Annotated in this window: 61 protein-coding genes and 1 tRNA gene (2 of these 62 cut by a window edge); 28 read left to right on the forward strand and 34 right to left on the reverse strand. The window is 69.9% G+C overall.

What is annotated here, in order from left to right; translation table 11 throughout:
• On the reverse strand, positions 1-421 hold the 5' end (the start) of the coding sequence (locus QSK34_RS28515) for an FAD-dependent monooxygenase (RefSeq protein WP_285588419.1). Its footprint begins 689 nt before the window's first position; 421 of the gene's 1,110 nt are visible here — the first part of the coding sequence; it begins with the start codon at positions 419-421; its stop codon lies beyond the left edge, outside the window.
• A 55-nt stretch (positions 422-476) separates the two neighbouring features.
• Here QSK34_RS28515 and QSK34_RS28520 point away from each other — a divergent pair, with 55 nt between their 5' ends.
• Positions 477-1,061 (forward strand): TetR/AcrR family transcriptional regulator, encoded by a 585-nt coding sequence (locus QSK34_RS28520; RefSeq protein WP_285588422.1) that lies wholly within the window; start codon positions 477-479, stop codon positions 1,059-1,061.
• Here QSK34_RS28520 and QSK34_RS28525 read toward each other — a convergent pair.
• On the reverse strand, positions 1,039-1,614 hold the full coding sequence (locus tag QSK34_RS28525; protein WP_285588425.1) for a YdeI/OmpD-associated family protein: 576 nt from the start codon (positions 1,612-1,614) through the stop codon (positions 1,039-1,041). The two genes, QSK34_RS28520 and QSK34_RS28525, sit on opposite strands and share 23 nt — an antisense overlap.
• Before the next feature lie 154 nt (positions 1,615-1,768).
• On the opposite strand from QSK34_RS28525, the gene QSK34_RS28530 reads away from it, so the two are divergent.
• The 4 genes from QSK34_RS28530 (at position 1,769) to QSK34_RS28545 (ending at position 6,284) form a co-directional block, all read left to right on the forward strand.
• Positions 1,769-2,713, forward strand: a complete 945-nt coding sequence (locus QSK34_RS28530; protein ID WP_285588428.1) for a phosphotransferase family protein — start codon at positions 1,769-1,771, stop codon at positions 2,711-2,713.
• A gap of 3 nt (positions 2,714-2,716) precedes the next feature.
• Positions 2,717-3,910 (forward strand): acyl-CoA dehydrogenase family protein, encoded by a 1,194-nt coding sequence (locus tag QSK34_RS28535; protein ID WP_285588430.1) that lies wholly within the window; start codon positions 2,717-2,719, stop codon positions 3,908-3,910.
• 74 nt (positions 3,911-3,984) lie between these two features.
• Positions 3,985-5,154 carry an acyl-CoA dehydrogenase family protein gene (locus QSK34_RS28540; RefSeq protein WP_285588840.1) on the forward strand — a complete coding sequence of 390 codons (1,170 nt, stop codon included), beginning with the start codon at positions 3,985-3,987 and terminating at the stop codon, positions 5,152-5,154.
• The gene (locus QSK34_RS28545) at positions 5,151-6,284 is read left to right on the forward strand and encodes an acyl-CoA dehydrogenase family protein (RefSeq protein WP_285588432.1); all 1,134 of its coding nucleotides are present in this window, start codon (positions 5,151-5,153) and stop codon (positions 6,282-6,284) included. Before QSK34_RS28540 ends, QSK34_RS28545 begins: the two co-directional genes overlap by 4 nt.
• Positions 6,285-6,423: 139 nt before the next feature.
• On the opposite strand, the gene QSK34_RS28550 is transcribed toward QSK34_RS28545, so the two are convergent.
• On the reverse strand, positions 6,424-7,017 hold the full coding sequence (locus QSK34_RS28550; RefSeq protein ID WP_285588435.1) for a TetR/AcrR family transcriptional regulator: 594 nt from the start codon (positions 7,015-7,017) through the stop codon (positions 6,424-6,426).
• A 163-nt stretch (positions 7,018-7,180) separates the two neighbouring features.
• Between QSK34_RS28550 and QSK34_RS28555 the strand changes: the two genes are divergently transcribed.
• Positions 7,181-7,948, forward strand: coding sequence for a nuclease-related domain-containing protein (locus QSK34_RS28555; protein WP_285588437.1), 768 nt, complete (start codon positions 7,181-7,183; stop codon positions 7,946-7,948).
• Here the strand turns inward: QSK34_RS28555 and QSK34_RS28560 are convergent.
• The 3 genes from QSK34_RS28560 to QSK34_RS28570 form a co-directional block, all read right to left on the reverse strand.
• Positions 7,904-9,094 (reverse strand): low temperature requirement protein A, encoded by a 1,191-nt coding sequence (locus tag QSK34_RS28560; RefSeq protein ID WP_285588441.1) that lies wholly within the window; start codon positions 9,092-9,094, stop codon positions 7,904-7,906. The two genes, QSK34_RS28555 and QSK34_RS28560, sit on opposite strands and share 45 nt — an antisense overlap.
• Positions 9,095-9,303: 209 nt before the next feature.
• A complete protein-coding gene (locus tag QSK34_RS28565) occupies positions 9,304-10,620 on the reverse strand; it encodes a vWA domain-containing protein (RefSeq protein ID WP_285588442.1) in 1,317 nt (438 codons plus the stop codon).
• Positions 10,617-11,459, reverse strand: a complete 843-nt coding sequence (locus tag QSK34_RS28570; RefSeq protein ID WP_285588444.1) for an AAA family ATPase — start codon at positions 11,457-11,459, stop codon at positions 10,617-10,619. The genes QSK34_RS28565 and QSK34_RS28570 overlap by 4 nt, the downstream gene beginning before the upstream one ends.
• A 90-nt stretch (positions 11,460-11,549) precedes the next feature.
• Here QSK34_RS28570 and QSK34_RS28575 point away from each other — a divergent pair.
• Positions 11,550-11,623, forward strand: a tRNA-Lys gene (locus QSK34_RS28575).
• Between the two features lie 1,067 nt (positions 11,624-12,690).
• On the opposite strand, the gene QSK34_RS28580 is transcribed toward QSK34_RS28575, so the two are convergent.
• The 6 genes from QSK34_RS28580 to QSK34_RS28605 all read right to left on the reverse strand — a co-directional run bounded on the left by QSK34_RS28580 (position 12,691) and on the right by QSK34_RS28605 (position 16,984).
• The gene (locus tag QSK34_RS28580; RefSeq protein WP_285588446.1) at positions 12,691-13,923 is read right to left on the reverse strand and encodes a hypothetical protein; all 1,233 of its coding nucleotides are present in this window, start codon (positions 13,921-13,923) and stop codon (positions 12,691-12,693) included.
• A gap of 509 nt (positions 13,924-14,432) precedes the next feature.
• Complete coding sequence (locus tag QSK34_RS28585) at positions 14,433-15,149, reverse strand: maleylpyruvate isomerase family mycothiol-dependent enzyme (RefSeq protein ID WP_285588448.1); 717 nt, start codon at positions 15,147-15,149, stop codon at positions 14,433-14,435.
• Complete coding sequence (locus QSK34_RS28590; protein ID WP_285588450.1) at positions 15,103-15,639, reverse strand: NUDIX domain-containing protein; 537 nt, start codon at positions 15,637-15,639, stop codon at positions 15,103-15,105. Before QSK34_RS28590 ends, QSK34_RS28585 begins: the two co-directional genes overlap by 47 nt.
• Positions 15,640-15,648: 9 nt before the next feature.
• Complete coding sequence (locus QSK34_RS28595) at positions 15,649-16,299, reverse strand: hypothetical protein (RefSeq protein WP_285588452.1); 651 nt, start codon at positions 16,297-16,299, stop codon at positions 15,649-15,651.
• A 6-nt stretch (positions 16,300-16,305) separates the two neighbouring features.
• Positions 16,306-16,485, reverse strand: coding sequence for a hypothetical protein (locus tag QSK34_RS28600; RefSeq protein ID WP_285588454.1), 180 nt, complete (start codon positions 16,483-16,485; stop codon positions 16,306-16,308).
• Positions 16,486-16,603: 118 nt separating this feature from the next.
• A complete protein-coding gene (locus tag QSK34_RS28605; RefSeq protein WP_285588456.1) occupies positions 16,604-16,984 on the reverse strand; it encodes a nuclear transport factor 2 family protein in 381 nt (126 codons plus the stop codon).
• A 23-nt stretch (positions 16,985-17,007) separates the two neighbouring features.
• On the opposite strand from QSK34_RS28605, the gene QSK34_RS28610 reads away from it, so the two are divergent.
• The 6 genes from QSK34_RS28610 (at position 17,008) to QSK34_RS28635 (ending at position 21,629) form a co-directional block, all read left to right on the forward strand.
• Entirely contained in the window at positions 17,008-17,712 is a 705-nt protein-coding gene (locus QSK34_RS28610; protein WP_285588458.1) for a DUF72 domain-containing protein, read from the forward strand.
• 5 nt (positions 17,713-17,717) lie between these two features.
• Positions 17,718-18,356, forward strand: coding sequence for a class I SAM-dependent methyltransferase (locus tag QSK34_RS28615; RefSeq protein WP_285588460.1), 639 nt, complete (start codon positions 17,718-17,720; stop codon positions 18,354-18,356).
• Between the two features lie 79 nt (positions 18,357-18,435).
• Positions 18,436-19,401, forward strand: coding sequence for a Dyp-type peroxidase (locus tag QSK34_RS28620; protein WP_285588462.1), 966 nt, complete (start codon positions 18,436-18,438; stop codon positions 19,399-19,401).
• The gene (locus tag QSK34_RS28625) at positions 19,398-20,198 is read left to right on the forward strand and encodes a family 1 encapsulin nanocompartment shell protein (RefSeq protein ID WP_161482024.1); all 801 of its coding nucleotides are present in this window, start codon (positions 19,398-19,400) and stop codon (positions 20,196-20,198) included. Before QSK34_RS28620 ends, QSK34_RS28625 begins: the two co-directional genes overlap by 4 nt.
• Positions 20,199-20,288: 90 nt before the next feature.
• Positions 20,289-20,921: a response regulator transcription factor gene (locus tag QSK34_RS28630; protein WP_161482025.1), complete on the forward strand. Its 633-nt coding sequence runs from the start codon at positions 20,289-20,291 to the stop codon at positions 20,919-20,921.
• A gap of 57 nt (positions 20,922-20,978) precedes the next feature.
• Positions 20,979-21,629 (forward strand): SRPBCC family protein, encoded by a 651-nt coding sequence (locus tag QSK34_RS28635; RefSeq protein ID WP_285588466.1) that lies wholly within the window; start codon positions 20,979-20,981, stop codon positions 21,627-21,629.
• Here QSK34_RS28635 and QSK34_RS28640 read toward each other — a convergent pair.
• Positions 21,626-22,360, reverse strand: coding sequence for a GntR family transcriptional regulator (locus tag QSK34_RS28640; RefSeq protein ID WP_161482027.1), 735 nt, complete (start codon positions 22,358-22,360; stop codon positions 21,626-21,628). The two genes, QSK34_RS28635 and QSK34_RS28640, sit on opposite strands and share 4 nt — an antisense overlap.
• Before the next feature lie 188 nt (positions 22,361-22,548).
• Between QSK34_RS28640 and QSK34_RS28645 the strand changes: the two genes are divergently transcribed.
• From QSK34_RS28645 to QSK34_RS28660, 4 genes are read left to right on the forward strand one after another with little or no spacing between them, the layout of a single operon-like run.
• A complete protein-coding gene (locus QSK34_RS28645) occupies positions 22,549-23,724 on the forward strand; it encodes an ABC transporter substrate-binding protein (RefSeq protein WP_285588469.1) in 1,176 nt (391 codons plus the stop codon).
• Positions 23,724-24,572 carry an ABC transporter permease gene (locus tag QSK34_RS28650; RefSeq protein WP_285588470.1) on the forward strand — a complete coding sequence of 283 codons (849 nt, stop codon included), beginning with the start codon at positions 23,724-23,726 and terminating at the stop codon, positions 24,570-24,572. Before QSK34_RS28645 ends, QSK34_RS28650 begins: the two co-directional genes overlap by 1 nt.
• A complete protein-coding gene (locus QSK34_RS28655; RefSeq protein WP_285588473.1) occupies positions 24,560-25,354 on the forward strand; it encodes an ABC transporter permease in 795 nt (264 codons plus the stop codon). The genes QSK34_RS28650 and QSK34_RS28655 overlap by 13 nt, the downstream gene beginning before the upstream one ends.
• Positions 25,351-26,409 (forward strand): ABC transporter ATP-binding protein, encoded by a 1,059-nt coding sequence (locus tag QSK34_RS28660; RefSeq protein ID WP_285588475.1) that lies wholly within the window; start codon positions 25,351-25,353, stop codon positions 26,407-26,409. The genes QSK34_RS28655 and QSK34_RS28660 overlap by 4 nt, the downstream gene beginning before the upstream one ends.
• Here the strand turns inward: QSK34_RS28660 and QSK34_RS28665 are convergent.
• The 8 genes from QSK34_RS28665 to QSK34_RS28700 form a co-directional block, all read right to left on the reverse strand.
• Positions 26,336-27,070: a hypothetical protein gene (locus tag QSK34_RS28665; RefSeq protein ID WP_285588477.1), complete on the reverse strand. Its 735-nt coding sequence runs from the start codon at positions 27,068-27,070 to the stop codon at positions 26,336-26,338. The two genes, QSK34_RS28660 and QSK34_RS28665, sit on opposite strands and share 74 nt — an antisense overlap.
• Positions 27,067-27,384, reverse strand: coding sequence for a hypothetical protein (locus QSK34_RS28670; RefSeq protein WP_285588479.1), 318 nt, complete (start codon positions 27,382-27,384; stop codon positions 27,067-27,069). Before QSK34_RS28670 ends, QSK34_RS28665 begins: the two co-directional genes overlap by 4 nt.
• Positions 27,381-28,862, reverse strand: a complete 1,482-nt coding sequence (locus QSK34_RS28675) for a hypothetical protein (protein WP_285588481.1) — start codon at positions 28,860-28,862, stop codon at positions 27,381-27,383. Before QSK34_RS28675 ends, QSK34_RS28670 begins: the two co-directional genes overlap by 4 nt.
• Before the next feature lie 361 nt (positions 28,863-29,223).
• Positions 29,224-29,661 carry a VOC family protein gene (locus QSK34_RS28680; protein ID WP_285588484.1) on the reverse strand — a complete coding sequence of 146 codons (438 nt, stop codon included), beginning with the start codon at positions 29,659-29,661 and terminating at the stop codon, positions 29,224-29,226.
• Positions 29,662-29,701: 40 nt separating this feature from the next.
• Complete coding sequence (locus QSK34_RS28685; protein WP_161482034.1) at positions 29,702-30,334, reverse strand: alpha-ketoglutarate-dependent dioxygenase AlkB; 633 nt, start codon at positions 30,332-30,334, stop codon at positions 29,702-29,704.
• A gap of 30 nt (positions 30,335-30,364) precedes the next feature.
• Positions 30,365-30,946, reverse strand: coding sequence for a DUF4291 domain-containing protein (locus QSK34_RS28690; RefSeq protein WP_285588486.1), 582 nt, complete (start codon positions 30,944-30,946; stop codon positions 30,365-30,367).
• Positions 30,947-30,958: 12 nt separating this feature from the next.
• On the reverse strand, positions 30,959-31,678 hold the full coding sequence (locus QSK34_RS28695; RefSeq protein ID WP_285588488.1) for an aspartate/glutamate racemase family protein: 720 nt from the start codon (positions 31,676-31,678) through the stop codon (positions 30,959-30,961).
• Complete coding sequence (locus QSK34_RS28700; protein WP_285588490.1) at positions 31,675-33,129, reverse strand: NCS1 family nucleobase:cation symporter-1; 1,455 nt, start codon at positions 33,127-33,129, stop codon at positions 31,675-31,677. Before QSK34_RS28700 ends, QSK34_RS28695 begins: the two co-directional genes overlap by 4 nt.
• A gap of 96 nt (positions 33,130-33,225) precedes the next feature.
• Between QSK34_RS28700 and QSK34_RS28705 the strand changes: the two genes are divergently transcribed.
• A complete protein-coding gene (locus QSK34_RS28705; protein WP_161482037.1) occupies positions 33,226-33,798 on the forward strand; it encodes a helix-turn-helix domain-containing protein in 573 nt (190 codons plus the stop codon).
• Between the two features lie 33 nt (positions 33,799-33,831).
• Positions 33,832-34,557, forward strand: coding sequence for a hypothetical protein (locus QSK34_RS28710; protein ID WP_285588492.1), 726 nt, complete (start codon positions 33,832-33,834; stop codon positions 34,555-34,557).
• An 83-nt stretch (positions 34,558-34,640) separates the two neighbouring features.
• Here the strand turns inward: QSK34_RS28710 and QSK34_RS28715 are convergent, their stop codons facing one another.
• Together QSK34_RS28715 and QSK34_RS28720 are read right to left on the reverse strand one after the other, a co-directional pair.
• On the reverse strand, positions 34,641-35,420 hold the full coding sequence (locus QSK34_RS28715; protein WP_285588494.1) for a hypothetical protein: 780 nt from the start codon (positions 35,418-35,420) through the stop codon (positions 34,641-34,643).
• 23 nt (positions 35,421-35,443) lie between these two features.
• Positions 35,444-35,947 carry a SigE family RNA polymerase sigma factor gene (locus tag QSK34_RS28720; protein WP_161482040.1) on the reverse strand — a complete coding sequence of 168 codons (504 nt, stop codon included), beginning with the start codon at positions 35,945-35,947 and terminating at the stop codon, positions 35,444-35,446.
• 112 nt (positions 35,948-36,059) lie between these two features.
• On the opposite strand from QSK34_RS28720, the gene QSK34_RS28725 reads away from it, so the two are divergent.
• A complete protein-coding gene (locus QSK34_RS28725; protein ID WP_285588496.1) occupies positions 36,060-36,698 on the forward strand; it encodes a hypothetical protein in 639 nt (212 codons plus the stop codon).
• A gap of 3 nt (positions 36,699-36,701) precedes the next feature.
• On the opposite strand, the gene QSK34_RS28730 is transcribed toward QSK34_RS28725, so the two are convergent.
• Positions 36,702-38,117, reverse strand: a complete 1,416-nt coding sequence (locus QSK34_RS28730; protein ID WP_285588498.1) for an ATP-binding protein — start codon at positions 38,115-38,117, stop codon at positions 36,702-36,704.
• Positions 38,114-39,772, reverse strand: a complete 1,659-nt coding sequence (locus tag QSK34_RS28735; RefSeq protein ID WP_161482043.1) for an NAD(P)/FAD-dependent oxidoreductase — start codon at positions 39,770-39,772, stop codon at positions 38,114-38,116. Before QSK34_RS28735 ends, QSK34_RS28730 begins: the two co-directional genes overlap by 4 nt.
• Positions 39,773-39,872: 100 nt before the next feature.
• Here QSK34_RS28735 and QSK34_RS28740 point away from each other — a divergent pair, with 100 nt between their 5' ends.
• Positions 39,873-41,069, forward strand: a complete 1,197-nt coding sequence (locus QSK34_RS28740; protein WP_285588502.1) for a thioredoxin family protein — start codon at positions 39,873-39,875, stop codon at positions 41,067-41,069.
• Between the two features lie 21 nt (positions 41,070-41,090).
• On the opposite strand, the gene QSK34_RS28745 is transcribed toward QSK34_RS28740, so the two are convergent.
• The 4 genes from QSK34_RS28745 to QSK34_RS28760 are packed head-to-tail and all read right to left on the reverse strand — an operon-like array spanning position 41,091 to position 43,097.
• Complete coding sequence (locus tag QSK34_RS28745) at positions 41,091-41,462, reverse strand: hypothetical protein (protein WP_161482045.1); 372 nt, start codon at positions 41,460-41,462, stop codon at positions 41,091-41,093.
• A gap of 16 nt (positions 41,463-41,478) precedes the next feature.
• Positions 41,479-41,892, reverse strand: coding sequence for a roadblock/LC7 domain-containing protein (locus QSK34_RS28750; protein WP_231515635.1), 414 nt, complete (start codon positions 41,890-41,892; stop codon positions 41,479-41,481).
• Positions 41,889-42,722: a hypothetical protein gene (locus QSK34_RS28755; protein ID WP_285588505.1), complete on the reverse strand. Its 834-nt coding sequence runs from the start codon at positions 42,720-42,722 to the stop codon at positions 41,889-41,891. Before QSK34_RS28755 ends, QSK34_RS28750 begins: the two co-directional genes overlap by 4 nt.
• A gap of 3 nt (positions 42,723-42,725) precedes the next feature.
• A complete protein-coding gene (locus tag QSK34_RS28760) occupies positions 42,726-43,097 on the reverse strand; it encodes a hypothetical protein (protein ID WP_030455945.1) in 372 nt (123 codons plus the stop codon).
• 168 nt (positions 43,098-43,265) lie between these two features.
• Between QSK34_RS28760 and QSK34_RS28765 the strand changes: the two genes are divergently transcribed.
• On the forward strand, positions 43,266-43,751 hold the full coding sequence (locus tag QSK34_RS28765; protein ID WP_285588507.1) for a 2-thiouracil desulfurase family protein: 486 nt from the start codon (positions 43,266-43,268) through the stop codon (positions 43,749-43,751).
• On the opposite strand, the gene QSK34_RS28770 is transcribed toward QSK34_RS28765, so the two are convergent.
• Positions 43,741-44,598, reverse strand: a complete 858-nt coding sequence (locus QSK34_RS28770; RefSeq protein ID WP_285588511.1) for an NAD(P)-dependent oxidoreductase — start codon at positions 44,596-44,598, stop codon at positions 43,741-43,743. The genes QSK34_RS28765 and QSK34_RS28770 overlap by 11 nt on opposite strands.
• Positions 44,599-44,739: 141 nt before the next feature.
• Between QSK34_RS28770 and QSK34_RS28775 the strand changes: the two genes are divergently transcribed.
• Entirely contained in the window at positions 44,740-45,018 is a 279-nt protein-coding gene (locus tag QSK34_RS28775; protein WP_285588842.1) for a winged helix-turn-helix transcriptional regulator, read from the forward strand.
• Positions 45,019-45,106: 88 nt separating this feature from the next.
• On the opposite strand, the gene QSK34_RS28780 is transcribed toward QSK34_RS28775, so the two are convergent.
• On the reverse strand, positions 45,107-46,321 hold the full coding sequence (locus QSK34_RS28780) for a DUF4032 domain-containing protein (RefSeq protein ID WP_285588513.1): 1,215 nt from the start codon (positions 46,319-46,321) through the stop codon (positions 45,107-45,109).
• A gap of 91 nt (positions 46,322-46,412) precedes the next feature.
• On the opposite strand from QSK34_RS28780, the gene QSK34_RS28785 reads away from it, so the two are divergent.
• Positions 46,413-47,990, forward strand: coding sequence for a DUF885 domain-containing protein (locus QSK34_RS28785; protein ID WP_285588515.1), 1,578 nt, complete (start codon positions 46,413-46,415; stop codon positions 47,988-47,990).
• 32 nt (positions 47,991-48,022) lie between these two features.
• The gene (locus QSK34_RS28790) at positions 48,023-49,216 is read left to right on the forward strand and encodes a pyridoxal phosphate-dependent aminotransferase (protein ID WP_161482051.1); all 1,194 of its coding nucleotides are present in this window, start codon (positions 48,023-48,025) and stop codon (positions 49,214-49,216) included.
• 70 nt (positions 49,217-49,286) lie between these two features.
• Here the strand turns inward: QSK34_RS28790 and QSK34_RS28795 are convergent, their stop codons facing one another.
• Together QSK34_RS28795 and QSK34_RS28800 are read right to left on the reverse strand one after the other, a co-directional pair.
• On the reverse strand, positions 49,287-50,156 hold the full coding sequence (locus tag QSK34_RS28795; RefSeq protein WP_285588518.1) for a hypothetical protein: 870 nt from the start codon (positions 50,154-50,156) through the stop codon (positions 49,287-49,289).
• 71 nt (positions 50,157-50,227) lie between these two features.
• Entirely contained in the window at positions 50,228-50,857 is a 630-nt protein-coding gene (locus QSK34_RS28800) for a class II aldolase/adducin family protein (protein ID WP_161482053.1), read from the reverse strand.
• Between the two features lie 273 nt (positions 50,858-51,130).
• Between QSK34_RS28800 and ngcE the strand changes: the two genes are divergently transcribed.
• From ngcE to QSK34_RS28815, 3 genes are read left to right on the forward strand one after another with little or no spacing between them, the layout of a single operon-like run.
• Positions 51,131-52,582: an N-acetylglucosamine/diacetylchitobiose ABC transporter substrate-binding protein gene (gene ngcE, locus QSK34_RS28805; protein WP_030455936.1), complete on the forward strand. Its 1,452-nt coding sequence runs from the start codon at positions 51,131-51,133 to the stop codon at positions 52,580-52,582.
• Positions 52,583-52,585: 3 nt separating this feature from the next.
• Complete coding sequence (locus QSK34_RS28810) at positions 52,586-53,521, forward strand: carbohydrate ABC transporter permease (RefSeq protein WP_030455935.1); 936 nt, start codon at positions 52,586-52,588, stop codon at positions 53,519-53,521.
• Positions 53,521-54,396 (forward strand): carbohydrate ABC transporter permease, encoded by an 876-nt coding sequence (locus tag QSK34_RS28815; RefSeq protein WP_285588521.1) that lies wholly within the window; start codon positions 53,521-53,523, stop codon positions 54,394-54,396. Before QSK34_RS28810 ends, QSK34_RS28815 begins: the two co-directional genes overlap by 1 nt.
• A 1-nt stretch (position 54,397) precedes the next feature.
• Here QSK34_RS28815 and QSK34_RS28820 read toward each other — a convergent pair whose 3' ends face one another.
• On the reverse strand, positions 54,398-55,229 hold the end of the coding sequence (locus QSK34_RS28820; protein ID WP_285588524.1) for an ATP-binding protein. Its footprint extends 1,736 nt past the window's final position; 832 of the gene's 2,568 nt are visible here — the last part of the coding sequence; its start codon lies beyond the right edge, outside the window; its stop codon occupies positions 54,398-54,400.

Raw genomic sequence — 55,229 nt, forward strand, 5'->3', positions numbered from 1 at the left:
CGCTGAGCTCGCCCTTCGCGGTGGTGACCACGCCGTCGGGGGTGACCGACTGCACCGCGGTGTCGAGCTCGATCTCGGGGGCCTGCGCGGCCAGCAGGTCGACCAGCACGGCCCGGTGCAGCAGCACGGTCGGGTCGCCGTAGCGTTCCTGCGCGGCCTCGGCGCTGGTGCGCGACAACCACTTCCCGGTCTTGGTCCTGATGCCGCCCGACCCCTGGAAGGCCGCCAGCTTCCGCACCTGGTCGCCCACCTCGATCACGTCGAGCGCCCGCAGTGCGTTGGGCGCCATCGCGAGCCCGGCGCCGACCGGTTCGATCGAGGCGGCCCGCTCCAGCACGGTCACCGCCCACCCCTGCTGCCTGAGCGCGGCTGCTGCGGTCAGCCCGCCGATTCCGGCGCCGACCACCACGGCGTGTCTCATGATGCCTCCTTGGGAACTACATCTGTAGTATGCACTACATGTGTAGTCTGCGAAAGTGAGCACTGAGCGGGCGCGGATCATCGGGGACGCCGCGATCGAGATCCTCGCCGACCTGGGCATGCGCGGGCTTACCCACCGCGCGGTCGACGCGGCGGCGGGGTTGCCGTCCGGGTCGACGTCGAACCTGGCCCGCAGCCGCGCCGCGCTCCTGGAACTGGCCCTGGCCCGGCTGACGGAGCTGGAGGACGAGCACTTCGCCGAGCTGCTCACCCGGCCGATGCCGGCCGGCGGGCGGGAAGCCATGGTCGAGCTGCTGTCGGTGTCGACGCACAAGATGATCGTGGTCGACCGCCGGCGCAGCATCGCGCGCTACGAGCTGGCTCTGGAGGCCACCCGGCGTCCGGAGCTGCGGGCCGTCTACGACGACATCGGCCGCCGTTACCGCGACCAGGGCGTGGCCGTGTTCACCGCCGCGGGCACCGCCGACCCGGTGCGGCACGGGCGGCAGCTCGTCGCGTTCACCGAGGGCCTGCTGTTCGACGCCGTCGTCGGCGCCGGGGTGACCCCCACGCTCGACGACCTGCGGGCCGCCTTCGGCGAATACCTGTCCGCAGTGTTCAGGGACGGGTCACCGACTTGATGCGGCGGCCCGCCCCCGAGTCCTCGATGAGGGTGGCCAGGCGGCGCAGCCGGGTCTCCTCCCTCTTGGCGCTGATCACCCAGTAGATGGCCGTGCGGCGATACCAGGGGGCCTGGCCCTCGAACCAGTCCCAGGCGGCCTTGTCCTCCTGGAAGCGGGCGGCGTACTCCTCGGGCAGTTCGGCGGCCTGGCGCTGCTCGTAGCTGTAGATCTCCGAGCGGTCGGCGCTGCGGGCCTCGAAGGCGGCCAGGCCCGACGGGTGGACGACCCCCAGCTCGATCAGCTCCCGGATGCGGTTGATGTTCACCGAGCTCCAGGTGCTGCGTGGCTTCCTGGGGGTGAAGCGGATGACGTAGGACTCGGGGCCGAGGCTCTTGCGCACGCCGTCGATCCAGCCGAAGCAGAGCGCCTGGTCGACCGACTCGGGCCAGGTGAGGCTCGGCCTGCCGGTGGAACGCTTGTGGAAGCCGACCCACAACTCCGTCTCGGTCGTGTGGTTGGCGGCCAGCCAGGCGTAGAACTCGTCGGGGGTTTCGAAGAACGTCGGTTCCATGGGCAATCACCTATGGTCGCGGGGGCGGGCCGGTCAAGACACCATGACCTGATGTATCCATGTCCTGATATATCCAGAAAAGTCCTCTCGGTTGCCTCTGTCACCCCCGGGTGTCGTCGACACTCATACCGGCTGGTCGGTATGCTCGCGAGCTGTGACAGTGCCCGGACTCGATCTCGACCGTCTCGCCGCCCGCCTCTCCGAGGCCGGTGTCACCGACGGCCCGCTGACCGCCGAGCTGATCGAGGGCGGCAAGTCCAACCTCACCTACATCGTCCGCGACGGCGTCCGCGCGGTCGTCGTGCGCCGCCCGCCGCTCGGCCACGTGCTGGCCACCGCCCACGACATGGGCCGGGAGTTCCGCGTGATGGGCGCCCTCCAGGACACCGACGTGCCGGTGCCGCGCATGTACCACTTCTGCGACGACGCCGAGGTGGTCGGCGCCCCCTTCTACGTCATGGAGTACGTCGAGGGCACGCCCACCCGCCTCACCCCCGAGGTGGGGGAGCATCTGGCCGACGTGCTGGCGCGACTGCACGTGATCGACCCGGCCGAGGTCGGGCTGGGCGACTTCGGGCGGCCCGAGGGCTTCCTCGACCGGCAGGTCAGGCGCTGGAAGCGGCAACTCGACGCCTCCCGCAGCCGCGAGGTCGCCGGGATCGACGAGTTGTACGCCCGGCTGGCCAAGGACCTGCCGGTGTCGGGGGCGCCGGCGATCGTCCACGGAGACTTCAAGCTCGGCAACACGCTGATCCGCGACGGCCGGGTCGCGGCGGTGCTCGACTGGGAGATGTCCACACTCGGCGACCCCCTCACCGACCTGGCCCTGTTCCTGCTGTACGCCGACTTCGCCGACCTCGACGTCGGCGCGCCCGGCGGCGAGGTCGACGTGACCGCGCTGGCCGCCCACTACGCGGAGCGGTCGGGCCGGGACACCTCGCGGCTGGGCTGGTACGTCGGGCTGGCCTGCTTCAAGCTCGCGGTCATCACCGAGGGCATCCACTTCCGCTTCACCCAGGGGCTGACCGTCGGCGACGGGTTCGCCGGCATCGGGGACATCGTCGCGCCGCTGGTCGAGCGCGGCCTTCGGGAGGTCTGACAGATGGATTTCGGCTTCGACGCGACCACTCGTGAATACCGTGAGCGGCTTGAGGCCTTCATGGCCGAGCACGTCTACCCGGCCGAACCGGTCTTCGAGGAGCAGGCGCGGGAGAGCGGCTGGAGCGCCCCGCCGATCATCGAGGAGCTGAAGGCCGAGGCCCGGCGACGCGGCCTCTGGAACCTGTTCCTGCCGGGTGAGGGCCTCACCAACCTCCAGTACGCCCCTCTCGCCGAGATCATGGGCCGGTCCCCGGCCATCGCCCCGGTCGCCACCAACTGCGCCGCCCCCGACACCGGGAACATGGAGGTGCTGCACCAGTTCGGCACCGACGACCAGCGCAAACGCTGGCTCGAACCGCTGCTGGACGGGGAGATCCGCTCGGCGTTCGCGATGACCGAACCCGACGTGGCCTCCTCCGACGCGACCAACATCGCCACCTCGATCGTCCGCGACGGCGACGAGTACGTGATCAACGGCCGCAAGTGGTTCATCACCGGCGCGATGAACCCGAACTGCGCGGTCTTCATCGTCATGGGCAAGACCGACCCCGAGGCGCCCAAGCACCGGCAGCAGAGCCAGATCCTGGTGCCGCGCGACACCCCCGGCCTGACCGTGAAACGCGGCATGTCGGTCTTCGGCTACACCGACAACGACCACGGCGGCCACGCCGAGGTGATCTTCGAGGACGTCCGGGTCCCGGTCGCCAACCTGATCGGCGAGGAGGGCGGCGGCTTCGCCATCGCCCAGGCCCGTCTCGGGCCGGGCCGCATCCACCACTGCATGCGCCTCATCGGCATGGCCGAACGCGCCATCGAGATGATGTGCGGCCGGGCGCTGGCCCGCACGACCTTCGGCAAGCCGGTCGCCCAGCAGGGGGTGGTCCAGGACTGGATCGCCGAGTCGCGGGTCAAGGTGGAGCAGTTGCGGCTGCTGGTGCTGAAGACGGCCTGGCTGATGGACACCGTGGGCAACCAGGGCGCGCACACCGAGATCCAGGCCATCAAGATCGCCACGCCGGCCGCCGTCGAGTGGATCCTCGACAAGGCCATCCAGGTCCACGGCGCCGGCGGCGTCAGCCAGGACTTCCCGCTGGCCGCCCTCTGGGCGGGCGCCCGCAGCCTGCGCTTCGCCGACGGCCCCGACGAGGTCCACAAGCGCTCGCTGGCGTACCGGGAGCTGAAGAAGCACACGTGATTCCACCGATACCGGACCGAAGAGTGGGTGCGGTACGACTTTGGCACGGCACCTAAGAACAGGGGAACCACGTGGTGGACGCGACGACGGTCAGGCAGCGCGCGGAGGCGTTCCTGGCCGGGCACGACCCTTCCGAGCTGAGCCCGCTCGACTGGCTGAGGGCCAGGTTCGACGCCGGGCTGGCCTGGGTGCACTTTCCCGAAGGGCTGGGCGGCCTGGGCGCCCCGCGCGACCTCCAGGGGGTCGTCGACCAGCTCTTCCGGGGCACGCCCGACAACAATCCCGGCCGCATCGGCATCGGTCTCGGCATGGCGGCGCCGACGATCCTCGCCTACGGCACCGACGAGCAGAAGAGACGTTTCCTGCGCCCGCTCTGGACGGGGGAGGAGGTCTGGTGCCAGCTCTTCTCCGAGCCCGGCGCCGGGTCCGACCTGGCCGGGCTGGCGACCCGGGCGGTGCGCGACGGCGAGGACTGGGTGGTCGACGGGCAGAAGGTCTGGACGTCCAGCGCCCACCTCGCCCGCTGGGGCATCCTGGTCGCCCGGCACGACCCCGACCTGCCCAAACACAGGGGCCTGACCTACTTCGTCTGTGACATGGAGGCCCCCGGGGTCGAGGTCAGGCCGCTGCGCCAGATCACCGGCGAGGCCGAGTTCAACGAGGTCTTCCTGACCGGCGTCCGGCTCGGCGACGACCTGCGGCTCGGCGAGGTCGGCGACGGCTGGCGGGTGGCCCAGACGACGCTGATGAACGAGCGCGTCGCCATCGGGGCGTCGGGGTCGCCGCGCCGCACCATGATGGGCGTCTTCACCGAGGCCTGGCAGGCCCGCCCCGAGCTGCGCACCCACGACCTGCACCGGCGGGCGCTGGACCTGTGGGTGCAGGGCGAGGTGATGCGGCTGACCGGCCAGCGCCTGCGCGAGCAACTGCTCGCCGGGCATCCCGGCCCCGAGGGGTCGGGCATGAAGCTGCTGTTCGCCCGCCACCACCAGGAGGTCTCGGCCCTGGAGGTCGAGTTCCTGCGCGAAGACGGCCTGACCTACGACGACTGGACCTTCCGCCGCCCCGACGGGGTCGACTTCCTCGGCCGCGGGGCGGGCTACCGCTATCTGCGGGCCAAGGGCAACTCGATCGAGGGCGGCACCTCCGAGATCCTCCGCAACATCGTGGCCGAGCGGGTGCTCGGGCTGCCGGCGGAACCCCGAACCGACGTCGCCGCGCCCTGGAAGGACCTGCCTCGATGACGCTGCTCTACACGGAGGTCGAGGAGGAGCTCCGGACCGCCGTCCGCGACCTCCTCGCCGACAAGGCCCCCGTCGCCGCCGAGGGCGAGAACGCCGCCGCCTGGCACGGCCTGGCCCGCGACATCGGCGTGGCGGGGCTGCTGGTGCCCGAAGACCTCGGCGGCGCGGGCGCGTCGGCCCGTGAGGCCGCGGTGGTGCTGGAGGAGCTGGGGCGGGCGGGCACTCCCGCGCCGTTCCTGACCTCGTCGGTGCTGGCGACCCGGGTGTTGTCGAGCGCGGGATACGCCGGCATCTCCCGGCTGGCGTCGGGGGAGGCGACGGCGGCGTTGTGCGTGTCGCTGGCGGCGTCGCCTTATCGGGACGTCCCGGTGGGAGTGCTTGAAGAAGGGGACGGTGGCCCGGCCGCGCCGGGTGGCCCGACGGTCGCGGCAGCCGGCGGCGAGGCGGATGGCGCTGGAGGCGCGGCCGGTTCGCTGGCGGGTGTGGTCAGTGGGCGGTTCAGCGGGGTCGCGGGGGCCGTCGGGGCCGATCTCTTCGTGGTGCCGCTCGACGGGGGCCGGGTCGCCGTGGTGGAGAGTGAGCGGGTTCTCGTCGAGCCGGTGGTCTCGCTCGATGTGACGCGTCCGCTGGCCACGGTGACGTTCGAGCGGGTGCCGGCCGTGGTGCTCGACGGGGGGTCGGTGGACGAGGCGCTGCTCCTCGCGGCCGGGTTGCTCGCGTCCGAGCAGGTGGGGGTGGCCGAGTGGTGTCTCACCACGACGGTGGCCTACCTGAAGGAGCGGCGGCAGTTCGCGCGGCCCGTCGGGTCGTTCCAGGCGCTCAAGCACCGGCTCGCCGATCTCTGGCTGGAGGTCGCGGGGGCGCGGGCGGCGGCGCGCAACGCCGCCGATCAACTCGCCTCGGGGGGCGATGCCCGGGTGGCCGTGGCGGTCGCCGCCGCCCACTGCGGTGAGGTCGCGGTACGGGCCGCGGAGGAGGCCCTGCAGCTTCACGGAGGCATCGGGATGACCTGGGAGCATCCCATCCACCTCTACCTGAAGCGCGCCAAGGCCGATTCGATCGCCTTCGGCACCCCCGGCGACCATCGGAGCGCTCTCGCGCCCTTGGTAGGCCTTCCGGGGCCGGAGTAGTCGTCACGGCCGAGGCGGCTCGGCCCCAGGGTGGGTCGTCGCAGGCGGGGGCGGGCGCGGCCGGGTGGCGCCGGTTGCGGGGCGAGGCGGGGCGGTGGGCGGTGCCGGGGTGGGCGGAGCCGTAACGGAAGATCGGCTCTTAAGGGGTGAGGGAGCGGAGGAGGAGGTCGGCGAAGTAGCGGCCGACCTCGGTGCCCGTGAGGGGGCCGTCGGGGTGGTACCAGGTGCCGAGGTGGTGGACGGAGCCGAAGAAGAAGTCGACCACCATCTCGGCCGGGACGTCGTCGCGGAACACGCCCTGCTGCTGGCCCTCGATCACGAGGTCGCGGAAGCGTTCGTGGTAGCGGCGGCGTTCGGCGCGGACGATCTTGCGGGTGTCGGGGGCCAGCTGGTGGTTGGACCTGAAAAAGATCTTGGAATCGTCGAGGTTGTCGACTGTGGTGTTGATCACATCGGCGGCCGCGGCGTGCAGGCGCTCCGCGACGGTTCCCTCACCGTCGGCGAAACGTCGCAGGCGGTCCATCTGCATGCGGAGGACCCGTCCGTAGATCTCATGAAGAAGATCATCTTTCGAGTCGAAATAGTGGTACATCGCCCCTTTTGTGACGCCGGCGGCCGCTACGATTTCCTGGACGGAAGTGCTCTCGAAGCCCTTCTCGGCGAACAGGCGCGTCGCCGCCGACAGCAACCGCTGGCGTACCGGTTCTTCGACGGACGTGCCCAACCGCGCCATGTCGACCCCCTCTGATAGGCGACCAGCATACCGACTGGTCGGTCAAGACGAGGTTGTTATACCGGTGGTGGCGTAACCGTGCTAGTTCCCTCACCATCGGGAGCTGGGATTCCTGTTCGGGTACGCCTTAGGCAAAGCAGTCCTAACTTGCAGGGAGTGCAGGGTGCCCAACGGGTCCATCTACGTCCCGCGCGACGACAAGTTCACCGGTTCGTCGCCGCAGAACCTGTACTTGACCTTCTGGCTCGCCGGCCGGAAGAACCGCCTCCGGCTCCGGGCCGCCTACGCGGTCGCCGGTCTCATCGCCGGAAGCCTCCTCGCCGGACGGTTCGGCTGGAACGTCGTCGTCACCGGGCTCCTCTTCGGAGCGCTGGCCGGCGGCACCGACGCCTTCATCGCCTGGCGGTCCCACGAACGCACCGCCGTCTGGCGGGGCAAACGCCGGGGCGAGGTCCGCACCGGCCGCCTCCTCCGGGCGATGTTGCGCCGCCGCGGCTACCACGTGATGGACGGCCGCGCCGTGCCCGGCAAGGCCTCGGTCGACCATCTGATCATCGGGCCCGGCGGCCTGTGGATCGTCGACAACGAGGCCTACTCGCCCGACACGATCGTGGCCAAGCACGGCAAGCGCCTCTTCTTCGACGAGAAGTACGGCACCAGCGTCGCCAAGGGCCTCATCGGGGCCGCGACCGACCTGGCCCAGGTCCTGTCGAAGGAGACCGGCATCCAGGTCACCATCAGCCCGGTGCTCGCGTTGCACGGGTGCACGATCGCCAACAGGGCAGGCGTGGTCAGCGGCGAGGGCTTGACCGTGGCCTACCCGAGGCGCATCCCCGGCTTCATCCGGCGCAACCCGACGGCCGAACTGACGGCCGATCAGGTCGAGCTACTCGGCCGCACGGCTGCGCGCATCCTCCGCCGGATGCGCTAGCAGTTCCTTCGCCAGCAGGGCGACCACGATCAGGGCCGTGACCAGCGCCGTCCACGGCCCTCCGATCACCGTCGCCAGCGGGGTGACCGCGAGCACGACCACCCCGGTGACGGCGAACACGACCGGCTTCAGGTCGCGCCTGCCGTTCGCCAGGGCGTCGATGGTGGCGTACGCGAACAGGAACACCGCGACCGGAGCGGTGAACGCCAGCGCGGCCCCCCACTCGGGCAGGTGCGCGCCGTGCCCGCCGACCGACCCGGCCACCACCGCGACGCCCGCCCCGCCGGCCGCGATGGCGGCGAGGATGAAGTAGTGGCCGTACGACCAGATGTAGGTCGTGCGCGGGTTGGTCGTCAGCGCCTTGTGGTCCATGTAGCCGAAGTAGAGCCACCAGACCGACAACGAGGTCAGCAGCGCCGCCACGGCGAGCACGATCAGTTCGGCGACGTGGCCCTCCGCCGCGAACGCCCCCTGGATGGCCAGCGTCGCCGCGGTGACCGACTCGCCGATGACGATCAGGGTGAACAGCCCGAACCGCTCGGCGATGTGGTGGGCGTGGTAGCCGCCCTGGTCGGCGTTCCAGCCCGCGAACCACGGCACCGACAGGTCGAGCAGGAACAGGGTGATGAACGCCAGGATCCGGTAGTCGTCGGGCAGCAGGAGCTGCAGCACCCACAGGACCTGCACGGCCGTGGTCCCCACCGCGAGCCTGACCGCCAGCTTCCGGACCGCCGGATGCTCCCGTCCGGCCCGCAACCACAACGCCACGTAACCGATCCGCATGATCACGTAGCCGAGGACGGTCCACCGGAAGTCGAGGTCGTTGAACGCCGCCGGCACCCCCGCCGCCAGCACGAGCGACCCGGCGATCTGGACGAACGCGAGGATGCGATAGGGCCCGTCGTCGGTGTCGAAGGCGCTGGCGAACCACGTGAACGCGATCCAGGCCCACCAGATCGCCCCGAAGAGCATCAGGTAGCCGACGACGCCCTCGGCGGTGTGCCCTTCGAGGAGCGCGTGGTCGAGCTGCGCGGCGACCTGGGCGACCGCCGTCACGAAGACCAGGTCGAAGAGCAGTTCGAGGGGCGTGGCGGTGCGGTGCGGTTCGGACGGGTCGCGGGCGACCATCCCGGTCTTCCAGGGCATGGACCGCATCGTAGCCAGGGGCGGCACAGGCGGACCGTGCGGGCGCGGACTGGGCACGGCCGGTCGGGCGGTGGCGCCCGTGGCCCCTTTCCCGGTCGTCCACGCCCGAGTTGCTCGTTGCGGTGAGGGCCTGCGCGGCCGGTCGGCGCCGGTTACGGCGGTCGCGCCCAGTGGCGGGCGGTGCCGGGGTGGGCGGAGCCGTAACGGGATCAGACGATCTCTTCGACGAACGCCGCGAGCTGGTGGACGTTTCGGCATTCGTGCATCGGGATCACGGCGGCGTAGCCGCTCGCCACGGAATCGCCGGTGTCCCACTGGTTCCTCGGTTCGGGGTTGAGCCAGTAGGCGTGCCGGACCTTTTCGGTCAGGCGTTTCAGGGTCTCGGTGTTCGGCGGCTGGTAGTTGGAGCGCGCGTCGCCGAGGATGAGCAGGCTCGTCTTCGGGGTGAGGACGCTCGCGTGGCGTTCCTCGAAGGTCTTCAGGACGTGGCCGTAGTCGGTGCGGCCGAACCGCGAGATGTCGGCCTCGGTGGTCATGCGGGTGACGGCGTCGAGGACGTCGGCGCCCGGCGCGAAATACTTCGTGATCTCGTCGACGGTGTCGACGAAGGCGAACGCCCGGACCTTGGTGAACTGCTCGCGCAGCGCGAAGGTGAGCAGCAGGGTGAACTGCGCGAATCCGGCGACCGAGTCGCTGGCGTCGGTGAGGACGACCAGCTCCGGTTTGTGCGGACGCCGGGGCTTCAGGTGGGTGGCCAGCGGGACGCCGCCCGACTGGAGTGACGCGCGGACCGTCCGGCGGAAGTCGAGGCGGCCCCGGTCGCCCTTCTTGTGTTTCATCGAAAGACGGGTGGCCAGCCGTCTCGCCAGGGGATGGATCTCTCTCCGCATCTCGGCGAGTTCCGCCTTGGTGACGCGGAGGAAGTCGCGGCGGTCGATCGGCGGCCTGACGGCCGATCTGGTGATGCGTTCGCGGCCCTGTTCCTCGGCGATCCTGCGTCTGACGTCGGCGGCCACCTCGGCCTCGAAGGCGGCGATGTTCGTGGTGACACGCTGCCGGGCGAGCTTCTCGGGGAGGCCGCCGCGTTCACCGAGGAGCCTGGCGATCAGGGTCTGCGGGGAAAGGGCGCGCAGCACCGGATAGGAGAACCACGACTGGCGTCCCGGCCCCGCCTGCACCCGGCCGAAGCGCTCGACCATGGCCTGCGCGAAGGCGCGGAACTCGGGAGCGGAAGGATCTCCTCTGAGGAGTTCGGCCAGTTCCGATCGAAGGTCCTCGGGGTCGTCGTCGCGCTGCTTCGGCGGGCCCTGGGTCGTGGACGGGAACCAGAGGTCGAACAGGACGTCGAAGCCCTCCCGGTGCTGCGGCCGTTTCACGAGCGTCGCGGCGTAGGCCTCACGGAGGGTCCGCCGGTCGGCGAGGTCGATGTGCCGCAGGGCGTGGGCGGCGTCCAGCCCCTCGGCCAGGGAGACCGGAAGCCCGGTCTCCCTCAGGGCGTGCACGAAGCCGATGTGCCGGTCGATCACCGCAGGCCCAGTTCCTTGGCCGCCCGCTGCTGGTCGGAGTGGTGTTTCAGCACGACGCCCAGCGTCTCGGCGACGGTCCGCTCGTCGAGCACCTCCCGGCCGAGGGCGAGCAGGGTGTGCGCCCAGTCGACGGTCTCGGCGATGCTCGGCGACTTCTTCAGCTCCAGCGCGCGCAACGTGGCCGCCGTGCGCGCCAGCTGCTCGGCGACCGTCTCGGCGATGCCGGGGACCTGGGCGAGCACGATGTCGCGCTCACGTTCGGGGGTCGGGTAGTCGAGGTGGAGGTAGAGGCAGCGGCGCTTGAGGGCCTCGCTGAGCTCCCTCGTGGCGTTCGAGGTCAGGACGACGAAGGGTCTCCTCGCGGCGGTGATGGTGCCGAGCTCGGGGATGGTGACCTGGAAGTCGGAGAGGATCTCCAGGAGGAGCCCCTCGACCTCGACGTCGGCCTTGTCGGTCTCGTCGATCAGCAGAACGGTGGGGCGATCTGACCTGATGGCCTTCAGGAGGGGTCTTTCCAGGAGGAACTCCTCGGCGAAGATGTCGTCCCAGGCGTCGTCGTCGGCCTGGATCCTGAGGAGCTGCTTCTTGTAGTTCCACTCGTAGAGGGCTCGCGCCTCGTCGAGGCCCTCGTAGCACTGGAGCCTGACCAGGTCCGCCCCTGTCGCCTCGGCTATCGCCTTGGCGAGCTGGGTTTTCCCGACGCCCGCCGGGCCTTCTGCCAACAGCGGTTTCTGCAGTACGCCGGCCAGGAAGACCGAGGTGGCGATGGCGTCGTCGGAGAGGTATCCGGTCTGGCGGAGACGGGTGACGGCTTCCGACGGTGAGGCGAACCAAGTCACGTGGGCTTCCCCTTGGGTGAACCGAATGATGTTCTACTGTAGCCCGATTTGGTGGGGGTTCGGAGTCGCGGTAACCTACAAGGGCTTCAAGCGCCGCTAGCTCAGTTGGTTAGAGCAGCTGACTCTTAATCAGCGGGTCCGGGGTTCGAGTCCCTGGCGGCGCACTTGATAGAAACCCCAGTCGGGCATATCCGATCTGGGGTTTCTTCGTTCAACGCCTCGACATGGTCGCCTGTCTGCGAAAGTTTGATCTTGATAGTGGTCTGGTGCATCCGATCGCTCTTTCGCCCACAGGCTGCGGAGACGGGACCTGTTCTTCCGCTGGACTGAAGGAGTCGGTGCTGGAGTCGCTTGACCTGCACTCATCTTCTTCTTGCAGGCAGCCTGGTCTGCCGGGCAGGCAAGACGTGCAGTTCCGGCGGGACCTTCGCTTCGGGCGGTTAGCTCGAGCCGCCCGACACAGTGGACTGGGACGCGCGCTAGATCGGTGCCCAGAGTGGGTATTGAGGGCCGGCACACCGCCTGAACTCGTCCTGTGCTGTCCTATGGCCCATTTGTAGGTTGAGGCCAGGCAGAGATTGTCTCCCTTGACTCAGCTCAGGCTGAGGTGTAACGGCTGGGGTTCGGCTCGGTGTTCAGTAACCAGGGCGTGGACCGTTCGGCTTCCATGTGGACTGGAGTGCGGGCCAGTCAGGAGATGCCCGGGTCGACTGCCCTTGCAGGCCTGGCCGTTCTGTCTTGAAATTGTCCAACACAAAGTCCAGGCGTTGCGGGCCACGGTACCCGGATATCGGTGGTGGCGGAACTTAGGTGACCCGCAGGCTATGGACCTGGCCGCACTGATTGGTATACAGGGCGATGTGTTCGAAGCAGTGGCTGCCCACGCCGCGAAGCTAAGCGGCATGGGCGCCCAAGAGAAGCCGTGATCGAAGATGACTGTGGGCCTGTTTTCGTGCCTTCTCCTCGGCCGGGCCATCGAGGGGCCGTCTTACCCGCAACGGCCAGGAGCTCAATGCCACGAACAAGCTGGAAATGAGGTTATGGCCTGTCCGCCCATGCCGACGATAGCCATACCCAGGTCCATGCGACCACCGATCAGTTTTCGAGTACCTGCCCATGATCAGCGCTTGTTCTGCTGCCAGGGCCATTCGCGTCCGTATCTTCGTTACGGCGACTCGGTATAGAGCATCGTTGAGTAACCGTATCTGGCCCCTAAGTAGCGATAGGTATCTCATCCGAGGAAGCGGTTGGCGAAATGCCACTCAAAGTAGCTCCGACTACCATCGGTAAATGATCCGCACGAACGTCCAGCAAGACGGGTAAGTTGATTAGCGAGGGCTCCATCGGTCGGTGGCACTACAGTCACGATCTTGCCGTCGCTGCCAACTGAGATGTAGCCGGTCTCGTAGAGGGCGTCACAGCCGAACTGGCAGGCGAGCATCGCTACATGCTTATCCAGGCGTTCATCATCGCTGCAGAGGCTGCGGAGTTTGATGTGCGCAGTGATGAGAAAACGGACGGGGTAGGTTTCCCCGCAGATGGAGCACTCGGCTTCAGCGGCTGATCCGAGCAGCGATTGGCGAAGACTTGCTTGCTCTCGACGTTGAGTCGCTGTGGTCGGTCGGTTCAGGTCACCGTCGAAGTACAGAGACTGATCGCAGCCTTCGGCCGGCCCAGTTTTTCCTGGAGGTCGGATCGCAACCGACGGTGGCCTTCCTTCGATAACTTCTGCACTGGGCAACGTCATTAGAGCCGCTCCGATGAAGGAGCTGCGGTGGCCGATCTTGTCCGGGTCGATCGACACTCGGCCGTTCTTTCGAAGCAATCTGAGCGCGAAGTCAACCTCGGCGATCGAAACCAGCTGGCCGTCGGGTGACCTATCCGTCGCGACGCGAGCATAGGGCGGCTGTACTTCGAGCACGCGGTTGTGTCGGCCTTTGATAGTTGAGATGTCCCGACCCAGGAGTCGCCGCAGCAGGTTGGTCGCGTCGTCGTGCGCTTCGGCAGGAAGAACTACTGGCTCGAACCGATCACCGAACCTTTCCAGGAAGCGGTCACCGAATTCGTCATCCACGCGGAAGAGATAGCCCTGGTTGACGCCACCGTCCTTCTTGAATGGGCCGCCTGGTGAAGAGTGCTCGGTGCGCCAAGCCTTCGGGATCTCATCTCGGTGCACGGCGCGGGTGGCCTGACGGTAGGCCACGCATATAAGGCGACCGTCGTCCTCCCAATCGCTTTGCAGGTCATTCGGGCGGCGGGCATCGACCGCTTCGGCAGTCACCAGGCTCAGCGCGACCACTCTCTGGGAGGCGTAGTGAAGCACCGTGTCGTTGACACGCACCTCCGTCATGGTCGTCCAGTGCGACTTGCGGTTTCCGTTTTTATCTGCTTTGGGCGCCCACAGGATGCCGGCTGCGAGCTCCTGATCGAACGTGTGCCGCTGATTCACCCACCAGATTGCCACGCAGGAGATCCCTTCTCGTGTGAGGGGACTCAGCGTAAGGGCTATAACCGACATTTCATGACTAGACCGCTTTGGGTATGTGGGGGCGGGAGAGACTGAAAGCCCCGGATGCCGTGGCTTGGGTTGATGAGCATGAGACGCCCGACACCCATCGCGAGCGGCTACGTCTCCGCCGACCTGGGCGCCATTCAGTCACCGATCAGAGCCTCCACCGAGCCCGGAGGGCTTCACGGTGACGCGTACTGCGGACGGGTGCTCGGCCGACAGAGGCCGGCTGACCTCGGAGGTGGATGGTCAGCGTGGTAAATCAGCGAAGGCGCGGATGAATGAGTCGTGGTGGACATCCAGGTGCGGACGGCCTATTCCGTGTCCGAGGCTGATATACGGGCGGACAGCGGGCCGGCCGACCGGACCTCCTCGAGGGCGTCCCACTTGTCCAAGAGGGCGGCGAGGCGAGAAGGCGCCGCCGTGGCTGGTGAGGAAGTCGGTCGGTCTCATGTCGTGGTCTTTCAGAAGCGGGTGCGTTCCCGCCACGACGTCCAGATCCCCGCGTCCCCGAAGATCTCCAGATCCCCCTCCCGCCGGTTCACCAGTGCCAGGAACAGGTCGGCCGCAGGCCCCCTCACCGCCAGGTCGCCCTTCCCGTGCCCGACCTCCCAGACCACCCGGTCCTCCTCGCCGCGCAGCATCCACTCGCCGGGGACGTCGGTCGTGTGCAGGTGGACGGTCACCCCGGGGTCGAGGGTCGGGCGGGAGGAGGCGACGGTGTCGATCCACTCCTCGATGCCGTCGGCGGCGACGTCGGCCGACAGGTCGTAGGGCCGCCCCAGGGCCAGGGCCGCGTCGGCGCGGTGGACGGTCGCCTCGTGGAGGCGGCGGCGCACCCACCACTCGGCCGGACGGGGGCCCAAGAACGTCCACACGTAGGTGTCGGCGCCGATCGCGTCGACGGCGTCCCGCAGGATGCGGGGGCCTTCGCGGAACCACGCCAGCGCGCCTTCGGTGTCGGCCGGGGGCTTGCCGTCGCGGACCTCGCGGGGGTCGAGGTATTCGCCGACGTGGTCGCTGATGATCTGGGCCGACCAGCGGTCGCCCCGGCCGACGTGGCGGAAGAGTTGCTTCAGGGTCCAACCGGGGCAGGTCGGCACCTCGGTCGCCGGGTCGGCGTCGCCGACGAGGTCAGCGAAGCGGGCGTTCTGGTCGATCAGGGCGGTCATGTGGTCCATGGGCACGATCATCCCTGGTCGGCTCGCCGTCCGACAGGAAGAGCAGGCCCGGACCCGGGTGGCGGAGCGTGGAGCGGATGCGGCGGGCCAGCGCGGCCTCGGTGAGGCCGGCGATCTCGTCGAGTGCGATGAACCGGACTTCGGCGATCTCGCCGTCGGTGAAGCGGATCTCCGCCACCTCGGCGGCGGTCAGGACGCCGCCGTCGAAGATGAAGTGCAGCAGCGCGCGGCGGTCGGGGCGGGCCGGGCGGACGTCGATGCTGAGCAGCTCGCCCACGGGGCGGTCGAGGCCCAGTTCCTCTCTCAGTTCGCGGCGGGCCGCCGCCGCGGGGGTCTCGCCGCTGCCGACCTCGATCACCCCGCCGGGGATGTCCCAGTCGTTCTTGTACGTCGTCCGCACCAGCAGCACCCGGCCGTCTTCGTCGGTGAAGAGCACACCGGCGGCGGAGACGGCGACCGGGAGCGCGGCATACCACGCGGGGAGATTCACCGGCCGATGCTACAGCCGCCGCGCGGGATGGACCCCGACGTTCACGACGGACCTGTCACCCAACGTCCGGGAGAGTTCGACGGTGAAGGGCGTGGGCGGGTTGCCCTGGCAGGTCGCCCCTCCGTGTTTCGGCCGGACCGCCACGGCGACCCGCACCTCCTGGTCGGTCTCCTCCAGTTCGACTAGTTCAACTCGGCCCGCCGCCGGCTGGCCGCTCGCGCACCCCCGTTCGGTGACCAGCAGGTTCAAGTGGGTGCCCGACGACGAGCCGAAGGTGAGGTCGGCGTCGTCGAGGCCGGGGAAGACCCGGTGCAGGGAGCAGCGGGTGGACCGGCGCAGGTGCCAGCCGTCGTTCGCGCCGAACCGTTCGATCAGCAGGTACTGGTGGGTGCTGTCGCCCAAGTCCGCGGGGACGGGCTTCTCGATCTCGCGGATCAGGGCCACCCGATCGGAGCTCTCCTCGACGATGTGCCAGTCCTCCAGATCGGCGGGGGCGCGGACTTCGGTGCCCTTGAGCGCCGCCTGCCCGTCGGCTCCCAGGCGTGTCGCCGGTGGACCGGTGAGAGCGGCCAGGGGGACGGGTTCTCCGTTGCAGGCATACGTGGAGGCGGGGGCGGGGCAGGAGGCGGCCAGCAGGAGGAGCGGCAGGATTCGCTTCATGGTGTTCTAGACGTATCCGGAATGCGCGCGGGCGCAGTCGGAGCAGCGGGTGACCGCGGACCGCTCCAGATTTCCGGTGTTCGCCCGCAACGGCTGGTCGGAGCTGATCCGCTGCCACACGCCGAGCGCGGGGGAGGACACCCGGCCCCACTCCCGCGCGAACACCTCAGGCGGGGGGAAGTGCACGCACGCGCCCGGCAGATGGGCGAATCCGATGGGGGAAATCAGAATTTCGGGCGGAGGTGAGGTCCGGACCGGAATTCCGCCGCACGAACAACCTTCTCCCACGATGAGGTCGCAGCGGTCACATCGAATTCTCGACATGTTCGGGATTATCTGACATGTGCCAATAGTCGCGGGTCGCGACGGCAAATCCCGCCGCGTCGAACGTCACGAACACGCAGCCCGCCAGGTCTCCCTCCCTCGCGCGCACCCGGAACTCGATCGCCGCCGTGTCGCCGTCGACCAGCGGCTCGCCGAACCGCACGTCGAGCACGTCCTCCTCGGAGAACGACCACGTCAGATACTCCCTGAGCGCGTCGAGGCCGCGGTGCGGCTCGCGGAAGGGCATCGAGTGGTGGACGATGCCGGGGGCGTACAGAGAAAGAAGCAGGTCGACGTCGTGGGTGGCCCAGCCGGTCTGCCAGGTCCGGGCGAAGCGGCGGGCGATCTCCCTGGTGTTCACCCGCCGAAGCCTAGGCTGAGGGAATGTTGGTGGGGACGTCCGGCTGGCAGTACGCCGATTGGCGCGGGGTGCTCTATCCGCCCGGCCTGCCGCAGAAACGCTGGCTGGAACACTACGGCGAGGAGTTCGCCACCGTCGAGAACAACGGCGCCTTCTACCGGCTGCCCCGGCGGGAGACCTTCGAGGAATGGCACGACCGCACGCCCGGCCATTTCGTCATGGCGGTCAAGGCGAGCCGCTATCTGACCCACGTCAGACGCCTCAGAGACCCGAAGGAGCCGGTCTCGCGGCTGATGAGGGTGGCCGAGGGGCTGGGCGACAAACTCGGCCCGATTCTCATCCAGCTTCCGCCCAATCTCCCTTACGAAAGAGACGCCCTCGACGACTGCCTGAAATGTTTCCCCAAAGGCGTCGAACTGGCCGTCGAACCCCGCCACGAATCGTGGTGGAACGACGACCTGCGGCGGACCCTCGAAAACCGGTCCGCCGCCCTCGTCTGGGCCGATCGGCTGGGCAGGATCCAGGGCCCGCTGTGGCGGACGACGACCTGGGCCTACCTGCGCTTCCACGAAGGAACGTCGAGGAAGAACCCGCCCGAATACGGCGACCGCGCGATGAAGACCTGGCTCGAACGACTGCCCGGCGACGCCTACGTCTACTTCAACAACGACGCCACCGGCGCGGCGGTCAGAAATGCCCGCCGATTCCAGAAACTGGCGACAAAATAAGACGTATGCACATCGTCGGCCCGGGCCGCATGAGGCTGCTCGGTCCGGCCGAGTTGGACGCCTCCTCGGTCGTCGCCAACAACGCCATGAACCGGGGCCGCCGCCTGCGCGGCTACTCGCGTGAGCTGGGACTGGACCTCGCCGCGACCCTCAGCGGGAAGACGTGGCTGGACCTGTGCTGCGGTGAGGGTCATGCGCTGGCCGAGGGCGCGCTGCTCGGCGCGGACGTGATCGGGGTCGATCTGGTCGACCATTTCGCCGTGCCGCCGGGAAAGGGCCTGGAACTGGTCGTCGCGTCGATTCCGGGCTGGCAGCCGGGAAGGGAATTCGACTTGGTCACCGTCGTCCACGGCCTCCACTACCTCGGCGACAAACTCAAGGTCCTCGCCGACATCGCCGGATGGCTCACCGAGCACGGCAGGTTCGTGGCCAACTTCGACGTCGCCTCCGTCGAGGCCGGATCGCGCCGGAAGCTGCTGGCCGCCCTGCGGAGCCAGGGGTTCGGCTACGACCCCAGGAACAGACGCATCTCGCGGACCGGCCCCGCCGTGGTCGAGTTGCCCTACGAATACCTCGGCGCCGACGACACGGCCGGGCCCAACTACACCGGCCAGCCGGCCGTCGTCTCCCACTACCGGGCATAGACGAACCCGTACCGGATCAGGAGGTTCGCCTGCCGTGTCCCGGGCGACGCCTTACGGAGTGGAGGACCATAGGAGCGGCGTGCAGGCGGTCCTGGGCTCGCTCAGCCCGGCGGCCGTCTTCATCGTGGCCACGATCAAGCCGACGGGTCACCAGGCGGTCAGGGACCTGGGCGAAGACCTCGCGGGGCTGCTGCGCACGGTCGGGTTCCGGTCGCTCGACCCGGGGTTGTCGTGCGTGCTGGGGTTCGGGTCCCAGTTCTGGGACCGGCTCTACCCGGGGCTGCCGAAGCCGCGGGGGCTGCACCCGTTCCAGGAGATCCGGGGTGCCCACTACGCGCCCTCGACGCCGGGCGACCTGCTGATCCACATCCGGGCCAACCGCCACGACCTCTGCTTCGAGCTGGCCATGCTGATCATGAGCCGGATCCGGGACGCGGTCGCGAGCGCCGACGAGGTGCACGGCTTCCGCTACTTCGACGCCCGTGACCTGCTCGGCTTCGTCGACGGCACCGAGAACCCCACCGGCGACCTGGCGTCGGAGTCGGTGCTCATCGGCGACGAGGACCCCGACTACGCCGGCGGCTCCTACGTCCTGGTCCAGAAGTACGTCCACGACCTGGCCACCTGGAACGGGCTCGCCACCGAGGACCAGGAGAAGGTCATCGGCCGCCACAAGCTCTCCAACGTCGAGCTCGACGACGACGACAAGCCGCCGAACGCGCACAACGCGCTCACGGTCATCGAGGAGGACGGCAGGGAGCTGAAGATCCTGCGCGACAACATGCCGTTCGGCAACGCCTCGCAGGGCGAGTTCGGCACCTACTTCATCGGCTACGCGCGCAGCTCCGCGCTGCTGGAGCACATGCTGACCAACATGTTCATCGGGGACCCGCCCGGCAACTACGACCGGATCCTCGACTTCTCCACTGCGCTGACCGGTTCCCTCTACTTCGTTCCCTCAGGTGCCTTCCTGGAAGACCCGCCCGAGCCGGTGCGGTCGGGCCGGTTGATCATCGGAGACCTCAAGGGAGTGCCGCAGTCATGAACAACCTCCATCGGGAGCTGGCCCCGATCTCCGGCGCCGCCTGGGCGCAGATCGAGGAGGAGGCCGCCCGCACCTTCAAACGGCACATCGCCGGACGCCGGGTGGTCGACGTCCACGGCCCCGGGGGGACCGAACTGTCGGCCGTGTCGACCGGGCACACGACCCCGATCCAGCCGCCGGCGCACGGCGTGCAGGCCTGGCAGCGGGAGGTGGCGCGGCTGGTCGAGCTGCGCCGGCCGTTCGAGCTCGACCGGGAGGCGGTCGACGACGTCGAGCGCGGCTCCAACGACTCCGACTGGCAGCCGGTCAAGGACGCCGCCGCCGCGCTGGCCATCGCCGAGGACCGGGCCGTCTTCGAGGGGTACGCCCCCGGCCACATCTCGGGCGTCATCCCGCTCAGCGCCCATGCGCCGCTGGTGCTCCCGGCCGACGTGCGGGGCTACCCCGACGCCATCGCGCAGGCGCTCGGCATCCTGCGCATGGCCGGGGTCGACGGCCCCTACTCGGTGCTGCTGTCGGCCGACGCCTACACCGGGGTCGCCGAGACGGCCGACCACGGCTACCCCGTGCTGGAGCACATCCAGCGGCTCGTGTCGGGCGACATCATCTGGGCCCCCGCGATCAGCGGGGCGGTCGTGCTCACCACCCGGGGCGGCGACTTCGACCTGCACCTCGGGCAGGACGTCTCCATCGGATATCTGAGCCACACCGACTCCACGGTGACGCTCTATCTCCAGGAGTCGTTCACCTTCCTGCCGTACACGGCTGAGGCGGCCATTCATTTGACGAGTCCCTAATTGGTTCTTCGGCAATTATTGACAGGTCAACGGATACCCACCAGTATTGCCCGGACGGGGCGGGGGCCACAGCTTTAAACACGGGGAGACATGCGGGTATTCGTCGTGGACGAAGATAGTCAGACCGCGGCCGAGATCGAGGCCGCGCTGGGGAAATCCGGTTATTCGGTCACGGTCGGTTCCGACCGGACGGCGACTCTCGGATATGACGTCGTCTTTCTCGGCGTGCGGGGCGACGAGGGGAGCGCGGCCTGCCGGGAGATCCGGCGGGTCAGCGACGTGCCGATCATCGTGTTGTCGGCCCGCGACGACCGGGCCGAACGGGTCCGCGGGTTGCGCGCCGGCGCCGACGACTACCTGGTCAAACCCCTCTGCATGGACGAACTGGAGGCCCGCATGGAGGCGGTCCTGCGGCGCACCAGGGGCGGCAAGACCGACGTGCTCCAGGCGGGTGACATCCAGATCGACGCGCGGCGTTATCTGGTCTGGCGCGACGGCCGGAATGTGCCGCTCACGCCGAAGGAGTTCGCGTTACTCCGGCGGCTCGTGCAGACGCCCGGAGAGGTCGTCACCAAGCAGACCTTATTGCTGGAGAACTGGAAGGACCTGAGCCGGTCGGCGGCGCGGACTCTCGACGTCCACATCGCGCATCTGCGCGCCAAACTCGGCGAGCCGAATGTCGTGGAAACGGTGCGCGGAGTGGGGTACCGGTTGCTCCCCTGAGAATCCTGGCAGTTGTTGCCAGGAGCGTTCCAACGGCTTCTGGGGTGTGATGTGCCCATGAGAAAGAAGCCGTTCCGGCTGTTAAGCGCTCCACTGCTCGCCCTCACGATGGTCCTGTCCGTCATGAGCTCGCCCGCCAGGGCCGACTCCGACCCGCTGATCGCCCTTCAGTGGGAGCTGGCCCGCACCACGTACACCCTGGTCGAAGCCCTGAACCACCCCAACCCCGCCCTCGGCCGGGCCGCCCGGTCGCAGAGCATCTCGGTCGACATCGCCGCGCCGCGCGACCAGGTCTTCGCGATCTACTCGAACTTCGAGAACCACATCGGCGCCAACCCGCTGCTCCAGCGGGTGGTCGTCCACTCCGACACCACCGCCGACGGGGTCCGGACCATCAACCAGACCGCGATCGAGAACACGCCGCTCCAGCCGGGGCTGCCCGCGACGCCGATCAACACCCACGCGCAGCAGCGCATCAATGCGGCCGGCTACTTCTACGAGGTCGACTCGTGGACGCTGCCCAACGTCATCACCCACCAGACGATCACCTTCGAGGACCTCGGCGCGGCCGGGACCCGGGTGACCGAGAACCTGAGGTTCGAGGCCAGCGTCCTGCTGATCGACTACACGGTGTCGCAGGGCGTCATGGCCCACCAGGGCATCCAGTCGGTGTTCAAGCAGCGCATCGAGAGCGGCTACTACGGCTAGTCCCGCGGGTGCACCGCCAGGGCGCCCGCCGCGTTGCGGATCGCGAACGTCACGCTGCCGGCCCGGTAGCGGTCGTCCGACCACTCCGCCGGGCGCCCTTCCCGCGTCGTGGTCACCCGCCGCTGCCGCAGCAGCGGCCCGCCCCGCCGCACTCCGAGCAGGCGGGCGTCCTCGGTCCCGGCCGCGACGGCGTCGATCAGATGCTCTCCGTACGCGAACACCAGGCCCTGCGACTCGTAGAGGGCCCGCGTGACCGAGTCGCAGTCGGCCGGTAACCGCTCGACCGACGGGGCGAGCCAGCCGGCGTACACGGTCCGTTCCAGCAGCACCGCGACGCCGTCGAGGCGGCGCAGCCGCAGCACCTGCAGCACCGGATCGCCGGCGGCCAGCCCGAGCCGGGCCGCCTCGGCGGCCCCGGCCGTCCGGCGGCGCTGGCCGATGACCTGGCCCGTCACCTCGTGCCCGGCGGCCCGTGCCCACTCCGCGAAACTGTGCAGCACCGCGAAGTTCTGGCTGCGTTCGCGCCCCAGCACGATCCGTCTGGCACCCTGGCGGGAGCCCACCAGTCCTTCGGCGGTCAGCACGGCGACGGCCTGGCGGATCGTGCCCCGCGCGACCTTGTGCCGGGCGGCCAGCACGGTCTCCGAGGGCAGGGGCGCGCCGACCGGGAGCTCGCCGCCGAGGATGGCCGCCCGGAGCTCGTCGGCGATGCGCGCGTAACGCGGATGCACAGGCGCTCCCCGCTGTGTGTGTACAGGTCCGGCTCAACCGTACGGTCGACGAATCGTCCGGAAAAGTAGGGGTTTAGCCATTTGACGAATGGTCTCCGACTGTTCACCGTCAGGACGGTGGCGGGCGATGTGGTGTCCCTAGCTTGTTTGGACAAGTTCTGTGCACATCGCTCCAGTGGGAGTTCACCGTGGTCTCTTCCCGAGTCCGTCTCACCGGCCTCACCGCCGGTCTGCTGATCGCCGTCGCGGCCTGCGGGTCCGCGCCCGGCACCGAGGCAACCTCCACCTCCTCCGCCGCCGCCCCGGGCGGCGCCGCCGCGGTCGACGCCCGCACCGCCACCTCCGCCGCCGACTTCGGCGGGATCGACAAGCTGTACGAGGCCGCCAAGGCCGAGGGCAGGCTGCACGTCATCGCGCTGCCCCCGGACTGGGCCAACTACGGCGAGATCCTGGCCGCGTTCAAGGCCAAGTACCCCGGCATCGAGATCGAGGAGGAGACCCCCGACGCCTCCTCCGCCGACGAGATCAACGCGGTGAAGACGCGCAAGGGCCAGGACCGCGCCCCCGACGTCCTGGACATCGGCCAGTCGTTCGCGATCAGCGGCGCCGCCGAGGGCCTGTTCGCGCCGTACAAGGTCGCGAACTGGGACAAGATCCCCGAGGGCCAGAAGGAGCCGACCGGCCTCTGGTTCAACGACTACGGCGGCTACGTCTCCATCGGCTGCGACGCCAAGAAGATCGCGGCCTGCCCGCAGACCTTCGCCGACCTGCTCAAGCCCGAGTACAAGGGCAAGGTCGCGATGAACGGCAACCCGACCAAGGCCGGTTCGGCCTTCGCCGGCGTGTACGCCGCCGCGCTGGCCAACGGCGGCTCCTTCGACGACATCCAGCCCGGCATCGACTTCTTCAAGAAGCTCAAGGACGCCGGCAACTTCAACCCGGTCGAGACGACGCCGGCGACCATCGAGAAGGGCGAGACCCAGATCTCCATCGACTGGGACTACAACAACGCCGCCTACGCGCCGATCATGGCCGAGAAGGGCCTCGACTGGAAGACCGTCATCCCCACCGACGGCAAGTACATCTCGCTCTACGCCCAGGCCATCAACAAGGACGCCCCCCACCCGGCGGCCGCGCGCCTGTGGCAGGAGTTCCTCTACAGCACCGAGGGCCAGAACCTCTACCTGAAGGGCTTCGCCCGCCCGGTCCTGCTGCCCGCGATGATCGCCGACGGCTCGGTCGACCAGGCCGCCTCCGCCGCCCTCCCGCCGGTCGACGGCGAGCCGACCTTCCCGACGCCCGACCAGGTCACGAAGGCGAACGAAGCCGTCGCCTCCGGCTGGGGCGCCGCGGTCGCGGGCTGATGGCCGGTCTCACGGGTTCCCGGCGCCGCGGTGGCGGCGCCGGGTGGCTGGCGGCGGCGCCCCTGCTGGTCGTCACCCTGATCGCGTTCGGCATCCCGACGGTCGTCCTGGTCGTCGGCGCGTTCTCGGTCAAGGGCGGCGGGTTCGGGTGCGAGAACCTGTCGGCGACGATGCGGGAGCCCTACCTCGGGGCGTTGTGGAACAGCGTCACGTTGTCGGCCGTCGTCGCGATCCTGGGCGCGGTCCTCGGGGCGTTCCTCGCGCAGGCGGTGCTGACCTCCCGGTCGGGGCTGCTGCGGGAGGCGGTGCTGACCGCGTCGGGGGTGCTGGCCAACTTCGGCGGCGTGCCGCTGGCCTTCATCTGGATCGCCACGCTGGGCAACTCCGGCGTGGTCACCGCCGCCCTCGGCCTCGGCTCGGGCGTGCTCTACAACTTCTGGGGCCTGGCCCTGGTGTACCTCTACTTCTCCGTGCCGCTGATGGTGCTCGTCATCGCCCCCGCGCTCGACGGCCTCAAGCCGCAGTGGCGGGAGGCCGCGCTCAACAACGGCGCGTCCACCTGGCAGTTCTGGCGGCACGTCGGCATCCCGGTGCTCGGGCCCGCGCTGCTCGGCGGGGCCGTGCTGCTGTTCGGCGGCGCGTTCGCCGCCTACGCGACCGCCGCCGCGATGGTCGGCGCGTCGGTGCCGCTGGTGACGCTGCAGATCGCCGACGCCCTCACGGGCAACGTGCTGATCGGGTACGAGAACATCGCCCTCGCGCTGTCCCTCGACATGATCGTGATCGCGCTGCTGGTCATGGCCGTCTACCTGCCGCTGCAGAAGAGGAGCTCACGATGGCTGGCGTGACGTGGCGGCGGCTGACGCTGGGCGTGGCGGCGGTCTACTTCCTGGTGCCGCTCGCCATCGCGGTCTGGTTCACCGTCTACAACGAGTCGCGCGGCTTCTCCCTCGGCGCCTACGGCCGGATCGTCTCGGCCCCCGGCTTCGGCGAGAGCCTGCTCAAGTCGCTGCTGCTGGGCGCCGCCGTGATCGTGCTGGTCCTGCTCCTGGCGCTGCCGGCCCTGCTGGCGGTACGTCTGGGGGCCCCCGGCCTGCGCCCGGTGCTGGAGACCATCACGACGCTGCCGCTGATCGTGCCCCCGATCACCTACGTGGTCGGCATCGCCAACGCGCTGCGCGGCGGCACCGACGCCCTGGCGGCCACGCCGTTGTGGCAGACCCTCATCTCCATCCAGGACGAGAACTTCCCCGTCGTCCTGGTGCTGGCGTACGTCATGCTCGCGCTGCCGTTCGCCTACCGTTCGCTGGACACCGGCCTGCGGGCCGTCGACGTGCGCACCCTCGTGGAGGCGGCCCGGAACCTGGGCGCCTCGTGGCCGTACGTGCTGTTCCGGGTGATCCTGCCGAACCTGCGCTCGGCGGTGGCCGGCGCCTCGTTCCTCAGCCTGGCGCTCGTCATGGGCGAGTACACGATCGCGGCCCTGATGGGCTACCGCACCTTCCCGGTGTGGATCGTCACCGTCTCCGGCAACGACGGCCAGCTCTCGGTGGCGCTGTCGGTGCTCAGCCTCGGCCTGATCTGGTTGCTGTTGCTCACCCTCTCGGGGGCGGGAAGGAAGTCGAAATGACCGTTGAACTCCGTGAGCTGCGCCGCTCGTTCGGCGGCACGGTCGCCCTCGACGGCCTCAGCCTGACCATCGAGCAGGGCGAGCTGATCGCCTTCCTCGGCCCGTCGGGTTGCGGGAAGACGACCGCGCTGCGCTGCGTGGCCGGGTTCGAACGCCCCGACACCGGCGCCGTGTTCATCGACGGCGCCGACGTCACCCGCGTGCCCGCCAACCGGCGCGACGCCGGGATGGTGTTCCAGAGCTACTCGTTGTTCCCCAACCTGAACGTGCGCGACAACGTGGCGTTCGGGCTGCGGGTCCGGCGGCGGCCCGCCGGCGAACGCCACAACCGCGCCGCCGAACTCCTGGAGCTCGTCGGCCTCGGCGGCTTCGGCGAGCGCTACCCCCACCAGCTGTCGGGCGGCCAGCAGCAGCGGGTGGCGCTGGCCCGAGCGTTGGCCCTCCAGCCGAAGGTGCTGCTGCTCGACGAGCCGCTGTCGGCGCTCGACGCCAAGGTGCGGGTGAACCTCCGCGAGGAGATCCGCCGCCTCCAGCTCGAACTCGGCATCACGACGATCTTCGTCACCCACGACCAGGAGGAGGCCCTGTCGGTCGCCGACCGGGTCGCGGTGCTGAAGTCGGGCAGGCTGGAGCAGGTGGCCCCACCGGCCGAGGTGTACGACCGCCCGGCGACCCCGTTCGTCGCCGAGTTCGTCGGCACGATGAACCACCTGCCGGGCCGCGTGTCGGGGGAGACCGTCGAGGTCTTCGGCCAGACCCTCCCGCTCGACGGCACCGCCCCCGGCGAGGAGGTGGACGTCCTGGTCCGGCCTGAGGCTGTGCGGGTCACCCCGTCGGGCGACGGGCGCGGGTTCATCCTCGCGTCGTCGTTCCGGGGCTCGATCGCCCGGCTGCGCGTCCAGCTCGACGGCGGCGGGGAAGTGCTGGCCGATGTCCCGGGCCATGAGGCGGTCCGCCTCGCGCCGGGCCTGAAGGTCGACGTCACGCTGGTCGAACGCCCGGTCCTGACGGCTCCCCGCTCTGCGGTGGCCGCTCCGGTCGAACCGGTTGCCTGACCCCAAGAGGCCGATCGCCGCTCTGGCGATCGGCCTCGACGGACGTCCGCACGAGCCACCACATCTGCGTGACCAGCAGGACTTCGAGCGGTATCGCCACGATGAACCACGAGTGCGCGAAGACCCCGCCGATGACCAGCACCGCGCTGTAGGCCCAGCCGAGCCAGAGCACCGAACGGCGCCACCGCCCGTCCATGGTCTGGGCCAGCAGCACCAGCGCCACCCAGAACCACGAGATGGGTGTCTCGGCGGGGTAGACGACCACTCCGACCAGGCCGAGGAACACCCGGGCGACCAGCGGTGCCGAGGTCAGCAGGACCGGCAGCATGACCGGCACCGCCAGTTCGAGCACGACCTCGACGGTGAGTTCGACCGCGCGTGGCAGCGGCAGCAGGTCGTCCAGCTCGACGAAGTTCGCGAACCCCAGCCAGACGGCCACACGGAAGCAGCGTTGCCGCACGTCTCGTGGCCAGCGGGCGCGCAGCAGCACCCACGCCACGTGGGCGCGCGAAGCGAGCAGCAGGACCAGCATGACCCCGGCGATCCAGTGAACCGGGAGCTCCGGCCACAGGGATCTCCAGGTCGTGACCTTGAGGGCGAGGGTGTACAGCGTCGCCGCCACCATCAGGCCGTACACGAGGAACCCGAGGAGCCGCCTCACGCGGGCACGACCTCCTCCACCGGGCGGCGATCGGCCTCGCGGGCGGTGCGCAGCCACCAGATCAGAGTCAGGACGCCCAGGTCCATGGCCACGCAGACATGGACCGGCCGCCGCGACCACCGGACCCCGCCGTCACGGGAGCGGCCGTCAGGGGAGCACCGCCCACCCGGCCGCTCCCACAGCGGCCAGGCGTTGAGCGCGCCCCGCACGAGCGTCTGCGGCCAGAGGAGCGCGGACATCGGCATATGGCCCGACCCCGTGACGGGGGCGAGATGCCGGAGGTCGCCGGGGGCGACGATCCAGACCCGGATCACTTGTGCACGACCACTCTCGCGGAGCGGCCGGGGAAGGTGACGATCAGGTGCTGCTCGGCCCGCAGGCCCTCGACGGTCAGGTCGCGGGTGTAGACCCGCATGTGCTGGCGGCCCTCGCCGATCTCGTCCATGAAGTTCGCGTCGAGCCCGCGCAGCGCCACGGAGCCGTGGGAGAGCAGCGGGACCTCGACGACGCTCCGCCACTCGTCCGCCCGCAGGGGCGGCGCCTGCTTCAGCGTCTTGTACGTCAGGCACACCCCCTGCACCCCCGCTCCGACGGTGACGGGTACGTCGTCGAGCAGGCCGGGCGGGCCGTCGTGGAGGCGTTGGGTGACGACCCGGTAGCCCTCGCCGGGCTTCTCCAGCAGGTAGGGCATGGTGGGGAAGTCCCCGCGCGACCGGACGCGCGGCCAGGGGTCGGCGCAGGCCGCGTGCATCGCGTCCACCACGGCACGGCCGAGCAGCAGGCCGGGTTCGACCTCCGCGACCCTCTCGGGGCAGAGGTAGACCAGCCTCTCCATGGTGCCGCCGTAGAGCGTTTCCGCGGCGCAGAGGTTCCGCCCGTCCGCCAGCAGCTCGGCGTCGGACCGCTCGTCGTACTGACCGGCCAGGCACAGGTAGGCCTTCTCCCGCTCGTTCGGCGGGGTGGCGACGTACTCCTGCCCGAGCAGGGTCCAGGGCTCGCACCCGGCCGCGAAGTCCGGTGGGTCCTCTTCGCCGCTCGTCAGTTCGTTGACGACCAGCGTCTCCACCGGCGCACGCATCGCCGCCACGACCACCGTCCCCGCCACCACCGAGGCCAGCACCACCGCGCCCATCCGGAACGCGAGCGGCGCTGTCGTGTGGTCGCGGCTCAGGTCGGCGGCGGTGTGGGCCAGCCACAACGCCTGGACCACCGCGAAGGCGCTCAGCAGCAGTAACCACCGGCTCAGATCGACGAACGTCGTGAACTGACTGGGCAGCATGCTCATCACGCCGGCGTGGACGAGCGCGGCCAGTCCGAGCCACCGGGTGAGCGGGCTCCACCCGCAGAAGACCTGGAGCAGCACCACCGCGATCGGCCACCCGACCGCCGCGCCGGGCAGGTCCAGGACGACCGCCACGACGAGCGAGGCCACTCCCGCGACCGCGACGACCACCCGGACCGCCAAGGGCGCCTGGCGGAACACCAGGGGCGTCATCACGACCACCGGAAGGGTCAGCAGGAGGGCGGCGTATCCGGCGATCGGAACGGCCAGGGCCACCACGACCAGGGCGGCGTTCAGGTAGAGCAGGACCCGCAGCACCCGCATCCACAGCGGACCCTCGAACGGAGGACGGACCAGCACCGTCCAGATCAGCCAGCCGCGTAACCCGGCCGCGACCAGCACCAGGAGGACCAGCGTCAGATCGGCGGGGTCATAACGCTCCCCGAGGGTCGCGAGGAAGAAGACGTGCCAATCCCCGGTGATTATCGCCCATGCGAGAGCACCCAGCATGGCGACGGCGTAAATGCCGACAATTACCGTCGCAATCCGAATTGTCACGTCATTCCCCGACTATTGACGGCAGGGCGACGATCGTAGCGCGAATACATCCAGACGAATGTCGTCATTCAGCACGCCTTGGGAATTCGGGCCGGCGATAACGACATGACCCATTTCGCTGCGCGCCGACGGCGATGATCCGGCGGCCACTGCTTCCGGAAACGTCGGTGTGCCCGCGGGCCATGGGCGGTGTTGTCCCCTGCGCGTCAGGTGTGGCGGTGTCCCCCGCGTGTCAGATGCGGCGTTGTCCTCCCACGTCAAGTGCGGCAGGATCCCCCGCCCGTCAGGCCGGTGATGGTTTCGCCGGTCTGGCTCAGCGGCCGGGCAGGCGGGTGGTGATCTCCTGCAGGTACCAGCCGTTCCCGTCGGGGTCGTCGAAGGACAGGAACGAGCCGTAGCTGGCGCGGTCGGGGGCCGGGCCGGGGAGCCGGGCCTTGCCGCCGCCGTGGTGGAAGACGCCCCCCTCGTCGTGGAACACCTCGCTCGGGTTCGCCCCCCGGTCGGCCAGTTCGGACCGCGCGGCCTCGATGTCGTCGACGACGAGGTGCAGGCCCCGGGCGGAGCCGGGGGGCGCCGAGGTCACGCCGGTGCCGAAGATGATCGAGCAGGGGGAGCCGGGCGGGGTGAACTGGACCACGCGGAAATCGTCTCCGGTGGCGAGGTCGGCGTCTTCGCGCCAGCCCAGCGCGGTGTAGAAGTTCTTCGCCCGGTCCACATCGGCGACGGGCAGGACGATGACTTCGAGCTTCATGTCCATTGTCGATGTCCCCTTTTCGATATCCCCCGAGAGGTCAGCGGACCCCTCTCACCCGGAACTGGATGCTGATCCGCGGGCCCAGCGCCTTCGCCGACTTCGGGATGGCGTGTTCCCATGTGCGCTGGCAGCTGCCGCCCATGACGATCAGGTCGCCGTGGCCCAGGTCGTGGCGGATGGTCGTGCCGCCACCCTGAGGCCGCAGCAGCAGCGCCCTGGGCGTGCCGACCGAGACGATCGCGACCATCGTGTCCTCGGTCGAGCCGCGGCCGATGCGGTCGCCGTGCCAGGCGACGCTGTCGCGGCCGTCGCGGTAGAGGCACAGGCCGGCGGTGCGGAACGGCTCGCCGAGCTCCTCGCGGTAGTGGTCGTCGAGCATCGCCTTGGCCTGGTCGAGCAGCGGGTCGGGCAGGGGCTCGCCCTCGTCGTAGAAGGCCAGGAGGCGGGGGACGTCGACGACGTTGTCGTACATGCGGCGGCGTTCGGCGCGCCAGGGGACGGTGTCGGCGAGGCGGGTGAAGAGGGCGTCGGCCCCGGAGATCCAGCCGGGGCGGACGTCGATCCAGGCGCCGTCAGACAGAAGGGTGCGGTGGACGTGGCCGCCGAGCGGCCCCGGCCCTTCGTGGTCGGCCGTCGCGTCGAGCAGCGACGGCTGGAACACAACGCTCATAACTCGCCAGGCTATCAAACACATGTTCGATCATGAGGAAAGCCCGCAGGTCGCGGCGATGTCCGCCGGGAGCGGGTAGGGGCGCTCCACCGGGAGTTCGGCCGCGCGGGAGCCGGGGTCGAGCGCGTGCAGCCGGTGGGCGAGGTCGGTCACGTCGTCGATCCCGACGATCCACTCGTCCACATACCGGTCGACCGCCTCGCGCGACAGGCCCATCTGGAGGGAGCGGTGCGGCAGCGCGTGCAGGGCGGGCGAGCGCTCCGGGTCCCACTGGACGCGGACCGGCCGGTGCCGGGTGGCCGTCCACTCCGCCCGGTCCCTGTGCACGGAGGAGTCGAAGTGGCTGAGCCCCGAATTGGCCAGCGCCCACTCGAAGCCCTCCCGGGTGATCCGGATGGCCAGCACCCGCTCCTGGCCGGGCTTGGTCGCCCAGCCGGAGCGGTACATCATCCACAGGAACGACGGCTTCACCCAGGTCATCCGGTTCCTGTTGTAGCCGGGCGCGAACCGGCCGTGGATGGCGGCGTACTCGCCGATCTCGGGGTTGTAGGCCTGGTAGACGGTGATCGTGTGCTCGTCGTGGCGGGCCCGGATCTGCCGCAGCGGAGTCATGCGGGGAAGTTCTCAGATCGGGCGTTCCGCCCGCAACGCGAATTCGGCCAGCAGGCCCGCGTAGGGCTTCGGCGGGGGAGCGGCGTACTCGCCCTTCCTGCTGGTGGTGAGCCCGAGCCGGACCAGCGACTCGGCCAGGGTGACCGCGGCCTGGACCCCGTCGATCACCGGGGCGTCGATCCTGCGGGCGATCTCCTTCGTGTACGCCCCCATCCCGGCGCACCCGAGCACGATCGCCTCAGAACGGTCCTCCCGGAGAGCGGCCTCCGCGACCTCCGCGACGAGGTCGCACGCCTCGTCGTCGAGGTCGAGCACCGGGATCTCGCACGCGTGCACGCCCCGGCAGGCCGCCGCGCAGCCGTAGCGGTCGGCCAGGTCGCGGGCCCGCTGGACGGTCCGGCCCAGCGTGGTGACCACGCTGAAGCTCCGGCTGACCAGGGTGGCGACGCGCATCGCCGCCTCGGCGAGGCCGACCACCGGGCCGTCGGCGACCTCGCGGGCGGCGTCCAGGCCCGGATCGCCGAAGCAGGCGATCACGTAGGCGTCGGCGCCGTGCAGTTCGCTCAGCACGCCCGGCACGGCCAGCGCCTCGTCGTAGTGGCTCTCGATCGAGGCCGGTCCCATGGCGGGGCTGACCGCGGTGACGTGGGCCGCCACCTCCCGGGCGCACGCGCCGATGGTCTCGGTCATGTCCCGGGAGGTGTTGGGGTTGATCACCTTGACGTGGATCACACGAGGATCCGGGGGTTGCGCCGTTCGAACACGATGAAGGCGGCGAAGCCGAGCCCGCACCCGATGAACCACGAGTAGTCGGCGATCCACAGGCCCGACCCGATCAGCTTCGGCACGACCACCGACAGGATCGCCGGGATCCCGCTGGCCAGCATCGCGTAGATCGCGTTGGGGTTGTAGCCGCCGCTGAAGTAGTAGCGGCCGGTCGGCGACATGGTGAACATGGCGTCGACGTCGACGAACTGCCTGCTGATCACGTAGTAGCCGGCGATCAGGATGCCGAACAGCGGCCCGATCAGCGCGCCCAGCACGCCGAGCGTGTAGTGGATGGCGTCGGGGTTGCTGTACCAGTTCCAGGGCGTCAGCAGCACCGACCCGACCGCGGCGATCATGCCGCCCATCCGCCACGAGATCTTCTGCGGCGACACGTTGGAGAAGTCGAACGCCGGGGAGATGAAGTTGGCCACGATGTTGATGCCGATCGTGGCGATCACGAAGGTCAGCCCGCCGAGCAGGATCGCGAACGGCGTGTCGATCCGCTCGACCGTGTGGATCGGGTCGGTGATCAGCTCCCCGAACACCGGCACCGTCGCCGAGGCGGTGATGACCGTCAGGATCGAGAAGAACAGGAAGTTCACCGGGAGCCCGAGCAGGTTGCCCCGCTTGACCGCCTCGAACGACCTGCCGTACCGGGAGAAGTCGCCGAAGTTCAGCATCGGCCCCGAGAAGTACGACACCACCAGCGCGATCGCGCCGAGCATGACCGGGATCGACTCGGCGAACCCGAGGCTCTCGCCCGCGCTCAGGTCGAGCGAGATGTTCTCCCACCCGGCCTCGCTCACCAGGTAGACCGCCAGGACGACCATGACGACGTACACGGCGGGACCGGCCCAGTCGATGAACCGGCGGATCGCCTCCATGCCCTTCCAGAACACCGCCGCCTGGGCGACCCAGAGGATGGCGTAGCAGATGTAGCCCAGGGGCGAGAGCCCGAGGAAGGTCGTCTCGTTGAGCGAGGCCGTCGACGGCCAGAACTTGAGGAAGATGATCAGCAGCGACTGCGAGGCGAGGTAGGTCTGCACCCCGTACCAGGCGATCGCGATGGCGCCCCGCACGATCGCCGGGATGTTCGCGCCGAGCACCCCGAAGATCGCCCGGTTGATGACCGGATAGGGCACGCCGGTGACCTGGCTGGGTTTGGCGACCAGGTTGCAGAAGACCTGGACGATGACGATGCCGACGAGCAGGGCCAGCAGCACCTGCCACGACGCCAGCCCGAGCGCGAACAGCGAGCCCGCGGTGACGTATCCGCCGACGCTGTGCACGTCGGACATCCAGAATGCGAAGATGTTGTAGGACGACCAGGTCTGGTTCTGCAGCGGAGCGAGGTCCTCGTTGGCGAGGCGGGGGTCGTAGCCGGGTTTGATGAGGCCTGTTCGGACGTCGGTCATCGCGGCTTCCTCGGGGGGTATGCTGGTGTTAAGCAATGACTTAACGCCCGCTCCGTTTCGGTGTCGTTAACCCGTTGTGACAATCGGTAAGGAGCCATGGACGCCGAGGCCCTCGGAACCGAACAGCTCGGGGCCCGGCTACGTGAGCTGCGCCGGCGGTCCGGGCTCTCCCTGCGCGCCGTCGCCAGGGCGCTCGACATCTCCCCGTCGGCCGTCTCGCAGATCGAGCGCGGCCTCATGCGCCCGTCGGTCTCCCGCCTGATCGCCTACGTGACCGCCATCGGCGTGCCGCTCGCCGACGTGTTCGACCCCGCCGACGTGACGCCGGTGGCCTTCGCCGTACGGCGGGCCGGGGAGGTGGCGCCCATCCTGCTCAGCGGCGGCATCACCTTCCGCCGCCTGTCGCCGTCGCCCACGCCCGACGTCGAGTTCTTCGAGTCGACCTATCCGCCGCTGTCGATCTCCAACGCCCACGGCCAGTTCCTCAAGCACGACGGCTACGAGGTCGGCACCGTCACGGCAGGGGAGCTGACCGTCGAGTTCGAGTCGGAGACGGTCACCCTCGGCCCCGGCGACTCGGTGACCTTCCCGTGCGACCGCCCCCACCTGATCGGCAACCGGTCCGACCGGGTGACCGCCGTGGCGACGTGGCTGATCGTGCACCGCTGAGAACCTTTTCCCGGGCGGGCCGGTAGCAGGGGTATGACACGACGAATTCTGGCCGCCCTGGCGGTCGTCGCCGCGGTCCTGCTCCCGGCCGTTCCCGCGAACGCCGGCGCGTGGGCGGTGACGGAACTCGACACGTTCCCCCAGTCGATCGAACCCGGGGCGACGTACACGATCGGATACTGGGTGCTCCAGCACGGGACGCACCCCTTCGAGGGCCCCGAGTCCGACATGCGGACCGGCCTGCGGCTCACCCAGGGGTCGAAGGTGCTCGACTTCCCCGGGACGCCGCTGCCCGAGCCCGCCCACTTCGCCGCCACGATCCAGGTGCCCGAGGGCACGTGGAAGCTGGAAGGGGTGCAGGGCATCTTCCCGCCGTACAACCTCGGCCGGCTGACCGTGCCGGGTGGTCTGGAGGTCGCGCCCCCGCCGTTCCCCAGCCAGACCGGCGGGACGGTCACCGACCACTGGGGGCCGGTGAAGCCGCCGGGCTTCCCGTGGGACGCCAAGCACGTCGTGACGGCGGGCACCACCGCCACGGCCCCGGCTCCCGCCCCTTCGCAGTCGGCGGCGCCCGCCCCGGCCGCCGCAGCCGCCCCGGCCCCGCCCGCCCGCGCCGACGACGGCCTGCCGTGGGGCTGGGCCGCCGGCGGCGCGGCCGTGGGCGCGGTGGCGGTCTTCCTCGCCGGGCGGCTGCGCCGGCCCCGGCCGGTTCCGCCGGCCGGCGACCGGGAGGACACGTACGTGATCTCCCGCGGCTGACCGGCGGCACCGGGGCGTGCCGCACCGCCTCCCCCGCCGTGACGGGGGAGGCGGCTCTCACGACGCTCGGCGTCGTCGAAGCGTCACGGCTTCACGGGCGACGCGGTGCCGACGGGCTTGGGGACCCCACCGGCGTGCTTGTCGCCGGGCTCGGTCGTGATCTGGTCCTGCGGCGGGGCCTCGACCGTCACGGCCGTGCCGAAGTCGCCGAACTCCATCACGTTGGTGTGGTTCTCGGCGGCGAAGGTCACCTCCAGGCGCCTGATCCGGTCCTGGTCGTCGATGTCGACCAGGCCGGAGACGCCGTCGGGCAGCGTGAAGGCGAACCGGGCGCCGGTCCACCCGTCGCCGGACGCCGGGCCCTGCTCGGTCACCTCGGTCGCCGCCCGGAGCCGGCTCAGCGCCGCCGGCGGGTCGAGCGGCATGAGCTTCACCAGCCCGACCACGGCCGGCGCCTGCCGGAGCTCGTCGTCGAAGCGCGGCCCGGCGAACCACTTGGCGTCGCCGGGGTCCTTCCCGTACACCGTGTCCCCGACGAACCGGGTCTCGGCGCCGTCGTTCCTGACGATGACCCCCACCCGCCGCTCGGGGTCGAAGGCCCCGGTGAAGGTCTTCGCCCCGGACACCGTCTCGATCCGGTAGCTCTCCGACGACGTCGTGTCGACCGCCGCCATCACCTGCGCGTTGGCCGACGGCGTCGTCCCCGGCAGCACCAGGACCACCGCCGTCGCGGCCGCCGCCGCGGCGGCGGCGACCGGGAGCCACATCCGGCGCGGACGGGGGGCGACGGGTAGGATCCGCACGCCCGGCGGGCGGTCGGCGCTGGCCTCGGCCAGCAGGGTGCGCAGTTCGTTCTCCGGCATCAGAGCCTCCTCGTGTCGATCGTTCACCGGAGCACACTCCCTTCGTCCTCGGTCCGGTTGACCAGCTTCCGCATCGCCTTCAGCCCTCTGTGCACGTGCGCCTTGACGCTGCCCACGGAGCACCCCATGAGCCCGGCCACCTCCGCCTCGGACAGGTCGGCGAAGAACCGCAGCACCAGCGCGGTCCGCTGCCGCGCCGGCAACCGCCGCAACGCCGCCCGCACCTCCTCGGCCACCACCCGCCCCTCCGACAGGTCGCCCGGCCCCGCCGTGTCGGGTAACTCGGCCCGGGGGATCTCCCGCCGCCACCGCGCCCGCCACCACGACCGATGCGTGTTGACCATGATCTTCCGCAGGTACGCGTCCGGCCCCGCCGTGGTGTCGAGCCGGTCCCACACCGCCAGGAGCTTCCCGAGCGAGGTCTGCACGAGATCCTCGGCCGCGTGCCAGTCTCCGGTGAGCAGCACGGCGGTCCTCAGGTGGTGGTCACCCCGGCGGCGGACGAAGTCCGCGAAATCCGCATCCACCCGCGCTCCCTTCGTTTGTCCGGTTGTCTGCCGCTCCCGGACACGCCGCGAGACCGCCCCCCGGTTGACAACCACACCGGAACCTTCCGGCCCGGACCCGGGTATCAGGGACATGATCCGAAGAATCGCCTGCCTGCTGGGCGTGCTCTCCCTGCTGCTCGTCCCGGTCCCGGCCGCCGCCGGAGGGTTCGCGTCCACCGAACTCGACCCGATCCCCGAGATCAGGCCCGGCGTCGCCTACACGATCGGCTACTGGGCGCTGGCCCTGGGCACCGAGCCCATCACGGACGAGGCCTTCGGCGAGACCACACTCCGCTTCAGCCGGAACGGCGAACGGTACGACTTCACGGGCACCCGCCTCGCCGAACCCTCCCACTACGCCACGTCGATCATCCTGCCCGCCGGCGAGTGGAAGGTCGAGGCGCTGCTCGGCTACTACGGGCACGACGAGATCGGCACGCTGACCGTGCCGGGCGGCCTGACGCTGTCGCCGCCGGAGTACGACCCGATGCGGGTGGCGGACATGCCCGACCCGTGGGGCGCGGTCAAACCGCCGGGTCACCCGTGGGGGACGCCGTTCCGGCCCGTCCCGGGGGTGACCCCCATCCCGAAGGCGGCCCCGGCCGCCGTGCCGAAGACACCGGCCTGGCCCTACGCCCTGGGCGGGCTCGCGGTGGCCGGCGGCCTGGTGCTGCTGCTCAGAAGAAGGCCCGCCCGTCGCGAGCCGGAGGAGGTCTTCGTCATCCGCTGAACGTCAGGAGTCCTCCAGCGGCAGCAGCACCCGGAAGTTGGTGCGCCCCGGCCGCGACTCGACCCGGATGTCGCCGTGGTGCTTCTTCACCACGATCCGGTAGGAGATGTCGAGGCCCAGCCCGGTGCCCTCGCCGACCGCCTTGGTGGTGAAGAACGGCTCGAAGATGTGCGGCCGGACCTCCGGCGGGATGCCGTGCCCGGTGTCCTCTATGTCGACCGCCACGTTCTCGCCGTCGCGGCACGTCGAGATCGTCAGCGTCCCGGAGCCCTCCATGGCGCCGAGCGCGTTGTCGATCAGGTTGGTCCACACCTGGTTCAGCTCGGCCGCGTAGGCGGGGACGAGCGGCAGCGAGCGGTCGTAGTTCTTGACCAGCTTGACCCCCTCGGGGATCTTCGCCTGGAGCATGGTCAGCGTCGCGTCGAGCAGGTCGTGCACGTCGACGGTCTGGTGCGGGGCCCGGTCGAGCTGGGAGTACTGCTTGGCGGCCGAGACGAGGCCCGAGATGCGGGAGACGGCGTCGTCGATCTCGCCCATGAGGAGCTCGGTGTCGATCGTGTACGTCAGCCACCGGATCGCCCCCTCCAGGTTCCCCTCCCCGACGCACGCCTCGACCGTCTCCAGCCACTCGGCGTCGATGCCCCCGGCGACCAGGGTGGGCGCGATGTCCCATGACCCGGCGATGTCGTGGTCGTCGAGCCAGTCCTCCAGGGCGCCCTCGGCGTCGGAGGTCTGGAGCGCGGTCAGCTCGGGCGCGGAGGCGGCCCGCTTGACCGCGATCTCCTGCAGTTCGACCAGCTTGTGCAGGCGGCTTCCGTCGATCCTCCCGTCGGCGATCATGCCGAGCTTGTGGCGCATGCCGGCCACCCGCTCGCGCAGGATCGACGTGGCCCGGACGGCCGCGGCGGCGGGGTTGTTCAGCTCGTGGGTGAGGCCGGCCGACAGGGCGCCGAGGGCGAGCAGGCGCTCCCGTTCGCCGACGGCGGTCTGGGTGGAGCGCATGCCGACGAAGAGGCCTTCGAGCAGGTGCATCGCCATCGGGAACCACGTGCGGGTCCACTCGGCGAAGGAGTCGGCGGGGATCTCGTAGACGGTCACGTCGGTGAACGCGCGCATCGTGTTGTTGTAGGTGCGCTCGCTCTGGTCGTTCATGTAGGCCTGGGTCGCGCCGCCGTAGGCCCCGCGCTGGTCGCTGCGGATGAACTCGACGTCGTCGCCGCGCACCCGACGGCTCAGGGTGATCGTGCCGTCGAGGAGGACGATGAAACAGGTCGCGGGCTGGCCCTCCTCGTACACGAGCGTGCCGGCCGCGTAGGGGATCACACGGCCGCAGTCGGCGATCAGCCGGAGCTGGTCGTCGTTGAGGGACTCGAACAGGAACAGGCCACGGAGGTCGTCCGGGGTCAGAAGGCCGCTCATTGCGCCTCCAGGTAACGGTGGATGAGGGAGACGGCCATGGCGCCCTCGCCCACTGCGGAGGCGACGCGTTTGACCGATTCGGAGCGCACGTCGCCCGCCGCGAAGACGCCGGGCATGCTGCTCTCCAAGTGGTAGGGGTCGCGCGGCAGGGTCCACCCGGCGGGGCGCTGACCGCCGCTCAGCAGGTCGGGCCCGGTCAGCACGAAGCCGTGGTCGTCGCGTGCGACGACGGAGTCGAGCCAGGCCGTGCGGGGCTCGGCGCCGATGAAGATGAAGCACCACGTCGTGTCGGCGGTCCGGATCTGGCCGGTACGGGTGTCGCGCAGCGTCAGCCGTTCGAGGTGCTCGTCGCCCTCCGCCTGGCAGATCTCCGTGTTCGGGTGGACCTGGATCGTCGGATGGGAGGCGATCTGCTTGATCAGGTAGCTCGACATCGAGCGTTCGAGGTTGTCGCCGCGGATCAGGATGTGGACGCGGGCGGCGTACCGGGAGAAGTAGACCGCCGCCTGGCCGGCCGAGTTGGCGCCGCCGACGATGTAGACGTCCTGGTCGAGGCACGACGGCGCCTCGGTGGAGGCCGAGCCGTAGAAGACGCCCCGGCCGGTGAAGCCCGCCAGGCCGGGGGCCTGGAGCATCCGGTAGGAGACGCCGGTCGCCAGCACCACGGTGTGGGCGGCGATCGAGGTGCCGTCGTCGAAGCGCAGCACCCGGGTCGAGCCGCCCGCCTCCAGCGCGACCGCCTCGCGCGCGCTCAGCAGCTCGGTGCCGAACTTCAGGGCCTGCCTGCGGGCCCGCTCGGTGAGCTGCGCGCCGCTGACCCCGTCGGGGAAGCCCAGGTAGTTCTCGATGCGGCTGCTCTGCCCGGCCTGGCCGCCGGTGGCCCGCTGCTCGATCAGGACGGTACGCAGCCCCTCGGACGCCCCGTAGACCGCCGCGCCCAGCCCCGCCGGGCCCGCGCCGACGACCACCAGGTCGTAGAAGTCGCTGGCCGGCGTGGTCGTCAGGCCCACGTGGGGGGCCAGGTCGATCTCCGACGGCTGCACCAGCGACTTGCCGTCGGGGGTCACCACCAGCGGCACGTCGTTCTCGGTCAGCCCGGCCGCGGTCAGCAGGCGGCGCCCCTCGGGGTCGTCGGCCAGCAGCCACCGGTAGGACACCAGGTTCCGGGCCAGGAAGTCGCGGACGGCGTACGACTCGGCCGACCAGCGGTGCCCGACGACGCGGATCTCGGTGACCGGGCGGTCGGGGGTGGCGATCCAGGCGTCCAGCAGGGAGTCGATGACCGGGTAGAGCTTCTCCTCCGGCGGGTTCCACGGCTTCAGCAGGTAGTGGTCGACGTCGACCAGGTTGATCGCGTCGATCGCCGCCTCGGTGTCGGCATAGGCGGTCAAAAGAATCCGTCGGGCCAGGGGAAAGAGGTCCATGGCCGCTTCGAGGAACTGGATGCCGTTCATCTGCGGCATCCGGTAGTCGGCCACCAGGACGGCGACCTGCTCCCCGCGCAGCTTGATCTCCCGCAACGCCTCAAGGGCCGACTCGCCGGAGTCGGCCCGCACGATGCGGTAGCGGTCGCCGTAGCGCCGCCGCAGGTCACGGGAGACCGCGCGGGACACCGCGGGGTCGTCGTCCACCGTCAGGATCGCCGGATTCGCCATATGCCCCATAAAAACACGCTCGGAGGGTCATTGCTTCCAACGTACCTTCCAAGGCGTTTGGTAATGCCGCTGACCTGGGGATTCTTCGCGAATGGAGCGTGTGCTGAGATTCCCTGAGACGGCCCTGCCGGGTGAGGTCCACTTCGTCGTGGTCGGAGATCGACCGGCCGGGCAGACCGTGGGGGAGTTCCGGCCCACGGGGGAGATCCCCGTCCCCGAGGACGTCGAACTCGCCTACGTGGCCGCGACGACCGAACGGCTGGCCGAGGTGCCCGAGACGACCGGCCTGCGGCTGAGCGGCGTCTGCGACGACGACCTGCGGCTGATCGCCAAGCGGTCCGCGCTGCGCGACCTGGCGGTGACCGGGAAGTTCACCGACGAGGGGGTCCGCGCCATCCAAGGGCTCACCACGCTCGAAAGCCTGGAGTTGTGGTCGCCGAACATCACCGGCGACGTGCCGCTGCCCGAGAACAGCCCGTTGATCAAGGTGAAGCTCGGCGGCGCCTCGATCACCGACGCCGCGTTCGGTCACATCGCCCGCACCTCGGCCGCGGTGGTCGGCGTCTCCGGGGGTGAGGTACGCGGCCACGGACTCGGCGCCCTCGGCGGCATGACCGGTCTGCGGTACCTGCGCCTGGGCACCGAGAACATGGAGCCGGGCTGCCTGTGGCGGCTCGGGTCGACCGAGTCGCTGACCATCCTGTCGCTGGCCGGGCCGGTCGACTGCGAGGCGGTGTTGTCGTTCGCGCCGCCGCTGAAGGAGATCGACCTCGACCAGGTCTCCCGGGCCGACTGCGCCCGCCTGCTGTTCCACGGCCTGGCCGTCAACGGCCTGTCGGGGCCGCCCCGGCTGGCGGACGCGTACGCGCGCATGCTCACCGGCCCCGACCGGCCGTCCCGGGCCGCGCCCCGGCGCCGGATCGTCACCGGGGAACGCGACCTCGCGTCACTGGTCATGGGGCCGGCTCCGGTGCTCCTCGCCTTCACCGGAACCGACTGCCTGGCCAGCGAGTGGATCACTCCCGTGATCGACCGCATCGTCGCCGAGTACGACGACGAGCTGATCGGCGCGATCGTCGACGTCGAGACCGCGATCGGCGCGGCCGCCTCGGTCGGCGTCGACCGGACCCCGACCGTGCTGCTCACCCGCAAGGGCGAGGAACTGCTGCGGCTGCCCGGCATCAGGTCGCACGCCGAGCTGATCCGCCGGGTGACCGACGTCCTCGGGCTGCCCATGCCGGGCGAGAAGCTGTTCCCGGCGACGGAGAACCGTGAGCCGCTCCTGGGCTCCGCCTGAGCGGCTCACGCCGGTACGCGATCAGATCTCCATCTTGTCCTCGATGGACCGCAGCTGGTGCCTGGCCATCGCCAGGTTGGCCCGGTTGCGGTCGAGGGCCAGGTAGAGGAACAGGCCCTTGCCGCCCCGGCCGGTGATCGGGCGGATGATGTGGTACTGGCCGGACAGCGTGATGAGGATGTCCTCGATCGCGTCCTTCAGGCCCAGGCTGTCCATCGTGCGGAGCTTGGCCTTCACGACCTCGGTGTTGCCGGCCCCGGCGATCTGCAGGTCGAGGTCCTTCGATCCGCCCAGCACGCCCAGGCTCATGCCGCTGTTGTAGTCGACCACGGCGGCGCCGATAGCGCCGTCGATCGCCATCATCTCCTTGAGGGAGATGTCCATGTTCGCCATGCCGAGTCTTCTCCTGTCATTCGCGTTCGACGATGGCGGCGATCTTCGCCGCCGTCTTCCTGCCCTCGATCCGCAGCAGCCCGAGGTTGGCCCCCGGTACGGCCAGCACGGTGAGGACGAGCTTGGGACCCGCGGCGTAGTGGGCGGTGAAGCCGCGGGTGGCGGAGATCAGGGTCTCCTCGAGTTCGCCGATCCTGGTCAGGTCGGTCATCCGGCGGCTCATCGAGAGCACGGCCGAGGTGAGCGCCGCGGTCTGGTCGACGTTCTCCGCCAGGTCGGCGGAGACGAGCATGCCGTCGACGGTGCAGGTGAGGACGCCGGTGATCTCGTTCGTGCGACCTCTGAGGAGCAGCATCTCCTCGTGGATTTCGCGGCGCAGATCCATCGGGATGCCCTTTCCGGCCCGCTTGAGCCACGGGCGCGTGATCACTGGAAGGCCTCCAGCGCGTTCCGCAGCCTGATGAGCAGATTCACGTCCGTCGGGTCTCCGCTGATCTCGGGATAGGACGACCGCGCCCGCCCGCCGTCCCCGGCTCCGGCCGCCGCCCGGGGGGCCGAACCGGCCACGCGCTTGGGCAGATCCGGCGGTTTCTCCGGGGGCGGCGGCTCCGGGCACTCCAGCAGACCCGCCGCGGCCATCTCGCGCACCGCGAGGAGCGTCGTGTACGCCGGCCGCCCGATTCGCTTCGCCAGTTCGGCGGGCGTGGTCTCGGCGTCCGCGTTGAGCAGGATCTCCCACTGGAGCGCGGTCAGCACCACGTGTTGCGACCGGATGCGCCGCACCGGCACCACCGGGCGGCTGTCGAGTTCGGCCGATGGCCAGGCGCGGTCCAACCGGGCCCTCCTGCGGTGACATTCCCGGAAGAGGCCCGGCACGTCGAAGAACCAGTGGATCCCCAGCCAGTGCCGGTCGCCCTCGCGGAACTTGGGCTTCGGCACGTTCGCGCCGAACAGGAAGAAGGAGGCGTCCAGGGTCGCCCCGAGAACGCACAGCTGCAGCTCGCCCCGGCTGAGCACACCCCGCCGGACCAGCAGGTCGCCGCCGTCGGCGGTGGCCGCGGCGGTCTGCCGGGCCGTCCGCATCCCGCTGAGGGTGAGCCGGCCGGAGGCCGTCAGCAGCTCCTCGACGGTCGGCGTCCGCGCGCACTCGACGTAACAGACCCGGCCCCTGCTCAGGTAGACGGTGCCGCTCCGGCCCGCTTTCAGGGCGCCGGTCGCCCTGCTCTCCGCCAGTTCGGAGAGCACGTCGTCGATCGGCACCGGTCACGACGCGATCAGTTCGTGGGAGATGCTGTCGAGGCGCCGCCGCGCCAGGGCCAGGTTCGCCCGGTCGCGGTCGAGCCGCAGGCAGATGAGCAACGGGCCGTCCCACATCGTCTCCATCGGCTTGATGAGCTGGTAGCCGTGGTCGGTGGTGATGATCAGGTCGTCGATCCGGACCGTTCCATCGGGGGATGACAGGGCCAGCCCGTCGAGCGTGGCGCGGAAGGTCTCGCTCAGCCCGATCGCCGACCGCTCGGGGTCGGGCAGGCCCTCCATGGCGAGCGCCGTGCCGCTGGTGTGGTCGACCAGGATGGCGCCGAGCGCTCCCGGGATGGCCATCGCCTCGGACAGGCAGTCTTCGATGCCGATCACCCGCAACTCCTCATCCGGTTACCCCCGCCAGTGGTGGGTGCAACCTTAGAGAAATCGGAGCATCACCCTCCGAAACATCACGTGTTCGCTTGTTTGCTGACATAAAGACTTCGTCAGCAGGAGAAGGAACCTGATACCCGGTGCAAACCGTGTTGCAAAATTGACGGAGTGGAACGAATTCTCGTCAGCGCCTGCCTGATGGGCCGCCGGGTGCGCTACGACGGCGGCGCCAAGACCAGCGACGACGCCGTCTTCGCAGCGTGGCGGGCCGAAGGACGGCTGGTCCCCTTCTGCCCCGAGGTCGAGGGCGGCCTCCCGGTGCCCCGCCCCCCGGCGGAGATCGAGGGCGGCGCGGGCGGCGCGGCGGTGCTCGCCGGAGCGGCCCGCGTGCTCACCCCCGACGGCCACGACGTGACCGCCCACTTCCTCGAAGGCGCCCGCCAGTGCCTCGCGGTCGCCCGCTCCTTCGGCGTCCGGATCGCCGTCCTGAAGGAGGGCAGCCCGTCGTGCGGCGTCCTGCGCGTCTACGACGGCACCTTCCGCGGCCGCAAGCTGCCCGGCGAGGGCGTGACGGCCGCCCTCCTGGTCGCCAACGGCATCGAGGTCTTCGGCGAAGACCGCATCGCCGACGCCGCCGCCCGGCTCAGCGGATGAGCAGCTCGATCACGCCGGTCGTGCCCTCGTCGGCGTGGCCCTCGGCGAGGCGGCGTTCCATCAGCGCCATGAACGGGATCAGCAGCTCGGCGCTGACCCGCTGCTCCTCGGCCGTGCGCAGCAGCGTCGAATTGCCCTCGACCATCATCGCGAGGTTGGAGACCACACCCTCGGTGTAGTCGCCGCTCTCCAGCTGGCCGGCGATCTCGTACGCGGCGGGCGCCATGGCGGTGAGCCATTCGACGAGCAGCGGGGCGAAGTCCTTCGGCGCGAGGTCCTCGCCGCGGAGCAGCGCGAAGGCGTGGGAGACCCCGGCGAACATCCCGGTCATCGCGCTCAGCAGCGCCACGTCGTGGAGTGCGGCGAAGCCGGGGTCCGTGCCGACGTACCGGGCGCCGGCCGGGACGGCCAGCACGTCGTGCCGGGCGTCGAAGAGGGCGCGGGACCCGCTGTAGAGGACGTAACCCCCCGATTCCGGCACGCCGATCATCGGCGGGACCGCCATGATCCCGCCGTCCAGGAAGCGGGCGCCCCGGGCCTCGGCCCACTCAGCGCGGGCGCGGGCCTGGGCGGGCGTGCCGGTGGTGAGGTTGACCAGGTCCTTGCCGGTCAGATCCACGTCGGCCAGGGCCTCGCCGACCGAGGCGTCGTCGAGCAGGCAGACGACCACGAGATCGCCCGCGACCACCGCCTCGGCGGCCGTCGCGGCGACGGCGGCGCCCTCGGCCGCGAGCGGTTCGGCCCGGCCGGAGGTACGGTTCCAGACAGTCAGCGGGTATCCGGCGGTCAGCCACGTGCGGGCCAGGGCGGTGCCCATGGCGCCGAGCCCGAGAAGAGTGAGTTCCATGCCGGCCAGACTCGTCGCCGGCCCCGGAAACGCTCAAGTACGCACTTCAAGGTGCGTGGTCACCTCGGGGTGAGCGAGCAGGCAGGGGGCGGGGCGGTGGCACGGCGGCCGGGGTCGTACGAGTGCGGGATCGACGCGGCGATGGACGTGATCGGCGGCAAGTGGAAGGTGCTCATTCTCTGGGCGCTCGACGAACGGGCCCGCCGCTTCGGCGAGCTGCGCCGGCTGCTGCCCGGGGTGACCGAGAAGGTGCTCGCCTCCCACCTGCGGGAGCTGGAGGCCGATGGCATCGTGCACCGCGAGGAGTTCGACGAGGTGCCGCCCCGCGTCGAATACTCGCTGACGCCCCTCGGCGACTCGCTCAACAAGGCACTGGCCCCGCTGGGGGACTGGGGGCGGGAGCACGTGCTCGGCCGTTGACCGGTCGGCCGCGCGGCCGGTTGCCGCCGGGTGCGGCGGGAGGCCGCGACGGCGGGCGGGGCCGCAGTAGGCGGAGCCGTAACGGAAATCAGAGATCCGCGCCGATGATGGCCTTCTCGTCGGGGCGGTGGACCAGGACGTTGTCGATGTAGCTGCGGACCGCCGCCGTCAGGCCGACGTCCTTGCCGGCCGCCTCCGACAGGAACCAGCGGTGTTCCAGCACCTCGTGGAACAACTGGGCGCGTTCGAGCTTGCGGTGCAGCTCCGGCGGGATCGCGTTTATCACCGGCTGGTAGACCTCGGCCAGCCACCGGTGGGCCACGATCGCCTCGTCCTCGTGGCGCAGGCCGTGGGTGACGGTGAAGGAGTCGAGGTCGTTGAGCAGGCGGCGGGCCTGGTTCTCCTCGACGTCCAGGCCGGTCAGGCGCAGCAGGCGGCGCTGGTGGTGGCCGGCGTCGACGACCTTGGGACGCACGATCAGGCGGCCGGTGCCGGCCTTGCGGCGGACCATCATCTCGGCGACGTCGAAGCCGAGGGTGTTGAGGCGGCGGATGCGCTGGTCGACCTTGTGCCAGTCGACCTCCTCGATGATCTCGTCGGAGTTCAGCTCGTCCCACAGGCGGTGGTAGCGCTCGACGATCTGCTCGGCGAACACCAGCGGGTCGATCGACGGGTGCAGCAGGTCGCCGGCCTCCAGGTCGAGCAGTTCGCCGTAGATGTTGACGTGGGCGACCTCGATGTCGTGGTGGCGCTGGCCCTCGCTGATCATCGGGTGCAGCTCGCCGGTCTCGGCGTCGACCAGGTAGGCGGCGAAGGCGCCCGCGTCGCGGCGGAACAGGGTGTTCGACAACGAGCAGTCGCCCCAGTAGAAGCCGGTCAGGTGCAGCCGGACGAGCAGCACCGCCAGGGCGTCGAGCAGCCGCTCCAGGGTCTCCGGGCGCAGGGCGCCTGACAGGACCGCCCGATACGGCAGGGAGTACTGCAGGTGGCTGGTGATGAGGGCCGAGTCGAGGCGTTCGCCGGTCTTGCTCTCGCGGCCGGTCACCACGGCCACCGGTTCGACCGAGGGGGTGTCGAGCCGGTTGAGGTCCCAGAGCAGGCGGTATTCGCGCTTGGCGTAGCGCTCGCTGATCTCCTTGATGGCGTACACGGTGCCGTTGATGCGGGTGAACCGGACGACGTGGCGGGAGATGCCCCGGGGGAGGGCGACCAGGCGGTGCTCGGGCCACTCTTCGAGGGGGACGTCCCAGGGGAGCCGGATGAGATCGGGATCCGAAGGGGCGCCGGTCATCTGAAGTGGCACCTGGTTGCTCCTACTTTGGGGGGACCTATGCGAATAAGTGTCGCGGATGTCGGTCATTTGTGGCGACCGGGGTCGGGGGTAGGGTCGCCGCATGACGCTGCTGGACGAGTTCGTCGACTGGTATCTCAAGGACAACCCGGTGCGGGCCACCCTGCTCGGGGCCCCCGGATTCGACCGCACTCTGGGCGACTTCAGCGAAGAGGGGTTCATCCGCCGCGAGCGCGCCGCCGAACTGTGGCTCGACCGGCTCTCCAACGCCGACCCCGGGCCCTCGCTCGACGACCGGATCGACCACGAGCTCGCCCTGTCCTACCTGCACGGCGAGGTGCTCACCGCCCGCTGGCCCGAGTGGCGGCGGGCTCCGGCGCCCTACCTCGACGCCGTCTTCGCGGCCATGTTCACCCCGTTCCAGCAGCGGCTCTCCCCGGAACCCGAGCTCGTCGAGGCGGCCGTCGCGCGGCTCGGCGAGGTGCCCGCCATGCTGGCCGCCTGCCGGGCCAACCTGTCGCCCGACCTCGCCGCCGAACTCCTGGTCGCCCGGGGGCTCGGGCAGGCGCGCACCGGCCGGAGGTTCCTCACCGAGACGCTGCCCGCGCAGGTCGGTGAGCCGGCGCTGCGCGCCCGCCTGGCGGCGGCGGCCGAACCGGCCGCGCGGGCCTTCGACGAGCTGGTCGCCTTCCTCGAGGGCTTCACCGCCGGCGGCACCTGGCGGATGGGCGAGGAGCTCTACTCGGGCCTGCTGCGCGAACGCGAGATGCTCGGCTACGGCGCGGCCGACCTCCACGCCAAGGGCGTCGCCGAGTGGGAGGCGCTGAACGCCCGCATGAACGAGGTGGCCGGCAAGCTCGGCTTCGACGCCTGGCGTCCCGCCATGGAGTCGCTGATGAACGACCACCCGCCCACCCTTGAGGCCATGCGCGCCGAGTACGAGGCCGAGACCGAACGCGCCCGCCGGTACGTGCGCGACCGCGACCTCGTCACGTTCCCGGCCGGGGAACACTGCCGGGTGCTGCCGTCGCCGGAGTTCCAGCGGCCCATCATCGCGGTCGCCAACTACCTGGCGCCCCCGCCGCTGAGCACCGCCCGCGAGGGGGTGTTCTTCGTGCCGTACACCCCCGACGACTTCACCGAGGAGCAGGTCAGGCAGCGGCTGCGCACCAACTCGCGGCCGCAGATGCCCTCGATCGCCGTCCACGAGGCCTACCCCGGGCACCACTGGCACCTGGCCCACATCGGCGAGAGCTCCCGCCGGATCCGCAAGGTGTTCCGTACGCCCTACTTCGTCGAGGGCTGGGGTCTCTACGTCGAGAAGCTCATGTGGGAGCAGGGCTACTACGACACCCCCGAGACCGAGCTGGCCCACCTCGACTGCCGCATCTGGCGGGCCGCCCGCATCGTCGTCGACACCGCCCTGCACTGCGGCGAGATGTCGATCGAGGAGGCCGAGACCCACATGGCCACCAAGGCGTCGTTGTCGCCCGGCACCGCCAAGGGCGAGGTGAACCGTTACTGCGCCTGGCCGACCCAGGCGCCCAGCTACCTGACCGGCGCGATCGAGATCGAGAAGATCAGAGACGAGTACACCGGCGACCTGAAGAGCTTCCACGACCGGCTCGCCGGGAGCGGCGGCCTGCCCCTCGGGCTGGCCCGCAAAGCCGTGCTCGGCTGAACGCCGCGACGGCGTGGCGCGTATTCTCCGGCGTGACAGCATCCGTGGATCTGGCGTTGCTGCGGAGCGACGCGCACAGCCCGTCCTACTTCGCCCTGCGGCGCGGTGCCGCAGGTGACGACCTGGTCGACTTCTGCATCCCGTGCAACCCGTACTTCCCGACCACGGCGATGTTCGACGACCTGCGGGCCAACCTGGTCGACGTGCTCAAGTACTACCCGAGCGACGCCGAGACGATCACCAAGGAGCTGTGCGACACCCTCGACCTGAACCCCTCCACGATCGCCATGGGCAACGGCTCGACCGAGCTGATCACCTGGCTCGACCACCTGCTGGTCCGCGAGAGCCTGGCCGTGCCGGTGCCCACCTTCGGCCGCTGGACCGACCAGCCGCTGGAGACCGGCAAACGTTGCGACATGTTCCCGCTGCTGGAGTCGCAGCGGTTCCGGCTCGACGTGGAGAGCTACATCCGGTTCGTCCGCGAACGCGGCTCGCGGGTGGCGGTGATCTGCAACCCGAACAACCCCGACGGAGGCTACCTGCCCCGCTACGAGGTCGTGCGCATGCTCGACCGGCTGACCGACCTCGACCTGATCGTGGTCGACGAGTCGTTCATCGAGTTCGTCGACGCCGAGCCGTCGGCCAGCGTCGCCGACGAGGCGGTCATCCGGCCCAACGTCGTGGTGCTGAAGAGCCTCGGCAAGAACTTCGGCCTGCACGGCGTCCGCTTCGGCTACCTGGTGGCCAACCCGCAGATCGCCGGGCTGGTCCGGCGTGTGTTGCCGAAGTGGAACCTCAACAGCTTCGCCGAGGTCGTGGTCTTCATGCTGAAGGCCCACATGAACGAGTACCGGCACAGCCTCCGCCTGGTCGCCCACGACCGGGAGATGATGATCCGCCAGCTCGCCTCGCTCACGGGCCTGACCGTCTTCCCGTCGCAGGGCAACTTCGTGTTGTGCAAGCTCCCGGAGGGCCGCGACGGCCGCGAGCTGCGCGACTACCTGATCCGCGAACACGGCGTCTACATCCGCGAGTGCGGCAACAAGCTGGGCTTCAACAGCCGCTTCCTGCGCCTGGTCGTGCGCCCGCACGCCGACGTGCAACGCCTCCTCGCCGGCATGTACGCCTATCTCTGCGCCGACGAGGCGCCCCCGCGCCGGGGCCGGAGACGGGCCCCGGAGATCGAGCCGGCCCCGATCTACCGGCTGCCGGGCAGCGTGGCGTGACGGGGGACGCGCCCGGCGCCGGTGTGGGCCTGGCCCGTGTTGAGGGCCAGACCCCGGATCGGCCGCAGACCTAGTTGACGCAGCCCCGGACCGTGTTCGCCGGAGCGCAGTTGTCGGGGACGTTGTCGCGGACGCCCGTGCGGTGCAGGGTCACGGCGCCGCCGGGCAGGACCAGGATGCCGCCGCCCGCGCCGACCGACTTGTTCAGCCGGACCCAGGTGTTGTCGAGGGTCGTGGTGCCCGCGCTGGCGATGCCGCCGCCGGTCTGGGAGGCGCTCAGGTTGCTGTTGACGGCGCTCCGCACGATCCGCGTCACGCGGCCGGCGGCGGTGTAGACGCCGGCGCCCCGGGCGTTGAGGGCGTTGCCGGCCACCGTGCTGTCGGTCAGGTGCAGCTCGCCGTTGTTGTGGATGCCGGCGCCGTTGCCGGCCAGGGCCAGGTTGGTGGTGAACACGGAGTTCCGGATGCCGGCGCGGCCGGTGTTGGCCAGGCCCGCGCCGTTGCCGGTCTGGGCGACGTTGCCCGCCACCGTGACGCGGCGCAGGGTGAGCCGGCCCGCGTTCCTGATCCCGGCCCCGTCGCCGGTGCCGGCCAGGCCGTTCATGACGAACACGTCCTCGACGGTCAGGTCGCCGGTGAGGCCGACGTCCAGGATGCGGAAGGGGACGGCCGAAAGGGCGCGCTTGATCGAGGTGTTGGCGCCCTTCAGGGTGATCCGGCCCGTGATGACCGGGAGCGGCGTGGTCAGGTTGTACGAGCAGCTCGGCGCCAGCCTCAGCACGGCCGCGTTCGTGTTGGCCGCGACGACGGCGTTGTGGAGCGCGCTGACACTGCACGGAACCCTGACCGTGTTGACCGGGTTCGGCGCGGCGGCCGCCGGAGCCTGCGCGGCCGAGACCGCCACCCCTGCGACGATCGCGGCATTGACGAGCAACCTCATCGTGTCCCCCTGTTGGCGAGAAGATCCCGAGCCATTCGACCAATGGGGATCCCGCCCAGTCGGGGCGACGATCAGGCGTTTCCCGAACCCTTACTCGCCCTTGCGATCACCGCGACCAGTTCGTCCTCGGTGAGCACACGCGGTGTGCCGACGCCGAGGGCCCGGACGTACACCTCGCACAACCACTCCAGCAGCCGGGTGGCCTCGAACGCCTCCTCCAGGGTGCGGCCGATCGACACGCTCCCGTGGTTGGCCATCAGGGCCGCCTGCTTCCCCGAAAGGGCGCGCACGACGTTGGCGGCGAGCTCGGGGGTGCCGTAGGTGGCGTACTCGGCGACCCGGACCGTGCCGCCCAGCAGCAGGGCGTTGTAGTGGATCGCCGGGAGTTCGGTCAGGGTGGAGGCGACCACGGTGCCGAACACGGAATGGGTATGGACCACCGCCCCCGCGCCGGTGGCCTTGTAGAGGGACAGGTGCATCGGGGTCTCCGACGACGGCGCGCGCGAGCCCGAGACGAGCTCGCCGTCGAGGGTCAGGACCGGGCAGTCGTCGGGGGTCAGCGCGTCGAGGGCGACGCCCGAGGGGGTGACCGTGACCAGGTCGCCGGCGCGCACGCTGAGGTTTCCCGAGGTGCCGATGACCAGGCCGAGGGAGGCGGCGCGGCGGCCGTAACGGCACACCTCCTCCTGGAGCTCCTTCATGGCGATCACATTATCTGGCAGCCGGTCTATACCAGTAGCCCCCATATAGGGCATAAGATGCGGTAAAGCTCGGGTGTAAAGAGGGGATCGTCCCATGTTTAATATCCCCCATAAGCAGGCAAAACGCCGCGATCGGCACACAGACCATCGCGGTCACGTCACAGGTTGGTCTAGACCGACCCCGACACCTTGACGATGCTTGGGCCTCGCTCGTACGTTCACGAACGTTTAGGAAACTTTCCTAATTGATCCCCCCGGTATCAGGAGAGTTGGATGACCATCACGCCCCGTGACATCACGCGCCGTCAGCTGCTGGCCCGCGTCGGACTGACCGCCCTCGTCGCCGGTCCTTTTCTGAGCGCCTGTGCCACCGGTGGCGGTGGCTCCCAGGAGGCCGCTCCCTCGGCCGCCGCCCCCTCGGCGGGCGGCGCGAGCGCCTCGGCGAACAACCCCTTCAACGTCAAGGCCGACGCCCCCCTCGAAGTCGTCATCTTCAAGGGCGGCTACAGCGACGAGTACGCGACCCAGTCGCACGAGCCCCTCTACAAGAAGGCGTTCCCGGGCGCGACGATCAAGCACCAGGGCATCCAGACGATCGGGCAGACCCTCACCCCGCGCTTCGCCGGCGGCGACGTGCCCGACGTGGTCAACAACTCCGGCACCGACAACCTCGACGGCGGCGCCCTGATCAACGCCGGGCAGCTCCTCGACCTCACCCCGCTGTTCGAGGCCCCGAGCGTCGACGACCCGACGAAGAAGGTCAAGGACGTCATCGTGCCCGGCACGATCGAGTCGGGCCTGGGCGGCGACCCCGCCAAGCCGTACACGCTGAACTACGTCTACACCGCCTACGGCCTCTGGTACGACGCCAAGCTCTTCGAGAAGGAGGGCTGGACGCCGCCGAAGACCTTCGACGAGTTCAAGACCTTCGCCGAGGCCGCCAAGGCCAAGAACATCGTGCCGTTCGGCTACGCCGGCAAGAACGCCTCCTACTACGCCTACTGGATGATCCTGATCTCGGCCGCGAAGATCGGCGGCAACAAGATCCTCCTCGACATCGACAACCTGGCCGACAACGCCTGGAACAACGACGCCGTCAAGCAGGCCGCCGCCGCGTGGGCCGAGATCGGCAAGTACATGGACCCGGCGTACGAGGGCCTCATCCACACCGAGGTCCAGACCCAGCAGAACCAGGGCAAGATCGCGTTCTACCCGTCGGGCTCCTGGCTGGAGGCCGAGCAGGCCAAGGACACCCCCGAGGGCTTCGAGTACGCGATGGTGCCGACCCCCTCGGTCACCGCCGCCGACCAGATGCCCTACGAGGCGATCCGCGCCGCCGCGGCCGAGGGCTTCATCGTGCCGTCGAAGGCCAAGAACGCCGCCGGCGGCCTGGAGTACCTGCGCCAGATGCTCTCGAAGCAGGGCGCCCGCGACTTCACCGAGAAGACCAAGTCGCTGACCGTCGTCATCGGCGCCACCGAGGGCCTGACCCTGTCGCCCGGCCTGACCTCGGTCGCCGCCGCGCAGACCGCCGCCGGGACCAACGTGGTCACCTTCTCCTCCTTCGAGGGCTGGTACAAGGAGCTCGAGACCGAGCTGCGCAAGCAGACCAACGCCCTGATGTTCGGCCGCATCAGCGCCGAAGAGTTCGCCACCAAGATGCAGGCGGCGGCGGACAAGACCAAGGCGGACTCCTCGATCGTCAAGCAGACCCGGAACGTGTGACCCATGCGGCGTGGCCGGCTGACGCCGGGCGCGGTCAGGAAGTGGGGCTTCATCGCCTCCTTCCTGGCCGTGCCGCTGGCGATCTACATCATCTTCTTCGTGAGTCCCAACCTGCAGGCCCTGCAGCTCGCGTTGACGAACTCGCGCGGCATCTCCCCGGACTTCCAGTACGTCGGGCTGGAGAACTTCACCCGGCTGTTCGAGGATGAGGTCTTCTGGGCCGCGGTCCGGCACCACGGGCTGATCCTGCTGGTCATGCCACTGGTCACGATCGTGATCGCGCTGTTCTTCGCGTTCCTGCTCAACCTCGGGGGCGGGCAGAAGAACGGGCAGCTCAGCGGCGTGTGGGGGTCGTCCTTCTACAAGGTCGTCTTCTTCTTCCCGCAGGTCCTCGCCGTCGTCATCGTCGGCGTGCTGTTCCAGGCGGTGCTGAACCCGCAGAAGTCGGGCATCCTCAACAGCGTCCTGGGCTGGTTCGGGGTCGACCCCGTCGGCTGGCTGATCAAGCCCGACCTCGCGCTCTGGACGATCATCGGCGTGATGGTCTGGCAGGGCGTCGGCTTCTACGTCGTGCTGTTCAGCGCCGGCATGGCCGGAGTGCCGAAGGAGATCTTCGAGGCGGCCGCGCTCGACGGCGCCAACCGGTTCACGCTGTTCTTCAAGATCACGCTGCCGCTGGTGTGGAACACCGTCCAGGTCGGCTGGGTCTACCTGGGCATCGCCGCGTTCGACGCGTTCGCGCTGGTCCAGGTGCTCTCGATCGACCGGGGCGGGCCCGACAACGCCACCACCGTGCTGCCGCTGGAGATCTTCCGGCAGACCTTCACCTACTACAAGTTCGGCTACGCGTCCGCGATGGGCGTCGCGCTGGTCTTCCTGGTGCTCACGTTCGCGGCCCTCACCATGCGGGTCACCCGGCGCGAGAGGATCGAGTACTGATGAAGACCGAGACCGCTCCTTCCCGGAGGGCCGGGAAGCAGTCGGCCGGGCTGCTCGGCGGCGTCTCCCACGTCATGCTCGTGCTCTGGACGATCCTCACGGTGACGCCGATCGTCTACACGTTCCTCAACTCGTTCAAGACCAACACCGAGATCTTCGGCGACAGCCCGCTGGCGCTGCCCCGGCAGTGGGGCTGGGGCGCGTGGGGCCGGGCGTGGGAGACCTCCCGGATCGGCGAGTACCTGGTCAACACCGTCATCGTGGTGGCGTTCTCCACGTTCTTCACGATGCTGCTCGGTTCGATGGCGGCCTACGTGTTGTCGCGGTACGACTTCCGCGGCAACCGCCTCATCTACACCCTGTTCGTGGCCGGTCTGTCGATCCCGCCCTTCCTCGCGCTGTCGGCCCTCTACAAGGTCGTCGACAACGTCGGCCTGCTCGGCACCCACACGGGCGTCGTCCTGGTCTACGTCGCCTATTCGCTGCCGTTCACGGTGTTCTTCCTGGCGGCGTTCTTCAAGACGCTGCCGACGACGGTCGCCGAGGCCGCGATGATGGACGGCTGCGGGCACGCCCGCACCTTCTTCCAGATCATGTTGCCGATGGCCAGGCCCGGCCTGATCAGCATCACGATCTTCAACGTGATCGGCCAGTGGAACCAGTACCTGCTGCCGATCGCCCTGCTCCCGGGCGACAAGCAGGACAAGTGGCTGATCACCCAGGGCATCGCCAACATCTCGACCAGCGCCGGCTACGAGGCCGACTGGGCCGGCCTGTTCGCCGCCCTGTCGATGGCGATCATCCCGATCCTGATCGTGTACGTCATCTTCCAGCGCCAGATCCAGACCGGTCTGACCGCGGGAGTCGGCAAGTGACTTACATGCCGAGCACGTTGGCGAGCGCCGTACGCGAGGAGACCCCGAGCTTGCGGTAGACGTGCGCGAGGTGGTCGTCGACCGTACGACTGCTCAGCATCAGGCGGGCGGCGATCTCCTTGCTGGTCAGGCCGGTCTTGGCCAGCTCGGCGATCTGCCGCTCCCGCTTGGTCAGCAGGTCGCCCCTCCGGGGGCCGCGTGCGGCCAGGCGGCGCTGCTCGCGTTCGGCCTCCTCGGCCAGCACCCCTGCGCCGACCTCGACGGCGAGCGCCTTCGCCGTCGCCAGCGCCTTGTGGCCGTCGTCGCGGAAGGGGGCGGTCATGATCAGCGTACGGGCCATGTGGGGCCGGAACCCGGCGGCGCCGAACAGCTCCACCGACCGCGCCGCGGACTCCGCCGCCCCCACGAGGTCGCCCTCGGCGGCCCGCACACACGCCAGCGCGCGGGACGCGAACGCGTGCTGGGCCGGGAGCGCGAGCGCCCCGGCGGCGGCCAGCGCCGCATTGGCGGCGGCGCTGGCCCAGGCCACCTCGTCGCAGCCGAGCAGGGCCTGCGTGAGGGTCTCCAGCCACATCGGCCGGTAGCCCGGCTGGCACTGCGGCATGCCGACGCCGCCGCCGATGCCGAGCAGCATCCAGCGGGCCCGGTCGGGCTCCCCGGCGGACAGCAGCACCTGCGCCGACAGGCAGACCGTGCTGGCCGACCACCAGCCGTCGACCCCGGCCACCGAGTCGGCGGCCCACGTCGCGAGGCTGACCGCCCGCTCCACGTCGGTGTAGGCGACCGACTCGGCCAGGATCGACCGCACCAGCGCGAGCAGGAGCGGGCTGCCC

The sequence above is a fragment of the Herbidospora sp. NBRC 101105 genome (assembly GCF_030269205.1).
In the GTDB taxonomy this organism is placed as follows: Bacteria; Actinomycetota; Actinomycetes; order Streptosporangiales; family Streptosporangiaceae; genus Herbidospora; species Herbidospora solisilvae.

Coding starts and splice junctions, on each gene's coding strand:
- QSK34_RS28625 (WP_161482024.1), top strand. CDS start 19,398: ATGAACAACCTCCATCGGGAGCTGGCCCCGATCTCCGGCGCCGCCTGG.
- QSK34_RS28775 (WP_285588842.1), top strand. CDS start 44,740: ATGGACGTGATCGGCGGCAAGTGGAAGGTGCTCATTCTCTGGGCGCTC.
- QSK34_RS28690 (WP_285588486.1), bottom strand. CDS start 30,946: ATGACTCCGCTGCGGCAGATCCGGGCCCGCCACGACGAGCACACGATC.
- QSK34_RS28810 (WP_030455935.1), top strand. CDS start 52,586: ATGCGGCGTGGCCGGCTGACGCCGGGCGCGGTCAGGAAGTGGGGCTTC.
- QSK34_RS28525 (WP_285588425.1), bottom strand. CDS start 1,614: ATGGAACCGACGTTCTTCGAAACCCCCGACGAGTTCTACGCCTGGCTG.
- QSK34_RS28815 (WP_285588521.1), top strand. CDS start 53,521: ATGAAGACCGAGACCGCTCCTTCCCGGAGGGCCGGGAAGCAGTCGGCC.
- QSK34_RS28545 (WP_285588432.1), top strand. CDS start 5,151: ATGACGCTGCTCTACACGGAGGTCGAGGAGGAGCTCCGGACCGCCGTC.
- QSK34_RS28785 (WP_285588515.1), top strand. CDS start 46,413: ATGACGCTGCTGGACGAGTTCGTCGACTGGTATCTCAAGGACAACCCG.
- QSK34_RS28705 (WP_161482037.1), top strand. CDS start 33,226: ATGGACGCCGAGGCCCTCGGAACCGAACAGCTCGGGGCCCGGCTACGT.
- QSK34_RS28535 (WP_285588430.1), top strand. CDS start 2,717: ATGGATTTCGGCTTCGACGCGACCACTCGTGAATACCGTGAGCGGCTT.
- QSK34_RS28615 (WP_285588460.1), top strand. CDS start 17,718: ATGCACATCGTCGGCCCGGGCCGCATGAGGCTGCTCGGTCCGGCCGAG.
- QSK34_RS28745 (WP_161482045.1), bottom strand. CDS start 41,462: ATGGCGAACATGGACATCTCCCTCAAGGAGATGATGGCGATCGACGGC.
- QSK34_RS28650 (WP_285588470.1), top strand. CDS start 23,724: ATGGCCGGTCTCACGGGTTCCCGGCGCCGCGGTGGCGGCGCCGGGTGG.
- QSK34_RS28800 (WP_161482053.1), bottom strand. CDS start 50,857: ATGAAGGAGCTCCAGGAGGAGGTGTGCCGTTACGGCCGCCGCGCCGCC.
- QSK34_RS28730 (WP_285588498.1), bottom strand. CDS start 38,117: ATGAGCGGCCTTCTGACCCCGGACGACCTCCGTGGCCTGTTCCTGTTC.
- QSK34_RS28610 (WP_285588458.1), top strand. CDS start 17,008: ATGTTGGTGGGGACGTCCGGCTGGCAGTACGCCGATTGGCGCGGGGTG.
- QSK34_RS28675 (WP_285588481.1), bottom strand. CDS start 28,862: ATGCTGGGTGCTCTCGCATGGGCGATAATCACCGGGGATTGGCACGTC.
- ngcE (WP_030455936.1), top strand. CDS start 51,131: ATGACCATCACGCCCCGTGACATCACGCGCCGTCAGCTGCTGGCCCGC.
- QSK34_RS28715 (WP_285588494.1), bottom strand. CDS start 35,420: ATGCCGGAGAACGAACTGCGCACCCTGCTGGCCGAGGCCAGCGCCGAC.
- QSK34_RS28585 (WP_285588448.1), bottom strand. CDS start 15,149: ATGGACCACATGACCGCCCTGATCGACCAGAACGCCCGCTTCGCTGAC.
- QSK34_RS28680 (WP_285588484.1), bottom strand. CDS start 29,661: ATGAAGCTCGAAGTCATCGTCCTGCCCGTCGCCGATGTGGACCGGGCG.
- QSK34_RS28655 (WP_285588473.1), top strand. CDS start 24,560: ATGGCTGGCGTGACGTGGCGGCGGCTGACGCTGGGCGTGGCGGCGGTC.
- QSK34_RS28770 (WP_285588511.1), bottom strand. CDS start 44,598: ATGGAACTCACTCTTCTCGGGCTCGGCGCCATGGGCACCGCCCTGGCC.
- QSK34_RS28595 (WP_285588452.1), bottom strand. CDS start 16,299: ATGAAGCGAATCCTGCCGCTCCTCCTGCTGGCCGCCTCCTGCCCCGCC.
- QSK34_RS28735 (WP_161482043.1), bottom strand. CDS start 39,772: ATGGCGAATCCGGCGATCCTGACGGTGGACGACGACCCCGCGGTGTCC.
- QSK34_RS28795 (WP_285588518.1), bottom strand. CDS start 50,156: ATGAGGTTGCTCGTCAATGCCGCGATCGTCGCAGGGGTGGCGGTCTCG.
- QSK34_RS28725 (WP_285588496.1), top strand. CDS start 36,060: ATGATCCGAAGAATCGCCTGCCTGCTGGGCGTGCTCTCCCTGCTGCTC.
- QSK34_RS28700 (WP_285588490.1), bottom strand. CDS start 33,129: ATGACCGACGTCCGAACAGGCCTCATCAAACCCGGCTACGACCCCCGC.
- QSK34_RS28630 (WP_161482025.1), top strand. CDS start 20,289: ATGCGGGTATTCGTCGTGGACGAAGATAGTCAGACCGCGGCCGAGATC.
- QSK34_RS28550 (WP_285588435.1), bottom strand. CDS start 7,017: ATGGCGCGGTTGGGCACGTCCGTCGAAGAACCGGTACGCCAGCGGTTG.
- QSK34_RS28685 (WP_161482034.1), bottom strand. CDS start 30,334: ATGAGCGTTGTGTTCCAGCCGTCGCTGCTCGACGCGACGGCCGACCAC.
- QSK34_RS28710 (WP_285588492.1), top strand. CDS start 33,832: ATGACACGACGAATTCTGGCCGCCCTGGCGGTCGTCGCCGCGGTCCTG.
- QSK34_RS28635 (WP_285588466.1), top strand. CDS start 20,979: ATGAGAAAGAAGCCGTTCCGGCTGTTAAGCGCTCCACTGCTCGCCCTC.
- QSK34_RS28560 (WP_285588441.1), bottom strand. CDS start 9,094: ATGCCCTGGAAGACCGGGATGGTCGCCCGCGACCCGTCCGAACCGCAC.
- QSK34_RS28660 (WP_285588475.1), top strand. CDS start 25,351: ATGACCGTTGAACTCCGTGAGCTGCGCCGCTCGTTCGGCGGCACGGTC.